This is a genomic window from Actinomadura sp. RB99 (genome assembly GCF_014706005.1).
Taxonomy (GTDB): Bacteria; Actinomycetota; Actinomycetes; order Streptosporangiales; family Streptosporangiaceae; genus Spirillospora.
Window position 1 is genome coordinate 1 of sequence record NZ_JABMCA010000053.1, and the last position, 57,671, is coordinate 57,671.

General features: G+C 74.2%; 49 protein-coding genes and 1 pseudogene (1 of these 50 running past the window's edge). 33 read left to right on the forward strand and 17 right to left on the reverse strand.

What is annotated here, in order from left to right; translation table 11 throughout:
- The coding region (locus tag amrb99_RS34710; RefSeq protein WP_190864259.1) for a glycerate kinase at positions 1-688 on the reverse strand (688 nt) is incomplete at its 3' end.
- Between the two features lie 135 nt (positions 689-823).
- Complete coding sequence (locus tag amrb99_RS34715; RefSeq protein WP_190864261.1) at positions 824-2,269, reverse strand: NCS2 family permease; 1,446 nt, start codon at positions 2,267-2,269, stop codon at positions 824-826.
- 259 nt (positions 2,270-2,528) lie between these two features.
- Between amrb99_RS34715 and amrb99_RS34720 the strand changes: the two are divergent.
- From amrb99_RS34720 to amrb99_RS34765, 10 genes and pseudogenes are all read left to right on the forward strand, one after another.
- Positions 2,529-2,837 (forward strand): annotated as a pseudogene (locus tag amrb99_RS34720) (helix-turn-helix domain-containing protein); the annotation flags it as partial.
- A 26-nt stretch (positions 2,838-2,863) separates the two neighbouring features.
- On the forward strand, positions 2,864-4,159 hold the full coding sequence (locus amrb99_RS34725) for a tetratricopeptide repeat protein (protein ID WP_190864265.1): 1,296 nt from the start codon (positions 2,864-2,866) through the stop codon (positions 4,157-4,159).
- Positions 4,160-4,254: 95 nt separating this feature from the next.
- Complete coding sequence (locus tag amrb99_RS34730; RefSeq protein WP_190864267.1) at positions 4,255-5,556, forward strand: DUF5685 family protein; 1,302 nt, start codon at positions 4,255-4,257, stop codon at positions 5,554-5,556.
- A gap of 47 nt (positions 5,557-5,603) precedes the next feature.
- Complete coding sequence (locus tag amrb99_RS34735; RefSeq protein WP_190864269.1) at positions 5,604-7,304, forward strand: AMP-binding protein; 1,701 nt, start codon at positions 5,604-5,606, stop codon at positions 7,302-7,304.
- 86 nt (positions 7,305-7,390) lie between these two features.
- A complete protein-coding gene (locus amrb99_RS34740; RefSeq protein WP_190864271.1) occupies positions 7,391-8,041 on the forward strand; it encodes a copper resistance CopC family protein in 651 nt (216 codons plus the stop codon).
- 39 nt (positions 8,042-8,080) lie between these two features.
- Positions 8,081-10,147, forward strand: coding sequence for a cytochrome c oxidase assembly protein (locus amrb99_RS34745; protein ID WP_190864273.1), 2,067 nt, complete (start codon positions 8,081-8,083; stop codon positions 10,145-10,147).
- Positions 10,148-10,244: 97 nt separating this feature from the next.
- Positions 10,245-11,471 (forward strand): histidine kinase, encoded by a 1,227-nt coding sequence (locus amrb99_RS34750; protein ID WP_347256974.1) that lies wholly within the window; start codon positions 10,245-10,247, stop codon positions 11,469-11,471.
- A gap of 114 nt (positions 11,472-11,585) precedes the next feature.
- Complete coding sequence (locus amrb99_RS34755) at positions 11,586-12,242, forward strand: response regulator transcription factor (RefSeq protein WP_190864275.1); 657 nt, start codon at positions 11,586-11,588, stop codon at positions 12,240-12,242.
- A gap of 17 nt (positions 12,243-12,259) precedes the next feature.
- Positions 12,260-13,198: a TIGR03621 family F420-dependent LLM class oxidoreductase gene (locus amrb99_RS34760; protein ID WP_190864277.1), complete on the forward strand. Its 939-nt coding sequence runs from the start codon at positions 12,260-12,262 to the stop codon at positions 13,196-13,198.
- Positions 13,199-13,266: 68 nt separating this feature from the next.
- On the forward strand, positions 13,267-15,012 hold the full coding sequence (locus amrb99_RS34765; RefSeq protein WP_241756201.1) for an AMP-binding protein: 1,746 nt from the start codon (positions 13,267-13,269) through the stop codon (positions 15,010-15,012).
- On the opposite strand, the gene amrb99_RS34770 is transcribed toward amrb99_RS34765, so the two are convergent.
- Positions 14,984-15,910: a TIGR03564 family F420-dependent LLM class oxidoreductase gene (locus amrb99_RS34770; protein WP_190864279.1), complete on the reverse strand. Its 927-nt coding sequence runs from the start codon at positions 15,908-15,910 to the stop codon at positions 14,984-14,986. The genes amrb99_RS34765 and amrb99_RS34770 overlap by 29 nt on opposite strands.
- 94 nt (positions 15,911-16,004) lie before the next feature.
- On the opposite strand from amrb99_RS34770, the gene amrb99_RS34775 reads away from it, so the two are divergent.
- Both amrb99_RS34775 and amrb99_RS34780 read left to right on the forward strand, forming a co-directional pair.
- Complete coding sequence (locus tag amrb99_RS34775) at positions 16,005-16,532, forward strand: TetR family transcriptional regulator (protein WP_190864281.1); 528 nt, start codon at positions 16,005-16,007, stop codon at positions 16,530-16,532.
- 98 nt (positions 16,533-16,630) lie between these two features.
- Positions 16,631-17,728 carry a hypothetical protein gene (locus amrb99_RS34780; RefSeq protein ID WP_190864283.1) on the forward strand — a complete coding sequence of 366 codons (1,098 nt, stop codon included), beginning with the start codon at positions 16,631-16,633 and terminating at the stop codon, positions 17,726-17,728.
- Here the strand turns inward: amrb99_RS34780 and amrb99_RS34785 are convergent.
- Positions 17,722-19,668: a hypothetical protein gene (locus amrb99_RS34785; protein ID WP_190864285.1), complete on the reverse strand. Its 1,947-nt coding sequence runs from the start codon at positions 19,666-19,668 to the stop codon at positions 17,722-17,724. The two genes, amrb99_RS34780 and amrb99_RS34785, sit on opposite strands and share 7 nt — an antisense overlap.
- 102 nt (positions 19,669-19,770) lie before the next feature.
- On the opposite strand from amrb99_RS34785, the gene amrb99_RS34790 reads away from it, so the two are divergent.
- Genes amrb99_RS34790 through amrb99_RS34800 form a run of 3 tightly spaced genes read left to right on the forward strand, consistent with a single transcriptional unit; the run spans position 19,771 to position 22,452 of the window.
- The gene (locus amrb99_RS34790) at positions 19,771-20,442 is read left to right on the forward strand and encodes a response regulator transcription factor (protein ID WP_190864287.1); all 672 of its coding nucleotides are present in this window, start codon (positions 19,771-19,773) and stop codon (positions 20,440-20,442) included.
- Positions 20,439-21,926: an ATP-binding protein gene (locus amrb99_RS34795; RefSeq protein ID WP_190864288.1), complete on the forward strand. Its 1,488-nt coding sequence runs from the start codon at positions 20,439-20,441 to the stop codon at positions 21,924-21,926. The genes amrb99_RS34790 and amrb99_RS34795 overlap by 4 nt, the downstream gene beginning before the upstream one ends.
- 7 nt (positions 21,927-21,933) lie before the next feature.
- Positions 21,934-22,452, forward strand: a complete 519-nt coding sequence (locus amrb99_RS34800) for a hypothetical protein (RefSeq protein WP_190864290.1) — start codon at positions 21,934-21,936, stop codon at positions 22,450-22,452.
- On the opposite strand, the gene amrb99_RS34805 is transcribed toward amrb99_RS34800, so the two are convergent.
- Together amrb99_RS34805 and amrb99_RS34810 are read right to left on the reverse strand one after the other, a co-directional pair.
- Positions 22,453-23,169 carry a metal-dependent hydrolase gene (locus tag amrb99_RS34805; protein ID WP_190864292.1) on the reverse strand — a complete coding sequence of 239 codons (717 nt, stop codon included), beginning with the start codon at positions 23,167-23,169 and terminating at the stop codon, positions 22,453-22,455. It lies immediately after the preceding gene.
- Between the two features lie 166 nt (positions 23,170-23,335).
- A complete protein-coding gene (locus amrb99_RS34810; RefSeq protein ID WP_190864294.1) occupies positions 23,336-23,686 on the reverse strand; it encodes a helix-turn-helix domain-containing protein in 351 nt (116 codons plus the stop codon).
- A gap of 45 nt (positions 23,687-23,731) precedes the next feature.
- On the opposite strand from amrb99_RS34810, the gene amrb99_RS34815 reads away from it, so the two are divergent.
- Positions 23,732-24,400, forward strand: a complete 669-nt coding sequence (locus amrb99_RS34815; RefSeq protein ID WP_241756202.1) for an NAD(P)H-binding protein — start codon at positions 23,732-23,734, stop codon at positions 24,398-24,400.
- A gap of 72 nt (positions 24,401-24,472) precedes the next feature.
- Here amrb99_RS34815 and amrb99_RS34820 read toward each other — a convergent pair whose 3' ends face one another.
- The 3 genes from amrb99_RS34820 to map all read right to left on the reverse strand — a co-directional run bounded on the left by amrb99_RS34820 (position 24,473) and on the right by map (position 27,194).
- Positions 24,473-25,522, reverse strand: coding sequence for a DNA polymerase ligase N-terminal domain-containing protein (locus amrb99_RS34820; protein ID WP_190864296.1), 1,050 nt, complete (start codon positions 25,520-25,522; stop codon positions 24,473-24,475).
- A gap of 72 nt (positions 25,523-25,594) precedes the next feature.
- Positions 25,595-26,284: a helix-hairpin-helix domain-containing protein gene (locus amrb99_RS34825; protein WP_190864298.1), complete on the reverse strand. Its 690-nt coding sequence runs from the start codon at positions 26,282-26,284 to the stop codon at positions 25,595-25,597.
- A gap of 58 nt (positions 26,285-26,342) precedes the next feature.
- A complete protein-coding gene (gene map / locus amrb99_RS34830) occupies positions 26,343-27,194 on the reverse strand; it encodes a type I methionyl aminopeptidase (protein WP_190864300.1) in 852 nt (283 codons plus the stop codon).
- A 69-nt stretch (positions 27,195-27,263) separates the two neighbouring features.
- On the opposite strand from map, the gene amrb99_RS34835 reads away from it, so the two are divergent.
- Positions 27,264-27,443: a hypothetical protein gene (locus tag amrb99_RS34835; protein ID WP_190864302.1), complete on the forward strand. Its 180-nt coding sequence runs from the start codon at positions 27,264-27,266 to the stop codon at positions 27,441-27,443.
- A gap of 7 nt (positions 27,444-27,450) precedes the next feature.
- On the opposite strand, the gene amrb99_RS34840 is transcribed toward amrb99_RS34835, so the two are convergent.
- Positions 27,451-28,038: a hypothetical protein gene (locus amrb99_RS34840; protein WP_190864304.1), complete on the reverse strand. Its 588-nt coding sequence runs from the start codon at positions 28,036-28,038 to the stop codon at positions 27,451-27,453.
- A 100-nt stretch (positions 28,039-28,138) separates the two neighbouring features.
- Here amrb99_RS34840 and npdG point away from each other — a divergent pair, with 100 nt between their 5' ends.
- The 4 genes from npdG (at position 28,139) to amrb99_RS34860 (ending at position 31,451) form a co-directional block, all read left to right on the forward strand.
- On the forward strand, positions 28,139-28,834 hold the full coding sequence (npdG, locus tag amrb99_RS34845) for an NADPH-dependent F420 reductase (RefSeq protein ID WP_190864306.1): 696 nt from the start codon (positions 28,139-28,141) through the stop codon (positions 28,832-28,834).
- Between the two features lie 277 nt (positions 28,835-29,111).
- Entirely contained in the window at positions 29,112-30,125 is a 1,014-nt protein-coding gene (locus amrb99_RS34850; protein WP_190864308.1) for an ABC transporter permease subunit, read from the forward strand.
- A 122-nt stretch (positions 30,126-30,247) separates the two neighbouring features.
- Positions 30,248-30,709, forward strand: coding sequence for a hypothetical protein (locus amrb99_RS34855; protein WP_190864310.1), 462 nt, complete (start codon positions 30,248-30,250; stop codon positions 30,707-30,709).
- Between the two features lie 10 nt (positions 30,710-30,719).
- Positions 30,720-31,451, forward strand: a complete 732-nt coding sequence (locus tag amrb99_RS34860) for a hypothetical protein (RefSeq protein ID WP_190864312.1) — start codon at positions 30,720-30,722, stop codon at positions 31,449-31,451.
- A gap of 68 nt (positions 31,452-31,519) precedes the next feature.
- Here amrb99_RS34860 and panB read toward each other — a convergent pair whose 3' ends face one another.
- Positions 31,520-32,371: a 3-methyl-2-oxobutanoate hydroxymethyltransferase gene (panB, locus tag amrb99_RS34865; RefSeq protein WP_190864315.1), complete on the reverse strand. Its 852-nt coding sequence runs from the start codon at positions 32,369-32,371 to the stop codon at positions 31,520-31,522.
- A gap of 226 nt (positions 32,372-32,597) precedes the next feature.
- Here panB and amrb99_RS34870 point away from each other — a divergent pair, with 226 nt between their 5' ends.
- The 3 genes from amrb99_RS34870 to amrb99_RS34880 all read left to right on the forward strand — a co-directional run bounded on the left by amrb99_RS34870 (position 32,598) and on the right by amrb99_RS34880 (position 37,068).
- On the forward strand, positions 32,598-34,163 hold the full coding sequence (locus tag amrb99_RS34870; RefSeq protein ID WP_347256975.1) for an MFS transporter: 1,566 nt from the start codon (positions 32,598-32,600) through the stop codon (positions 34,161-34,163).
- A gap of 15 nt (positions 34,164-34,178) precedes the next feature.
- Positions 34,179-34,769: a TetR/AcrR family transcriptional regulator gene (locus amrb99_RS34875; protein WP_190864317.1), complete on the forward strand. Its 591-nt coding sequence runs from the start codon at positions 34,179-34,181 to the stop codon at positions 34,767-34,769.
- A 193-nt stretch (positions 34,770-34,962) separates the two neighbouring features.
- The gene (locus tag amrb99_RS34880) at positions 34,963-37,068 is read left to right on the forward strand and encodes a SpoIIE family protein phosphatase (protein WP_190864319.1); all 2,106 of its coding nucleotides are present in this window, start codon (positions 34,963-34,965) and stop codon (positions 37,066-37,068) included.
- Positions 37,069-37,383: 315 nt separating this feature from the next.
- On the opposite strand, the gene amrb99_RS34885 is transcribed toward amrb99_RS34880, so the two are convergent.
- Both amrb99_RS34885 and amrb99_RS34890 read right to left on the reverse strand, forming a co-directional pair.
- Positions 37,384-39,168: an NAD+ synthase gene (locus amrb99_RS34885; RefSeq protein WP_190864321.1), complete on the reverse strand. Its 1,785-nt coding sequence runs from the start codon at positions 39,166-39,168 to the stop codon at positions 37,384-37,386.
- 35 nt (positions 39,169-39,203) lie between these two features.
- Positions 39,204-40,463, reverse strand: a complete 1,260-nt coding sequence (locus amrb99_RS34890) for an MFS transporter (RefSeq protein ID WP_347256976.1) — start codon at positions 40,461-40,463, stop codon at positions 39,204-39,206.
- A gap of 89 nt (positions 40,464-40,552) precedes the next feature.
- Here amrb99_RS34890 and amrb99_RS34895 point away from each other — a divergent pair, with 89 nt between their 5' ends.
- The gene (locus tag amrb99_RS34895; protein ID WP_190864323.1) at positions 40,553-41,530 is read left to right on the forward strand and encodes a DUF5937 family protein; all 978 of its coding nucleotides are present in this window, start codon (positions 40,553-40,555) and stop codon (positions 41,528-41,530) included.
- A gap of 11 nt (positions 41,531-41,541) precedes the next feature.
- Here the strand turns inward: amrb99_RS34895 and amrb99_RS34900 are convergent, their stop codons facing one another.
- A complete protein-coding gene (locus amrb99_RS34900) occupies positions 41,542-42,534 on the reverse strand; it encodes a terpene synthase family protein (protein WP_194737445.1) in 993 nt (330 codons plus the stop codon).
- A gap of 183 nt (positions 42,535-42,717) precedes the next feature.
- On the opposite strand from amrb99_RS34900, the gene amrb99_RS34905 reads away from it, so the two are divergent.
- The 5 genes from amrb99_RS34905 to amrb99_RS34925 all read left to right on the forward strand — a co-directional run bounded on the left by amrb99_RS34905 (position 42,718) and on the right by amrb99_RS34925 (position 49,710).
- Positions 42,718-43,536: a transporter substrate-binding domain-containing protein gene (locus amrb99_RS34905; protein ID WP_190864328.1), complete on the forward strand. Its 819-nt coding sequence runs from the start codon at positions 42,718-42,720 to the stop codon at positions 43,534-43,536.
- A complete protein-coding gene (locus amrb99_RS34910; RefSeq protein ID WP_190864330.1) occupies positions 43,533-44,366 on the forward strand; it encodes an ABC transporter permease subunit in 834 nt (277 codons plus the stop codon). Before amrb99_RS34905 ends, amrb99_RS34910 begins: the two co-directional genes overlap by 4 nt.
- Entirely contained in the window at positions 44,363-45,202 is an 840-nt protein-coding gene (locus amrb99_RS34915; RefSeq protein ID WP_190864332.1) for an amino acid ABC transporter ATP-binding protein, read from the forward strand. Before amrb99_RS34910 ends, amrb99_RS34915 begins: the two co-directional genes overlap by 4 nt.
- Before the next feature lie 80 nt (positions 45,203-45,282).
- Positions 45,283-46,644, forward strand: a complete 1,362-nt coding sequence (locus amrb99_RS34920) for a glutamine synthetase family protein (RefSeq protein WP_190864334.1) — start codon at positions 45,283-45,285, stop codon at positions 46,642-46,644.
- An 18-nt stretch (positions 46,645-46,662) separates the two neighbouring features.
- Positions 46,663-49,710, forward strand: a complete 3,048-nt coding sequence (locus tag amrb99_RS34925; RefSeq protein WP_190864336.1) for a bifunctional [glutamine synthetase] adenylyltransferase/[glutamine synthetase]-adenylyl-L-tyrosine phosphorylase — start codon at positions 46,663-46,665, stop codon at positions 49,708-49,710.
- Positions 49,711-49,731: 21 nt separating this feature from the next.
- On the opposite strand, the gene amrb99_RS34930 is transcribed toward amrb99_RS34925, so the two are convergent.
- A complete protein-coding gene (locus amrb99_RS34930; protein ID WP_347256977.1) occupies positions 49,732-50,526 on the reverse strand; it encodes a phosphatase PAP2 family protein in 795 nt (264 codons plus the stop codon).
- 449 nt (positions 50,527-50,975) lie between these two features.
- Between amrb99_RS34930 and amrb99_RS34935 the strand changes: the two genes are divergently transcribed.
- Positions 50,976-52,406, forward strand: coding sequence for an alpha/beta hydrolase (locus amrb99_RS34935; protein ID WP_190864339.1), 1,431 nt, complete (start codon positions 50,976-50,978; stop codon positions 52,404-52,406).
- 40 nt (positions 52,407-52,446) lie between these two features.
- Here amrb99_RS34935 and amrb99_RS34940 read toward each other — a convergent pair whose 3' ends face one another.
- Positions 52,447-52,839 carry an OsmC family protein gene (locus amrb99_RS34940; RefSeq protein ID WP_190864341.1) on the reverse strand — a complete coding sequence of 131 codons (393 nt, stop codon included), beginning with the start codon at positions 52,837-52,839 and terminating at the stop codon, positions 52,447-52,449.
- Positions 52,840-52,938: 99 nt separating this feature from the next.
- Positions 52,939-55,113 (reverse strand): DEAD/DEAH box helicase, encoded by a 2,175-nt coding sequence (locus amrb99_RS34945; RefSeq protein WP_190864343.1) that lies wholly within the window; start codon positions 55,111-55,113, stop codon positions 52,939-52,941.
- A gap of 65 nt (positions 55,114-55,178) precedes the next feature.
- Here amrb99_RS34945 and amrb99_RS53415 point away from each other — a divergent pair, with 65 nt between their 5' ends.
- Both amrb99_RS53415 and amrb99_RS34955 read left to right on the forward strand, forming a co-directional pair.
- The gene (locus amrb99_RS53415) at positions 55,179-56,537 is read left to right on the forward strand and encodes a carboxypeptidase regulatory-like domain-containing protein (protein ID WP_206700222.1); all 1,359 of its coding nucleotides are present in this window, start codon (positions 55,179-55,181) and stop codon (positions 56,535-56,537) included.
- Between the two features lie 35 nt (positions 56,538-56,572).
- Positions 56,573-57,671 carry the 5' portion of a helix-turn-helix transcriptional regulator gene (locus amrb99_RS34955; RefSeq protein WP_190864345.1) on the forward strand. 137 nt of this gene lie beyond the right edge of the window, so 1,099 of the gene's 1,236 nt are visible here — the first part of the coding sequence; its start codon is at positions 56,573-56,575; its stop codon lies off the right edge, out of view.

The following is a 57,671-nucleotide window of genomic DNA, read 5'->3' on the forward strand; positions in this document are numbered from 1 at the left end:
CCCGGACCTCGTCGCGGGTCGCGCCGCGCGGCGGGCCGTCCAGCGCGGCGGCGCCGCCGCGGCCGAGCAGCGGGCCCGCGGAGTCGCCCGCGACGACCACCTCGACGCCCGTCAGGTCGGGCAGGGCGCGCAGGTCCAGCGCGTGCAGCGAGCGCAGCGCCGCCCCGCCGGGCGGCAGGTCCTTGCCGAGCGCGTCCAGCAGCCGCCCGCCGAGCCCCTGGACGAGCCCCGCGCCGCCGTCGGTGCAGGCGCCGCCGCCGAGCCCGAGCACGATCCGCCGCGCGCCGAGCCGCAGCGCGTGCGCCATCAGCTGCCCGGTGCCGAGGCTGGACGCCGTGAGCGGGCTCGGCTTGCCGCCCGGCAGCCGGCGCAGCCCGGACGCCTCCGCCAGCTCCACCACCGCGGTGCGGTCGCGCAGCGCCAGCCGCGCGGTCACCGGCCGGCCGGTCGGCCCGCAGACCTCGACCTCGACGCGGCGCCAGCCCGCCGCGACCGCCGCCTCGACGGTGCCGTCCCCGCCGTCGGCGACGGGCAGCTCGACGAGCGGGACGTCCGGGCGGGCGCGGCGCAGCCCGGCGGCGAGGTGGCGGGCCACCTGCGCGGCGGTCAGCGCGCCGGGGAACCGCCCGGGCGCGAGCAGGACGTGGCCGTGCGCGGGAGGGTCGGGGGGACGGTCCGCGGACACCACAGCCACGCCTTTCACGCCTGGGGGTAAGGCCCTACCTTCTGCTTACGCCATGACGGCACTATTTGACACCCGCAAGCGTGTCCGAGACTTCCAAATGCGCCGACATTCGCGTGAGAATCTCGCGGGCCCACGCCCCTACTTCACCCCGAGCCACGTCTCGATCGGGTGAATCGCGAAGAACAGCAGGAACAGGATTACCACCGGCCACAGCCACACCGACACCTCGCGCAGCCTGCCGCGGGCCAGCTTGATGATCGCGTAGGTGACCACCCCGCCGCCGATGCCGATGGTGATCGAGTAGGTGAACGGCATCAGCACGATGGTGAGGAACGCCGGGATCGCGATCTCCAGGTCGTCCCACGTCACCTTGGCGACCTGCGTCATCATCAGCGCGCCGACCACCACCAGCGCCGGCGCGGCGGCCTGCGCGGGCACGACCGCGGCGAGCGGGGTGAGGAACAGGGTGAGCGCGAACAGCGCGCCGGTCGCGATGTTGGCCAGGCCGGTCCGGGCGCCCTCGCCGACGCCCGCCGCCGACTCGACGAACACGGTGTTGGCGGACGAGCTGGTCACGCCGCCGAGCGCGGCGGACAGGCCGTCCACCGACAGGATCCGGCCGAGCCGCGGCACCTCGCCCCGCTCGTTGGTCAGGCCGGCCTCGTCGCTGATGCCGAGGATGGTGCCCATCGCGTCGAAGAACCCGGACAGCACCAGGGTGAACAGCACCACCAGCGCCGTGATCACGCCCGCCCGGCCGAACCCGCCGAACAGGTCGACCTTCCCGAACAGCCCGAAGTCGGGCGTGGCGAACACCTTGTGCGGCAGGTCCGGGGTGACCACGCCCCAGCCGCCGTCCGGCACCGACGCGTACGACTGGATGACCACCGCGAGCACGGTGCCGGCGATGATGCTGATCAGGATGGCGCCGGGCACCCTCCGCACGTACAGCACGATCATCAGCAGCAGGGTGAGGCCGAAGACCAGCGTCGGCAGGGTCTCCAGCCGCCCGCCGGTGCCGAGCGACAGCGGCGGGCTGGTCTTGCTCGAGGTGACGAACCCGGAGTCGTACAGCCCGACCAGCGCGATGAACGCGCCGATGCCGACCGCGATGGCGTGCTTGAGCGCCAGCGGGATCGAGTTCATGATCCGCTCGCGGACGCCGGTGAGCGCCAGCAGCACGATGATCACGCCCTCGATCACCACGAGGCCCATCGCCTGCGGCCAGGTCATCACCGGCGCCGCCTGGAAGGCCACCACCGCGTTGATGCCGAGGCCGGCGGCGAGGGCCAGCGGCGCGTTCCCGACCAGGCCCATGATCACCGTGGTGATCGCGGCGGACAGCGCGGTCATCGTGGTCAGCTGCGGGATCGACAGCGTCGCGCCGGTGACGTCCTTGGCCCCGCCGAGGATGATCGGGTTCAGCAGGATGATGTAGGCCATGGCGAAGAACGTGGTGACGCCGCCGCGCAGCTCGCGCGCCACCGTGGTCCGCCGGGCGGTCAGGTCGAACAGCCGGTCCAGCGGCCCGCGCCCGCCGGCCGGCGGTGATGCGTCGGCCCCTGCCGTGTTGATCTTGGACATTCGCGCGTGCTCCGCCTTCACCAGCGTCGTTCCCGGAAAGTGCGAGCACAGGTTAGCCGCCGGGCGGCCCGGCGTCGTCCACCGGTGCGGCCCGTCCCCGCGGACGGGCCCGGCACCGGGCGCCGCGCGGCGCCCGGTGCCGGGATGTGGTTCAGGACCAGCGCTGCGTGACGGGAACGGTCCGCTATAGCCTGCCATGGTGCGAATGCGAGACTCGGCGGACGCGCCGGCCCCCGAAGCGCAACGGGACGCCTACGCGGACTCCTACGCGCTGCTGCTGGCCGCCGTCCCGGAGCGGACGCGCTGGTCGTTCCGCGAGCGGATGCTCGGCCCGCTGGAGGAGTACGACAGCAGCAGGCAGGCCGAGCTCGTGCACACCCTGGAGGTGTTCCTGGCCTGCTCGGGGTCGTGGAGCCGGAGCGCGACCCGGCTGCACGTCCATGTGAACACGCTTCGGTACCGAATCCGCCGAATCGAGGACCTCACCGGCCGGGACCTCGGCACACTTGAGGACCGAGTCGACTTCTTCCTCGCCCTGCGCGCGACGCGTCCGGCGAGCACCCTGTAGGCGACCACAAGGAAGAGCGGGGTCACATGGACCGGGAGACACTGGGGCAGCGCATCCGCGCCCTGCGGATCAGGCAGGGCGTGAGCCAGGCGCAGCTGGCCTTCCCCGAGCTGTCCGACAGCTACATCTCGCTGATCGAGAGCGACAAGCGGGTCCCCGCCCCGAGCGTGGTCGACCTGCTCGCCGTGAAGCTGAACTGCTCGGCGACCTACCTCGTCAGCGGCGTCAGCGAGGACGTCGTGGACGAGCTGCGCGTCACCCTGGACTACGCCGAGATCGCGCTGCGCAACGGCGCCGCGGCCGAGGCGCGGGCCCGGTTCGCCGAGGTGCTGGCCAACGCCGACGCCGTCGCGCTGCCGGAGATGCTGCACCAGGCCCGCTGGGGGCACGCCCTCGCGCTGGAGGCGGCGGGCGAGCTGGAGGAGGCGATCGCCGGGCTGCGCGCGCTGACCGAGGAGGCGTCCGCCGAGGCCGACCTCGACCACTGGGCGCGGGTGCACGTCGCGCTGAGCCGCTGCCTGCGCGAGCGCGGCGACATCAGCGCGGGCGTGCAGGCCGCCGAGGAGGCGCTGCGGCACCTCATCGCGACCGGCGCCGACTCCACCGACGCCGCCGTGCACCTCGGCGCGGCGCTGCTGGCCGCCTTCATCGAGCGCGGCGACCTCGTCCGCGCCCGGCAGCTGGCCGGTCAGCTGGTCGAGCGGGCCGAGCGGATCGGCAGCGCCCGGGCCCGCACGGTCGCCTACTGGGAGGCCGCCAACGTCGCGCAGATCCGCGGCGAGTACGAGGAGGGCGTCGGGCTCGCCGAGCGGGCGCTGATGCTGGCCGGCGACGGCGAGGACCCGCGCGACCTCAACCGGCTCCGGGTCGTCTACGCGGGGCTGCTGCTGCGCGCCCGGCCCGACCAGGCGGTGCAGGCCCGCGAGCTGCTCGCCCGGGTGAGCGGGGAGATCAACGCCGGTTCCGCCGGGGAGATCGACGTGGCCCGGTGCCTGACCGAGCTGGCCCGCGCGGAGACCGCGCTCGGCCGCCCGGCGGAGGCGGTGCGGCTCGCCGAGGACGCCCTGGAGCTGCTCGGGGACGCGCCGCGCCGGGTCACGGCGGGCGCGCTGACCGTGCTCGGCGAGGCGTGCGTGCGGCTCGGCGACCGCGACCGCGCGGTGGAGGTCCTCACGAGGGCCGCGACGTGCCTGGAGGACATGGAGTCCTCGCGGGAGGCGGCGCAGGCGTGGTTCGACCTCGCCGAGGTGCTCGCCGAGACGGGCACGCGGGAGCCGCGGATGGCCGCCTACCGCCGCGCCCTGACCTGCGTCGGAGTCTGACCGCGACGAATCCCGGATCTTCTGGGGCGAACCGTCCCGGGCGCCGCTGCGTCCGTGAGTCAATGCTGCGAGACGCCTGAAACGGGGAGATATCGGTGTTCGGTGTGGTCCGTCCCTGCAAGCACGCGCTGTGCGGGACGCTCTTCAAGGACTGGATGGCGCACCTGTGCGGGCTGTGCCTGACGCTGCGGGCCGAGCACGGCCAGGCGGCGCGGCTCGTCACCAACTACGACGGGCTGCTCGTCTCCGTGCTGGTGGAGGCGCAGGCGCCGGAGCTGTCGCCGCGCCGCAAGGCCGGGCCCTGCGCGCTGCGCGGGATGAAGACCGCCGAGGTCGTGACCGCGAAGGCGGAGGGCGCGCGGCTGGCGGCGGCCGCGTCGCTGCTGCTCGCCGCCGGGAAGACCCGCGACCACGTCGCGGACGGCGACGGCGCGTACGCGCGCCGGCTGGTCGCCGCCGCCGCGGGCCGGGCCGCCTCCCGCTGGGACGCGGCGGGCGCGCGGACGGGCGCCGCCGTCGGGTTCGACCCGTCGGTGCTGCGCGAGGCCGTCGCCCGGCAGGCCGTGCTGGAGGCCGAGCCGGGCCTGCGGCTGCTCGACCTCACCGAGCCCACCGAGACCGCCGTCGCGGCCGTGTTCGCGCACACCGCGGTCCTCGCCGGCAAGGAGGGCAACGCCGAGACGCTGGCGGAGGCGGGCCGCCACTTCGGCCGCCTCGCGCACCTGATCGACGCCGTCGAGGACGTCGCCGACGACGCGGCGGCGGGCGCGTTCAACCCGCTCCTGGCCACCGGCACGACGCCCGCCGAGGCCCGCCGGTACGCCGACGACGCGCTGCACGGGCTGCGGCTCGCCCTGGCCGACCTGGAGATGGAGCGGCCGCGCCTCGTCCGGGCGCTGCTGGACCGGGAGGTCCGCCGGTCGGTCGACCGGGTCTTCGCCGCCTACCCGCCGGGTCCGGAGCAGCCGCCGTACCGGCCCGGCCAGTACCCGCCGCCCGGCCAGTACCCGCCGCCCGGCGACCCGTCCCAGCACGGCTATCCGCCCCAGCACGGGTACCCGCCCCAGCACGGCGGCGGCCACGGCGACGGCGGCGGCTGGTTCCCGCCGCACGGCGGCGGGGGAGGCGGCGGCGCGAACTTCGGGCACCGGCCGCCGGGGCGCCGCCCGGGATGGCCGATCCCGTGCTTCACCGGGACGGCGGTGTGCCTGACCTGCGGGGTGTTCCAGCCCGACTGGAGCGAGCACCACGGCAAGGACTGCGGGGACCGCTGCTGGTGCACCCGGCATTGCGACGACTGCTGCGACGGCTGCGACTGCTGCAGCGGCTGCGACTGCTGCGACTGCGACTGCTGTGACGGCTGCGACTGCTGTGACTGCGACTGCGGGTGCAATTGATCGTCCGCCCTTGACCAAGCAAAAGCTTGGGTGGCAGTGTCGCGGACGTGGCGAGCCCGACCTTCGCGGACCTTCTGCTGGAACGGGCCGGTGACGGGCACCCCGCGCTCCGGTTCGAGGACGAGACCTACAGCTGGGCGCAGGCCGTGGCGGCCGCCCGGACGCGCGCCGCGCTGCTGCCGGACGCGTGCCCCGAGCCGCCCGGCCGCCCCCGGCACGTCGGGGTGCTGCTGGAGAACGTCCCCGAGTACGTGTTCTGGATCTTCGCCGCGGCGCTCGGCCGCGCCACCGTCGTCGGCGTCAACCCGACCCGGCGCGGCGCCGAGCTGGCCGCCGACGTCCGGCACACCGACTGCGACCTGATCGTCACCGACACCGCCCACCTCCCGCTGCTGGACGCGCTCGGCGAGGAGTTCCCGGCGGACCGGATCCTCGTCGTCGACTCCGCCGCGTACGAGGCGTCGCTGCGCGCGGCGGCGGGCAGGGCGGCGGGCAGGGCGGCGGACGGGGCGGACCGCGGCGACCCCGGCGCGCGGCCGGACGACCGGCTGCTGCTCCTGTTCACGTCCGGGTCGACCGGGGCGCCGAAGGCGGTCGCCTGCGGGCAGGGACGGCTCGCCGCGATCGCGGAGCGGTCCGCGATGATGGGGATCGAGCGCGACTCCGTCACCTACGTCGCGATGCCGCTGTTCCACGGCAACGCGGTGATGGCCAACCTCGCGATGGCCGTGCACGCGGGCGCCACCGTCGCGCTGCGCCGCCGCTTCTCCGCGTCCGGCTTCCTGCCCGACGTGCGCCGGTTCGGCGTGACCTACTTCAACTACGTCGGACGCGCCCTCGCCTACATCCTCGCCACCCCCGAGCGGCCCGACGACCACGACAACACGCTGCGGTGCGCGTTCGGCACGGAGGCGTCCGCCCAGGACATGGCCGGGTTCGCGCGCCGGTTCGGATGCCGGATCATCGAGGGCTACGGCTCCAGCGAGGGCGCGATCTCGCTGCGCAAGACGCCGGACTCGCCGCCCGACGCGCTCGGCGTCGCGCCGCCCGACGTCGAGGTCGCCGTGCTCGACCCCGGCACCGGCCGCGAGTGCCCGCGGGCCCGCTTCGACGCCTCCGGCGCCCTGCTCAACCCCGGCGAGGCCATCGGCGAGCTCGCCGGGCTCAACGCCGGCGCCGCCTTCGAGGGCTACTACAAGGACCCGGAGGCCGACGCCGAACGGGTCCGCGGCGGCACGTACTGGAGCGGCGACCTCGGCTACCGCGACGAGGCCGGCTACTTCTACTTCGCCGGGCGCGGCGCCGACCGGCTCCGCGTCGACAGCGAGAACTTCGCCGCCGCACCGGTCGAGCGGATCCTGTCGCGCTGGCCCGCCGTGGTGATGTGCGCCGTCTACCCCGTCCCGGACCCGCGCACCGGCGACCAGGTGATGGCCGCGCTGGAACTGCACGACGGCACCGCGTTCGACGCCGACGGGTTCGCCGCCTTCCTGGCCGCGCAGCCCGACCTCGGGACGAAGTGGGCGCCGCGGTTCGTCCGGGTCGTCCGGCAGATGCCGCTGACCGCGACGGGGAAGGTGCACAAGCGGCCGCTCCGCCGCCTCCTGTGGGAACCGGCGGACGGGCAGCGGGTGTGGGTGCGCCCGGGCCGCGCCCTGGCCTACGAGCCGCTGACCGCCGGACACGTCGAGGCCCTGCGCGCCGAGTTCGCCGAGCACGGCCGCGATCACGCTTTGGGCACGCTCTGACGCCCTTCCCCGACCCCGGACGTGCCATCGGCGCCGCGTCAGTACGCTAGAAGGGCCCTGATTCCACCTAGAGAACCCGGCCACCCATGAGAACCCTCACGACCCGCGGGCCCCTGCGCCGCCTCGGTCTCGTCGCCGTCCTCGCCGCCGCGCTCGGCGCCCTGACCGCGACCCCCGCGCTGGCCCACACCCAGCTGGTGAGCAGCACGCCCGGCAAGGGGGCGTCCGCCGCCTCGGTCACCGAGGTGAAGCTGGTCTTCAGCGACGAGATCAGCAACGCCAAGGTGATCGTCAAGGACGCGCACGGCAAGGCCTTCCAGGCGGGCGCCGCCGAGCACCAGGGCACCACGGTCACGCAGAAGCTGACCGGCGCGCTGCCCGCCGGGTCGTACACGGTCGCCTACCGGGTCGTCGGCGCGGACGGGCACCCCGTCCAGGCCGACGGCCTCACCTTCACCGCGACCGCCGCCGGCGGGGACGGGAGCACCGGGGAGCAGCCGCAGGCGGCTCCCAAGGGCGGCGTGGGCGCGGTCGACCAGACCGGCGCCGCCGCGACCAGCAACGAGCAGCCCCTCAAGATCGACCAGCAGCAGGCCGCCGAGTCCGACTCCGACTCCGGGTCCGGGATGGTGACCTGGGGCCTGATCGGCGTCGGCGTCCTGCTCGGCATCGGCATCGGCGTGGCCATCGTCTACCGGGCCAAGCGCAAGCACGGGGCGGCCGCCGCGAGTGAGTGACGAACACCAGTGATCGGGGTCTGGCAGTGAGGAACGTCGGTGAGTGAGGGCGGCCTGCGCGTGCTGCGCGCCGCCGCCGCGGCGGTCGCGGCGGGGGCCGCGGTCCTGGTGGCCGCGCTCGTCCTCGGCGGGGCGGTGACCGAGCAGGTCATCCCCGGCATCGGGGACGCCGGCGCCGCCACCCGGTGGGGGCTGCCCGCGTCGCGGACGGCGATGGACCTGCTGTCCGCGCTGACCGTCGGCGCGCTCCTCGCGGGCGCCGCGCTGCTGCCCGTCGAGGGCGGGCGCGACGCGCCGAAGCTGTCCCGGGACTCGGTCGGCTACCTGCGCGCGGCGTCGTGGCTGGCGGCCGGATGGGCCGCCGCCGCGGCGGCCACGCTGGTGTTCACCGTCGCCGACGTGCTCGGCCAGCCGGTCACCGAGGTGATCGGCGGCAACGAGCTGAGCAGCTACGTCGGCTCGCTGGAGCAGGGCACCGCGCTGATGATCGTGGTGCTGCTGGCCGTCGTGGTGGCGCTGCTGGCGCGCACCACGACCACCCCGGCCGCCGCGTTCGGGCTGCTGGCCATGGCCGGGATCGCGCTGCTGCCGCCGCCGCTCACCGGGCACTCCGCGTCGGCCGCCAACCACGAGGTCGCCGTCACCGGCGTCGCGCTGCACGTCGCCGCGATCGCGCCGTGGGTCGGCGGCCTCGCGGTCGTCGGCGCGCACGCGCTGCTCGGCCGCGACAAGCTGCCGATCATGGCCGAGCGGTTCAGCCGGATGGCGCTGTGGTGCTACATCACCGTCGGCGCCAGCGGCATGGTCAACGTGATCTCCCGGCTGCCGGACCCGTCGGAACTGGTCACCACCGACTACGGTCGGCTCGCCCTCGGCAAGATCATCGCGTTCGCGGCGCTCGGCTGGTTCGGCTGGTGGCACCGCGAGCGGACGATCCCGGCGCTGCACGACCGCAGGCCGCGCGCGTTCGCGCGGCTCGCCGCCGTCGAGGCCGCCGTCATGGCCGCCACCATGGGCCTCGCTGTCGCGCTCGCCCGCACCGCGCCGCCGCCGGAGACCGGCACCGAGTCGGCGATCAAGACGCAGCTCGGCTTCGACATGCCGCCGCACATCAACCTCGAGCGGCTCGCGACGCTGTGGCACTTCGACCTGTTCTTCGGCGTCCTGGTCGTCGTGCTCGGCGGCCTGTACCTGGCGGGGGTGCTGCGGCTGCGGCGGCGCGGCGACTCCTGGCCGGTCGGACGCACCGTCTCCTGGTTCTTCGGGCTGCTGACGATCGTCATCGTCACCCAGACGGGCGTCTCCCGGTACGCGCCGATCCTGTTCAGCGTGCACATGGCGCAGCACATGGTGCTGAACATGCTGACGCCGATCTTCCTAGTGGCCGGCGCGCCGACGACGCTGGCGCTGCGCGCGCTCAAGCCCGCCCGGATCCGCGGCGACCGCGGCCCGCGCGAGTGGCTCACCGCGATGCTGCACAGCAGGTTCGTCCGGTTCGTCGCCCATCCGGCGTTCGCCACGATCCTGTTCATGGGCAGCACGTTCGCGCTGTACTTCACGCCGCTGTTCGAGAAGCTCATGGGCGACCACCTCGGGCACATCGCGATGATGGTGCACTTCCTGGCGTCGGGCTGCCTGTTCTTCTGGGTGCTGCTCGGCATCGACCCGGCGCCGCGCCGGCTGCCGCACCCGATGCGGCTGCTCCTGCTGTTCGTCACCATGCCGTTCCACGCGTTCTTCGGCATCGCGCTGATGAGCCTGAACCAGGCGCTCGCGACCGGCTGGTACAACGCCGTCAACCCGCCGTGGGGCACCACGATCCTGCACGACCAGCACACCGCCGGGTCGATCGCGTGGGCGTTCGGCGAGGTGCCGACCTTCGTCGTCCTGCTGGTGATGGCGTTCCAGTGGTACGCCGACGACCAGCGGCAGGCCCGCCGGATGGACCGCAAGGCCGACCGCGCCGCCGAGCGCACCGCTCGCGGTGAGGCGGGCGCGGAGGAGGACGAGCTCGCCGCCTACAACGCGCGCCTGGCCAAGCTCGCCGAGCGCGACCGGCTCGCGGGCGGGCAGGACCGCAAGGCCGCCCGGCAGCCCGAGGCGTGACGCCGCCGCTGGCGCGGCGGGCGGCTCCCCCGTGCGGGGGAGCCGTGCCGGTCGCGCGGGGGAGGGGGCGGCGGCGCCGTTCTGCCAGGATCGGGGAGTGGCCGGTGCACTGCATCCGCTGATCGAGCGGACGACCTGGCGGCGCTGGGCCCACCTGGTGGTGGGCGGTGCGCTGCTCATGCCGTACTGGTTCCTCGGCATGACCCTCGCCGCGCTCCTGCCCTTCAACGGGCCGGGCGCGGGGGTGCTGGCGCTGCTGGTGTTCCCGGCGGCCGCCGCGTTCGTCACCGGTCTCGTCCCGTCGGTGCGGCTGCTGGAGAGCTCGCTGGCCAAGGAGCTGCTGCGGGGCCCGGCGGCGGCGCTGGCGCCCGGCCCGGCGGCGACCTGGGAGAGCCGGACGCGGTCCGGCGCGTGGTTCACCCTGCACCTGTTCGCCGGGGTGGTCGTCAGCGGGCTCAGCCTGGCCGTGCCGCCGTTCGCGTTCGTGCTGGTCATGGCGCCGCTGGTGGACTGGGACGAGCGGCTGCTCGGCCGGTGGGCCCGGCCCGGGACGTGGGCGGAGTGGGCGGCGCCGCCGGCCGGGATCGCCGGGGTGGCGGTGCTGCTCGTCCTGATCGTGGCGGGCGGCGCGCTGCTGGCGCGGCTGGCGCCGCGGTTCCTCGGGCCGACCGCCGCGGAGCGGCTCGCGGAGCTGGAGGCGCGGGCGGTCCGGCTCGCCGAGCGCAACCGGCTGGCGCGCGAGCTGCACGACTCGGTGGGGCACGCGCTCAGCGTCGTGACGCTGCAGGCGGGCGCGGCCGGGCGCGTCCTGGACACCGATCCGGAGTTCGCCCGGGAGGCGCTCGGCGCGATCGAGGAGTCGGCGCGCGCCGCGCTGGAGGACCTCGACCACGTGCTCGGGCTGCTGCGCGAAGACCGGTCCCGGCCGGCGCCGCAGCCCACGCTGAAGGATCTCGGCCGCGTGCTGGAGCAGACGCGGCTCGCCGGGGTGCGGCTCGACTCGGAGGTGGACCCGCAGGTCGAGCACGTGCCCGCGGCGGTCTCCCGGGAGGCGTACCGGATCGTCCAGGAGGGGCTGACGAACGCGCTGCGGCACGCGGGCAAGGTGCCGGTGCGGCTGCGCCTCGGCGTGTCCGGAGAGCGGCTGGAGATGGAGATGAGCAATCCGCTGGGCGCGCGCGGCGTGGGGGCGGGCCACGGTGGCGGGCGCGGGCTCGGCGGCATCCGCGAGCGCGTCACCGTGCTGCGGGGCGAGATGACGGCCGGGCCGGACGGCGACCGCTGGCGGATGCACGTGTCGCTGCCGCTCGGCCGCGTCTCCTGAGCGGGCGGCGGTGGCCCGTCCCCGGAGCGGCGGCGCGCTCCACCGGACGCGGCCGTTCCATGAGAGAGAGCAGTACCGCCTGTGCGGGCGGTGCTTCGTGAGAGGGTCCGGGACATGACGATCAAGGTGCTGCTGGTCGACGACGAACGGCTGATCCGGGCGGGGCTGGCGGCGATCATCAACGCCGAGGACGACCTGGCCGTGGTCGGCGAGGCGTCCGACGGCGCGGAGGTGCCGGACGCGGTGGCGCGGCTCCGCCCGGACGTGATCCTGATGGACGTGCGGATGCCGCGGCTCGACGGGATCCAGGCGACCCGCCACATCCTGGACACCGTCCGCGAGCCCCCGAAGATCATCGTCGTGACGACGTTCGAGAACGACGAGTACGTCTACGACGCGCTGAAGGCCGGCGCGAACGGGTTCCTGCTGAAGCGGACGCGGCCGGAGGAGATCCTGCAGGCGGTCCGGATGGTCGCGCACGGCGACAGCCTGCTGTTCCCGGCCGCGATCCGGGAGCTGGCCGCCGCGCACGGGCCGTCGCCGGCCGGCGGGCGGGCGGCGCGCTGGCACGGCGAGCTGACCGAGCGGGAGGCGGACGTGCTGCGGCTGGTGGCGAAGGGCCGCTCCAACGCCGAGATCGCCGGCGAGCTGTTCGTGAGCCCGCAGACGGTGAAGACGCACGTCGGGAACATCCTCGCCAAGCTCCAGGCGCGGGACCGGACGCAGGCGGTCATCCTCGCCTACGAGACGGGCTTCATCACCCCGGGCTGACGCGGCATGATCGCCTCATGAGGGACTTCCGGTTCGGGTTCAACTTCTTCGACATCGCCTCCCCCGGGGACTTCGTCGAGCGGTGCCGGCGGGGCGAGCGGTACAGCTACGACGTGGCGCAGGTCCCCGATCACCTCGGCTCGCCGGCGCCGTTCCCGACGATGGTCGCGGCGGCGGACGCGACCGAGCGGCTGCGGGTCGGCACGCTGGTGCTGAACGCCGCCTTCTGGAACGCGCACCTGCTGGCCCGCGAGATCGCGACCGCCGACCGGCTCACCGGCGGGCGGGTCGAGGTCGGCCTCGGCGCGGGGCACATGAAGTGGGAGTTCGACGCGGCGGGGATCGCGTGGGAGCCGTTCGCCGCCCGCGTCGAGCGGATGACGGCGCTGATCGAGGAGCTCGGGCGGCTGTTCGGCGGGCCGGACTACGCCGAGCGCAGGCCGGTGGCCGAGCACTTCGGGCTCGCCGACCTCGCGCCGGTGCAGCGCTCGGGGTTCGGCGGCTCCGGCCCGCCGCTGCTGGTCGGCGGCACCGGCGACACGGTGCTGCGGGCCGCCGCCGAGCACGCCGACATCGTCGGGATCGCGGGGATGTACCAGGTCGAGGGCGCGCCGCCGGGGACGTTCCGGATGGGGACGGCCGAGCAGGCGGCCGAGCGGGTCGCGTTCGCCCGCGCGCACGCGGGGGAGCGGGCCGGCGCGATCGAGTGGAACGTGCTCGTCCAGCACGTCGAGGTCACCCCGGACCGGCGGGCCGCGGCCGAGCGGATCCGGGACGCCCGCGTCCCGTACATGAGCGTCGAGGAGGTGCTGGACACGCCGTTCGCGCTCATCGGCACGCACGAGCAGATCGCCGAGCAGCTGCGGGAGCGGCGCGAGCGGTTCGGCTTCTCCCACGTGACGGTGCACGGACCGTTCCTGGACGAGTTCGGGCCGGTGATCGAGCTGCTGCGCTGACCCGCCGCCCCGACCCGCCGCACAGGGGCGCCCGGTCCCTCTCCTAGAGTTGTGAACGCGATTCTAGAATGAGCCTCTGGAAAGGGACGACGATGGGCGCGACGTCTTCCGAGACCACCCCGCACTGGTTCGCCGGTGTGCCGCATTCGCTCGACTACCCGGACGTCCCGGTCGGCGCGATCCTCGCGGGCGCCGCGCGGCGCTGGGGCGAGAGGACGGCCCTGCACCACGCCGGGCGCGACCTGTCCTTCACCGGGCTGGCGCGCGCGTCCGCCCGGTTCGCGCACGGCCTGATCGAGCGGGGCGTCGGCCGCGGCGACGTCGTCGCGCTGCACCTGCCGAACATCCCGCAGTTCGCGATCGCCTACTACGGGACGCTGCTGGCGGGCGCCACGTTCTCCCCGTGCAACCCGCTGCTGCCGCCGGACGAGCTGGCCTTCCAGCTCGCCGACTGCGGCGCGGCGGTGGTCGTCACCCTCGACCTGCTCGCCGGGCCGGTCGCGCAGGTCCTCGACCGGACGAGGGTCGGCACGGTGGTGGTCGCGGGCTCGGGCGGCGGCCCGGCGGACGTGGCCGGCCTGTGCGACGGCGCGTTCGCCGGCCGCGGCGTGGCGTTCGAGGAGGTCGGCGAGGGCCGCCCGGAGGAGTTCCCCGAGGTCGCGATCGACCCCCGCCGCGATCTGGCGCACATCGCGTACACCGGCGGGACGACCGGCCGCTCCAAGGGCGTCATGCTCCCGCACCGCAACGTCGTGGTGAACACGCTGCAGTTCGCCTGCTCCGGGACGGGGTCGGTGCCCGAGCCCGACGGCCACGGCGGGCTGACGCTCCGCTCGACCGCTCCGGAGGGGGAGTACCCGACGCCGCTCGGCGAGGGCGTCATCGTCAGCGTCGCGCCCTGGTTCCACGCGATGGGCACGGTCGGCTACCTGAACTCCCAGTTCATGACCGGGACGACGATCGTGAGCCACCCGCGCCTGGACGTCCCGGCGTTCCTGGCCGACATGGAGCGGTTCCGCGCCACCGCGCTCGGCGGCGCGCCCGCGATGTTCGCCGCGCTGCTGGCCCACCCGTCGTTCGCGGAGCGCGACCTGTCGTCGGTGCGCGGCGTCCGGTCGGGCGCCGCGCCGCTGTCGCACGAGATGATCGCGCGGCTGCGCGCCGCCTTCCCGGACGCGGTGGTCGTCGAGGCGTACGGGCTCAGCGAGGTGACGATGGGCGCGACCGCGAACCCGACGCACCGGTCGGGGGTGCGCAAGACCGGTACCGTCGGCGTCCCGGTCCCGGACGTCCGGGTGAAGATCGTCGCGGCGGACGCCCCGTCCGTGGACGAGGCGACCCCCGCGCTGCCGCCCGGCGCGGAGGGCGAGGTGTGCGTGCACGGCCCGCAGGTCATGACCGGCTACCTGAACCGGCCGGAGGAGACCGCGGCGGTGCTCAGCCCCGACGGCTGGCTGCGCACGGGCGACGTCGGCGTGCTCGACGAGGACGGCTACCTGTCCATCGTCGACCGCAAGAAGGACATGCTGCTCTACAACGGCTACAACGTGTACCCCCGCGAGCTGGAGGAGAAGCTGCTCGCCCACCCCGCCGTCGCGGGCGCCGCCGTGGTCGGCCGCCCCGACCCGAAGGCGGGGGAGCTGCCGACCGCGTTCGTCGTCCGCTCCGGCGAGGTGACCGCGGACGAGCTGCTGGAGCACGTCAACGCCGCCGTCGTGCACTACAAGAGGCTCCGCGAGGTCCGGTTCGTGGACGAGATCCCGGTGTCCGCGGCCGGCAAGGTCCTCAAGCGGGAGTTGCGCGCGTCGCTGTGACGGGCGGCCGGCGCAGCGTCGCGGCGAGCTCCAGCACGGGCGCCGCGTCGCCGCGCGGGCTGATCAGCAGGTCGGTCGCGCCGGCGTCGGCGAAGCGGCGCAGCTCCCGCTCCACGGTCGCCTCGTCGCCGGCGACGACCGTCTCGTGCACGCCGGACAGCCCCTGCCGGTCGAGGATCGCCCGGTAGCCGGGGAACTGCGACGCGGCCGCGAACTGCTCGGCGAGCCGGTTCCGGACGCCGTCGGGGTCGGTGGTGAGCGCGACGACGACGCCGGCCAGCACGCGCGGCGCGGGGCGCCCGGCGGCCTCGGCGGCCCGGGTGATCGAGGGCACGATGTGGTCGGCGATCGCGGCGGCGCCGGTCCAGGTCGTCACGGTCCCGTCGGCGAGCTCGCCGGCGACCCGGAGCATCGCCGGGCCGAGCGCGGAGACGATCACCGGCGGCGGGGTCGCGCCGGGCGCGTCCACCGTGCCCACCGCGGTCAGCGTCTCGCCGCGGTACTCGACGTCCTCGCCGCGCAGCAGCGGGCGCAGCGCCGACAGGTACTCGCGGACGTGCCGCGCGGGCCGCTCGTAGGCGATGCCGTGCCCGCCCTCGATGACCGGCGGGTGGCTCGGCCCGATCCCGAGCGTGAAGCGCCCGCCCGCCATCGCCTGCGCGGTGAGGGCCTGGCTCGCCAGGGCGAGGGGGTGCCGCGGCCAGGTCGGGACGACCGCGGTGCCGACCTCCAGGCCGGGCGTCTCCCGCCCGGCGAGGGCGGCGGCCATGAGGCCGTCCCACGAGGGGACATGGCCGAAGAAGACGCTGTCGAGCCCCGCGTCGCGCGCCAGGCGGGCCTGGGCGACGACGTCGTCCAGCGGCGCCCCCGCGGCGAGGGCGAACATTCCGATGCGCATGGACCGCTCCTAACCTGAACCTGATGTTCCGCTTCTGCTTACGGGGACAGAGTAACCTGAACCCGATGTTCCGCTTGACCGGAGGAGGAGACGGGTGCGAGCCGACGCCCGGCGCAACCGCGAGCGCATCGTCGCGTCCGCGCTGGACCTGTTCGCCGCGCGGGGATGCGCGGTGAGCATGGACGACATCGCGCGCGCGGCCGGCCTCGGCGTGGGCACGCTGTACCGGCACTTCCCGGACCGGCGCGCCCTCGTCGAGGAGATCGCCGTGTCCGCGCTGGTCCGGTTCCGCGACCGGATCGCCGAGGTCCGGGAGCGGGACGTGTCGCGCTGGGACGTCCTGGCGCTGGCCGTGGAGCACTGCGCCGGCGAGCCGTTCGCGCTGATCAAGTCGCTCGCCGGGGACGGCCCCGCGCCGCCCGAGCGGCTGGAGATCCAGGCGGAGGTGGATTCCCTGCTGGAGAAGCTGGCCGCCGAGGCGCAGGAGGAGGGCGCGGTCCGCAGCGACATCGGCCCGGCGGAGGTGGTCGAGATCATCAGCATGGCCGTCTGCCGCCCCGGCGCCCGCGCCGGCGACCCCGTCACCCGCGTCGTGCTGGACGGCCTGCGCGCCCGCCCGTGACCGGCGCGCGCCGGATCCTCAATCGCCGCTTACGTCTCATTTACCTGCGAGTAGCTACAAAAGAGACAACAGATGCAAGAGGCGACGATCGGGGGATCATGGACGCTTCGACCCTGTCCGAACTGCGCAAACCCCGCCCCTACCCGGCCGTCTCGGTGCTGATGCCGACGCACCGGTCCGCGCCCGGCAACCGGCAGGACCCGATCCGGCTCCGCAACCTGCTCGCCGAGGCCCGCCGCCGGCTGCACGACGACGTCCGGGTGACCGGCGGCACCGCCGACCACGTGGTGCACGCGCTGGAGCGGGCCGCCGCCGAGATCGACCTGCGGCACGCCTCCGACGGCCTAGTGCTGTTCGCGGCGCCCGACGGCGAGCACCACGCGTTCACGATCTCCCAGCCGGTGGACGAGCGCGTCGTCGTCGACACCGGGTTCGCCACCCGCGACCTCGTCGCCGCCTACACCCGCTCGCCCCGCTACTGGCTGCTGTCGCTGTCGGACCAGTGCACCCGGCTCTGGAGCGGGCAGGGCGAGGACCTCGCCGAGCACACCCGCGACGGGTTCCCCATTGTCCCCGAGCCCGCCGAGGAGATCGACGCGGGCAAGATGGCCCGGCGCAGCGCCCGCGACAGCGAGGAGGAACCGCACCGGCGGGCCGCCCGCGACGTCGTCGCCGCCCTTGACCGCGTCCTCGCCCGCGACCGCCGCCCCGTCATCGTCGCCGGCGTCACCCGCCACCAGGCCTTCTTCGACGAGGCCGCAGGTTCGCACATCCGGCCCGCCGGGCGCGTCGACGGCAGCTACGAGGGCGCCGCGCCGAGCACCCTCATCGAGGCGGCCCGTCCCGCCCTGCACGCCTACGAGGACCTCCGGGAGGTCGGGGTGCTCGCCGAGCTGGAGGCGGCGCGCAGCATCCAGCGCTACGCCGGCGGGCTCCCCGAGGTCGCCCGGCTGGTCGAGGAGGGCCGCGGCGAGCACCTCGTCGTCGAGCGCGGCTACTACGCGCCCGCCGTGCGGACCGGCGGCGAGCTCGTCCCGGTCGACGGCATGCCGGGCGTCCTCAAGGGCGCGGACGTCGTCGACGACGTCGTGGACGACGTGATCGAGACGGCCCTGGAGTACGGCGGCGAGGTGACGTTCGTCTCCGACGGCTTCCTGGTCGACCACGGCCGCATCGCGCTGGTGACCCGCTACTGATCGCAGGACGGGTCGTGCCACGCGACCCAGCGGATCGACCACGACCGGTTCGCGTGCGGCACCCAGCCCGCCGGATGCGCGGGCCACGACGCGTCCGGGGACGTCCCGTCCGGCGCCTGCACCAGGACCGTGCACACGCCGGACGCGGGGGCGTCGCGGCGGACGTCGATGCGGCCGATCCTCGTCCACCACACCGGATGAACGAGCATGGTCCGGACCTCCCATCCGACCGACGCGTCCGCGACGACGCCGCCCTTCGGCGCGCCGGGCAGCGGCGGCGCGGGCCGGACGCGGTCCGGGTGCGTCCCGAACAGGAAGGCGAGCGCGGCCAGGTTCGTCACCGCCAGGGCGCACGCGGCCACGGCCGCGCCCGCCCGGGGGACGCGGCCCAGCGCGAGGAATCCGCACAGCAGGCCGAGTGCGGCGAGCGAGGCGGCCATCAGGTGCAGCGCGCCGCGGTCGCCGGTCAGGAACGACGTCTCGGGGAAGTCGAACCCGATGAACTTGTAGGTGTGCAGCCGGTCGCCCGCGTAGAGGCGCACCCATAGCCCCGCCGCGCCGACGATGACGGCGGCGGCCGCCACCAGGCCCATCGCCCTGCGCAGGCCCGCGCGCAGCAGCGCCGCCGCGCCCGCCAGCGCGTACACCAGCGCCACGCATGACAGGTACCGTCCGTACGCGTAGTTGCCCACGCGATGCTCGTCGGGGAGCGCGGCGGACGACGCGTAGGCGATCGCGAACGTCACGGTGAGCAGCACGCCCGCCATGACGCGGTCCGCCGGAAGCGACCGGCGGCGCAGCAGCACGGCGGCGACGGCCGCCAGGCCGACCCCGCCGAGCCCCCACGTGGAGACGGCCAGGTACCAGACCTGCCCGGCCGCCCCGGACAGCGCCCACCCCTGCCCGGCGCCCGTGGTGAACCGCTCCCCGAGGTTCCCCGCGAGGTCGCGCACCCCGCCCGGGTACAGCTCGGCGCGCACGTGCCCGTTGACGGCCGCCGCCACGGCGTACCCGGCCGCGGCCACCGCGAGCCCTCCGGCTCCAGCGGCGACGGCGGTCCCGCGCCTGCGGACGGCGCCGGTGACCGTGAGCGCCGCCAGCGTCACGACATGGACGGCGAGCACGACCTCGCCGCGGCTGTGCACCGCCGCCGCGAACGCCGCGACCACCCCGGCCGCCCCCGCGTCCCGAGCCGCCGGGAACCACCCCCGCGAAGGCCCGCTTTCGGGCTCGGCCTGATCACCATGAGCCAGCCCGTGGCCCCGACCACGCGACGACCCGAACCGTCGCGATCGCGAGCGAAGCCAGGTTCGAGCCTGCGAGAACCTGATCGCGGAGCGAGCCCCCAGGCGAGTCGGAGCGATGCGGCGATCGCACGCATCGCCCGTTGAAGGAAGGCCCTCCAGGGCCTGACGCCAAGGGCGCTGCAATAGACACAGCCATGCGAGGACGATCGTGGGCAGGACGGCGTCGGCGAGGACGAACTCGCCGAAGAACGTGGTGGCGGGCAGCAGCGCGGCGCCCCAGGCGAGGGGGAGCGCGGTGCGGCGGGACAGGCGGAACCGGCGGGCGGCGACGTACCCGAGGGGGAACAGGGCCGCGCCGACGACCGCGTTGATCGCGAGGGCGATCGTGTAGACGGTGACCGGGTCGTGCGAGAACCAGTAGGCGGGGACGAGGAGTGCCGGGTATCCGCCCTGGTAGAAGGTGTTCCCGGACATGTCGCCGCCGTGCCCGCCGGACAGCAGGCGCGCGGCGAGCAGGTAGCCGGTCTCGTCGGGGTTGGCGACCGGACCCGTGCGCGCGCGGGCGAACCACAGCCGGACGCAGACCTGCGCGGCGAAACCGGCGGCGAGCAGCCACGGCACGGCAGGGTGGCGCCGTGCGCGCGGGGGAGCGTCCGGCGCGGGCCGCAGGACCGGAACGATCTGGAGCGTCATGGGCCCCACCGTCCGGGCGGGACGTCACCGTCCCGTCGGCGGAATGTCCGGATCCTGTGACATGAGTGGGGCGGAGTGACCGGCGAGCCCAATAATGTCGGGGTGGCGAGCATTCTCTTCGTGGAGGACGATCCGTCGGCGCGGACCGCGCTGGAGCTGGCGCTGACCCGCCAGGGGCACCGCGTGACCTCCCGCGCCACCGGCGAGGACGGCCTGGAGGCGCTGCGGGCCCGCCGCCCGGAGATCGCGATCCTGGACGTGATGCTGCCCGGCATCGACGGGATCGAGGTGTGCCGGCGGATCCGCCGCGGCGACCCGCTACCGGTGATCCTGCTCACCGCGCGCGGCGACGACCTGGACGTCGTCCTCGGCCTGGAGGCCGGCGCCGACGACTACGTGGTGAAGCCGGTCGAGCCGCGGGTGCTGGACGCGCGGATCCGGGCGGTGCTGCGCCGCGCCGAGACCCGCGCCGACATCTCCGCCTACGGCGACCTCGTCATCGACCGCGCGTCGCTGAAGGTCACCAAGGCGGGGACCGACGTCCGGCTCACCCCGACGGAGCTGCGGCTGCTGCTGGAGCTGTCCCGGCGGCCCGGCCAGGCGCTGACCCGCCAGCACCTGCTGGCCGAGGTGTGGGAGCACACCTACCCGGGCGACTCGCGGCTGGTCGACGCCTGCGTGCAGCGGGTCCGCGCCAAGATCGAGGACGAGCCGGGGGAGCCGCGGCTGATCGAGACGGTGCGCGGCTTCGGCTACCGGTTCACCGCGCCGTGACGCCGCTGCGCCGGTTCACCGGGCTGCGGGTCCGGCTCGTCGCGGCGTTCACGGTGGTGGCGCTGCTGGCGTCGGTGCTCGCGTCCGGCATCTCGTACGTCCTGCTGCGGCGGGTGATGCTGCAGCGGACGCAGGACGCGGTGCTCACCCAGATCCGCGACACGCTGGCCCAGCAGATCCCGGAGCAGATGCCGCCCGACACCGAGCCGCTGATCGCCGACCAGGTGGAGCAGACGCTGGCCGCTCCCGGGCGCGCGGTGGTCGCGGTGCCGGTGCCGCTCGACGGGAGCGCCCCCCAGCCGCCGCCCGGCGCGCTGGACGTGCCGGTCAGCCCGGAGTTCGCGCGCCGGGCGATGCGCGGCATGGTCTTCCAGCGGATCGTGGTCAAGTCCCGTCCCGGCCTGGAGGGCCATCCCTACCTGCTGGTCGGCGCCCGCGCGACCGGCTACGCCACGACGGTCGACGAGCCGCAGCGGACGACGCCGCCGATGGTGTTCACGTCGGTGAGCCTGTCCCGGGAGGCGGCGGACCTGCGCTCGCTCACCCGGGCGCTCATCGTCGCCGACGCCGCCGCGCTGCTCGCGGCGCTGCTGCTCGCCCTCCTCGCGACCCGCGGGGTGCTGCGGCCGGTGCGCCGGCTCGGCGCGGCCGCCCGCGCGCTCGGCGACGGGCGGCTCGCGACGCGGGTCCGGGTGCGCGGGCACGACGAGCTCGCCGATCTCGCCCGCACCTACAACCACGCCGCCGCCGCGCTGGAGCGGACCGTGACGGAGCTGCGCGCGATGGAGGCGGCGTCCCGCCGGTTCGTCGCCGACGTCTCGCACGAGCTGCGCACGCCGCTGACCTCGATGATCGCGATGACCGACGTGCTGGCGGAGGAGGCGGGGGACGACGGCGGCGCGGCGCGGCTGGTCGCGGAGGAGACCCGCCGGCTCGGCGGGCTGGTCGAGCACCTGATCGAGATCAGCCGGTTCGACGCGGGCGCCGCCGCGCTCGTCCTGGACGACGTGAACGTGGCGGAGGCGGTCGCCGGCACGCTGTCGGCGCGCGGCTGGCCGGGCCGGGTGGTGGTGGAGGGGCCGGCGGACCTGTTCGTCCGGGCGGACCCGCGGCGGCTCGACGTCATCGTGGCGAACCTCGTCGGCAACGCGCTGAAGCACGGCGGCCCGCCGGTCGCGCTGCGCTTCGGGCCGGACGGGAGCGGCGGCGAGCCGGGCGTGGCGATCACCGTCGCCGACGGCGGCCCCGGGATCCCGGACGACCTGCTCCCCGTGGTCTTCGACCGGTTCGTGAAGGCGGAGGCGGCCCGCTCCCGCAGCGAGGGCAGCGGCCTCGGGCTGTCGATCGCGAAGGAGAACGCCGTCCTGCACGGAGGGACGCTGGAGGCCGCCAACGGGCCGGACGGGGGAGCGGTGTTCACGCTGTGGCTGCCGGCCCGGCACGCCGGCGAGGAGGACCCGGACGAGTGCGGGGAGGACGGATGAGGAAGCGATGAGGAAGCGATGGCGCCGGGCGGTCCGGGCGCTCGCCGCGGCCGCCGCCGTGGCGGGGGCCGTCGTGTCGGCGGGCTGCGGCGTCCGGCCGACGGGCGTGCTCAGCGCGGGCAGCATGCCGGTCGCCGACGGGCGGGCCTCCACCATCACCGTCTACCTGGTGAAGGGCGGCGGCATCCGCCCGATGGTCCGTCCCGGGCTGCCGGGCCACCCGTACCTGGCGATCGCGCAGCTCGGCGTCCCGGTCACCTCGGTGGAGGGGAGGGTCGGCCTGTACAGCGAGGTGCGCGTCCCGCTGGAGGGCCGGATCGTCGACGATCCCTCCGTCCTGATCGTCGACATCCAGGAGGGCCTGCCGCACCGGCGGGTGAAGTGGTCGCGCGTCGCGCTGGGCCAGATCGCCTGCACCGCCGCGGCCATTCCCGGGATCGAGCAGGTGAAGCTCTGGAGCGGGCCGGACCCCGACGAGTACGGATGGGGGTTCGTCGACTGCGCCGACTTCGCCGACCTGCGCTGATCAGCCCTTGGTGAGCCAGCGGGTGGCGACGTCGCCGAGCACCGACCGGATCGCCAGGATCGCGATGCCGAGCATCAGCACCGGCCCGACGACCCAGTGCTCGACCTTGCCGTTCGTGCGGGGGACCAGCGGCATCTCGATCCGCCAGGGCAGCGGCCAGAACACCGGGCAGCCGCGCGGTGTCAGGCAGTCCCCGGCCACGTGCGCCAGGCAGCCGAGGGTGACCGCGAACCCGACGAAGCTCATGTCGATCTTGTGCATCAGCCAGACGGCGATCAGCGCCAGCGCGCAGTCGGCCAGCGCGGACTGCGGCTCGCGGCCCTCGAAGTCGAGGCCGACGCCGCGCAGCCCCAGCCCGACGATCATGAACAGGCAGGCCCACCACGCGTACACGTAGTGGGTGGCGAGGGTGTCCATCGCCCAGCCGATGCCGACCGCGAACAGGATCGAGTGGGTGGCGTGCCGGTGCCCGCCCGACAGCTTCCCGATCCACTTGCACATGTGGTGGGTGATGGGCCCGTAGGTGTTGGCGATGCGCCCGTTGTGGTGGTCGATGTCGGGCAGGATCGCCGCGCCCGCGCACACCACCGCGCCCGCCGCGACCTGCTCGGGCGACAGCGACACCGCGTGCTCGCCGAGCAGGCTCTCCTGGCCGAGCACCGGCACCGCGGCCAGCCATGCCAGCGCGCCGCTCAGCGCGTGCGTCTTCCCCATCATGGGCAGTTCCCCCGCTTTCCGCGCACCGTCCGCCGCCCGGTTCAGGGCGGGACTCTAGCCCGCTACTGATCGTTTTCAGCGGCGGCGCGCCGAAGCGGATGCCACGTCCCTTTGATGCGGATAGCGGCGCCGCGGTTCCACGGCGGCGCCGGCGCGGGGGAGACGTTCAGTCGTCGTGGGCGGCGCGGGCGGCGACGACGGCCTCGACGTTCTCCTCGGCCCACTCGGTGATCGCCTGGATCGGCTTGTGCAGCGACAGGCCCAGCGGGGTGAGCGCGTACTCGACGCGGGGCGGGACCTCGGCGAACACGTGCCGGGTGACCAGGCCGTCGCGTTCCATCGTGCGCAGCGTCTGGGTAAGGACCTTGGGGGTGACGCCGCCGATCAGGCGGCGCAGCTCGGTGAAGCGGCGCGGTCCGTCGGTGAGGCTCAGCACGACCAGCACCGACCACTTGTCGCCGATCCGGTCGAGGATGAGCCGGGTCGGGCACTCGGGGTCGAACGCGTCGCCTCTCATGGTTTCCAGAGGGTACCAATAGCACGTTGAAGTAACCAGTATCCGATGGATACCTTCACGTGCGGCACGGACACGGAGGAGGACGACGACATGAAGATCCTGCTGATCGGCGCGACCGGGATGATCGGCCGGCGGGTGGCGGACGAGGCGCGCCGCCGCGGCCACGAGGTCACCGGCGTGACCCGCAGCGGCGCCGAGGGCACCGCGAAGGCGGACGCGCACGACGCCGACGCGATCGCCGCGCTGGCGGAGGGCCACGACGCGGTCGTGCTGGCCGTCTCGCCGCCCCGCGACGGCTCCGAGCCGGAGGGGCCGCTGCTCTCCGCCGGGCGCGGCGCCCTGGAGGGGACGCGCAAGGCCGGCGTCCGGCGCATCGTCGTCGTCGGCGGCGCCGGCAGCCTGGAGGCCGCGCCCGGCCTCCGGCACGTCGACGAGCCGGGCTTCCCCGAGATGTACAAGGCGGAGTCCCTCGCGCAGGCGGCGCTGCTCGACCTCGTCCGCGCCGAGGCCGGCGGCCTGGACTGGACCTACATCTCGCCCGCGCAGGTGATCGAGCCCGGCGAGCGCACCGGCGTGTTCCGCCTCGGCGGCGACCAGCTGCTCCGCGACGCCTCCGGCGACAGCCGCATCAGCGCGGAGGACTACGCCGTCGCGCTCGTCGACGAGCTGGAGAACGGCGACGCGATCGGCCGCCGCATCACCGTCGCCTACTGAGCCGCGGCCGTCGCCTGGTGAGCCGCGGCGTCGCCTACTGGGCCGCGGCCGTCGCGCACCGGGCGCGGGCGGTCAGCGCTTCCGCGAGGGCGCCTCGATCAGGCGCCAGGCGCCGGACTCCTCGCCCGGCTCGTACGGGGAGTCCAGCCGCTTCGCGAGGACGCCGGGCAGGCCCTGGTCGGCCGCGGTCTCCCGCACCGCGGCGCCGTCGCCCGGGTACCACGGCGCCGTCTGCCAGGCCGGGCCCGACAGGTCCAGCCCGTCCAGCCTGGCGCGGCGCTCGCGGTACGGGACGTCCAGCAGCGGCCGGCCGTCCAGGTGCGGCACGTCGAAGATCATGTAGGTCTCGCGGCCGTCCAGCACGGCCAGCTCGCCGTCCAGCACCGCCGGGCGGGCGCCGAGCCGCCCGCCGAGCCGCGAGCCGAGCCCGGCGGGGCCGTCCACGGGGCGGCCCCGGCCGTCGGTGAACCGCGTCCGGCCGCCCTCCACGTACGCCAGCAGCCGCCGGCCGCCCCACGCGAACTCGAACCCCCACGCCTCCTGGTCGCGCGGCAGCCGGGCCCTGCGGACCGGCCGCATCGGGCGCAGCGCCTCCGGCAGCGGCTCGGCGTCCGGGTCCGCCGGCGGGTCCATCCGGTGGATCATCCAGTTCTTGCCGCGCGTCTTGAACAGCACGTACCGGCCCGACACCCGCGAGCCGTGGATGACGACCTTCACCTCGCGCTCGGACCACTTCTCCGTCTCGTACGTCCCGCGGTCCCAGATCGTCACCTTGCCGCCGCCGTACTCGTCCCGCGGGATGTCGCCCTCGAACGTCGCGTACTCCAGCGGATGGTCCTCGGTGTGGACGGCCAGGTGGTTCGTCTTCGGGCTCCACGGCAGGCCCTTCGGCACGGCCCAGGAGACCAGCACGCCGTCCCGCTCGAACCGCAGGTCCCAGTGCAGGCTGGAGGCGTGGTGCTCCTGGACGACGAACGTGTCGTCGTCGCCGTGCGGGAGCGCCTTCTCCTCGGGGACGGGCTCGGGCGTCTTGCGGGGGTCGCGTCTGCCGCGGTATTCGGCGAGCCGGTCGCCGCCGTTCCGCGCGTCCTTCTTGCCCTTCTTGCCCTTCTTCTCCGTCACGCCCGCCACATACCCGCGATCAGCGGATCGAGACGGCCCCGCCGGCGGACGGGGACGGGGACGGGGACGGTGCTAGCGGATGAAGACGGCGTAGTCGGCGAGGTCGCCGGTCAGCTGCGGCGGCAGGGCCGCCACCGCCGACATCTCCTCGGCGGACACGAACCCGCCGGTCTCCGCCCGCACCCGCTCGATCTTGGCCGCCAGCTCCGGGGTGATGCCGGGCAGCAGCGTCAGCGCCTCCGCAGGGGCGTGGTTGACGTCGATCAGGCCGCCGTCCTGGTACTGGCGCGGCAGGTCGGGGCGGCCGATCCGCAGCTCCTTGGCGAGCCCCGGGTCGCTCGCGGCCAGGTCCCGCGCCTTCTCGCGCAGCAGCCGCTGGCGCCGCACCCGCTCCACGACGGCCTCGTTGTCGATGCCCGCCAGCCCGTGCGGGTCGAACACCCGGCGCCGGATGAGGAACGCGTGCCCGCACCCCACCACCGCGAGGACGAACAGCAGCACCCCCACCGCCTGCTGCGTGCCGTCCTCCTTGCCGATGTCCGGCAGCAGGTACAGCATCAGCGCGAAGATGCCGATGTAGACCGCCGACGACACCAGCAGGTGCGCGCTGCGCCGCCACAGCGCCGCCGCCGCGAACGTGAAGGGCGTCGCGTACCCGAGCGTCAGGAACGGCAGCGCCGCCCACGTCACGCTCAGCGCGGCCCGCCCGGGAGGCATGCTGTCGGACGGAACCCTCGGCTCGTACGGCGCTGGCGCGTTCATCAGGCGCATTCTCCCGGCCGGGTCGCTGGATGAAGGGGACGCTAGGTCGACGAAGGGGTCACGGGAGGGTGAGGATCTCGTGGCCGTCCTCGGTCACCAGCAGGGTGTGCTCGAACTGCGCGGTGCGCTTGCGGTCCTTGGTGACGACGGTCCAGCCGTCGTCCCAGATGTCGTAGTCGTGGCTGCCGAGGGTCAGCATCGGCTCGACGGTGAACGTCATGCCCGGCTCGATGACCGTCGTGGCGTTCGGGTCGTCGTAGTGCGGGACGACCAGCCCCGAGTGGAACGTGGTGCCGATGCCGTGCCCGGTGAAGTCGCGGACGACCCCGTACCCGAACCGCTTGGCGTAGGACTCGATGACCCGCCCGATCACGTTCAGCGCGCGCCCCGGCTTGACCGCCCTGATGCCCCGCATCGTCGCCTCGCGGGTGCGCTCCACCAGCAGCCGCGACTCCTCGTCCACGTCGCCGCACAGGAACGTCGCGTCGGTGTCGCCGTGCACGCCGTCGATGAACGCGGTGATGTCGACGTTGACGATGTCGCCGTCCCGCAGCACGGTGTCGTCGGGGATGCCGTGGCAGATCACCTCGTTGATCGAGGTGCACAGCGACTTCGGGAACCCCCGGTAGCCGAGGGTGGACGGGTAGGCCCCGTGGTCGAGCATGAACTCGTGCCCGATGCGGTCCAGCTCGTCGGTGGTGACGCCCGGCCGGACGTGCTTGCCGACCTCCTCCAGCGCCTGCGCCGCGATCTTGCCCGCGACCCGCATCCGCGCGATGATCTCGGGTGTCTTGACGTCCGGCTCGCCGGTCTTCGGGCGCTTCTTCCCCACGTACTCCGGCCGCGGGATCTGTGCCGGGACCTTCCGCATGGGAGAGACGTTGCCGGGACGGAGAAGCTGGGTCGTCATAGTGATGGAGTGTAGTCAGCGGGATCGCGGCAACGAATCCCGCGCGAGCCGTGATCGGAGGGAGCACCGATGGCCGGTGACGACGGTGACTGGTGGTTCTGCTTGAAGCACATGAAGGTCGAGCACGGGCCCGGCTGCCCGGACAAGGACCGGATGGGCCCGTACCCGGACGAGGGCGCCGCCGCCGGGGCGCTGGCGCTGGCCCGCGAGCGCAACGAGGCGTGGCGCAAGGACGACGGAGAGGACTAGCGGCGGGCTAGTCGACCGTCGGGCCTGTCACCGCCTCGAGCAGCCTGGCGAGGCGGTGCCGCAGGCCGCGGGCGCCGCGCGCCGGCTCCTGGCCCGCGGCGGCGCTCACCAGGTGCTGCGCGCCGTCGAACGACAGCAGCGCCTCGTCCGCCGGGACGGTCAGCGCCTCGTGCGCCAGGCCCTCCAGCTCGCGGTCGCCGCCGTCCAGCGCGAGGATCGTGGCGCCGACGCGGCGCGCGTCGTCGACCCGTTCCAGCAGGGGGACGGGCGCCTCGTCCTCGGCGACGACGAACAGCGTCTCGCCGCGGCGCGCCTCCTCCAGCCGCGACAGCCCGATGCTCAGGTGCGGCGGCGCGTCCGGGGGCGGCGACCAGCGCACCAGGGTGGGCGCGAGGCCAGGGGCGTCGCCGAGCCGCGACTCGTCGTCCAGGTGCGCGGCGAGGTGCCACGGGTCGCCGCCGGGCGTGCCGACCAGCAGCAGCCCGCCGGGGGTGCGGGAGGTGACCCGCAGGGCGCGTCCGAAGTCCTGGGTGCGCTCCAGCCAGCCGGTGGCGGACAGCACCTCGCGCAACATCACGATCTGCTCGGCGTCCACCGGTCCATGGTGCCGCACGGGACGCCGGCGGCACGCCGGTTTCCCCGAGCCGGGAGGGCGACGCGAAGCGGCCGGAAGGCCGCCTGGCAGACTCGGCGGCATGACTGAGCAGCAGCAGAGGACTCCCTACGACCTCCCCGACGTCAGCGGCCTGACCATCGGCATCCTCGGCGGCACCGGGGACCAGGGCAAGGGCCTGGCGCGCCGGTTCGCGCTGGCCGGCCACCGCGTGGTCATCGGGTCGCGGAAGGCGGAGCGCGCGCAGCAGGCCGCCGACGACCTGGGCGCGGACCTGCCCGTGTCGGGCGCGGAGAACGAGGCCGCCGCGAGCGGCGCGGACGTGGTGGTCGTCGCGGTGCCGTGGGAGGGGCACAAGGCGCTGCTGGAGTCGCTGCGCGAGGCGCTCGCCGGCAAGATCGTCGTGGACTGCGTGAACCCGCTGGGCTTCGAGAAGGGCAAGGGCGCGTTCGCGCTGCCGGTCGAGGAGGGCAGCGCCGCCGAGCAGGCCGCCGCCGTGCTGACCGGCAGCCGGGTCGTCGCGGCCTTCCACCACGTGTCCGCCAGGCTGCTGCTCGACCCCGAGGTGGACGAGATGGAGTTGGACGTCCTCGTCCTCGGCAACGACCGCGAGGCGACGGACCTGGTGCAGGCGCTCGCCGGGCGCATCCCCGGCATGCGCGGCGTCTACGGCGGACGGCTGCACAACGCCGGGCAGGTCGAGGCGTTCACCGCGAACCTCATCTCGATGAACCGCCGCTACAAGGCGCACGCGGGGCTCCGCATCACCGACGTCTGACGGGCGCCCGGAGCGGAGCGCCGGCGGAGCGCCGGGCGTCGTTCCGTTCGCGCCGGGCTCGCTTCCGGGCGCCGGGGAGCGAGCCCCCGCGTGAGCACGCGCGATGACATTTCCGGCCAACGCCCCGGCGTTTTCTTGGGGACTTCGGACCAAGCCCCCGGCGGGACCGCGCGGTTAGTGTGCCGGTGACGGGCCGCCGAGGGACCGGCCCTCGTGACCACGCGCGCCGGTCGGGCGACGGCCGGGACCGTCCGGCGGGCCGACGGGGTGGAAGACCGTGCTCGCTTACATCGTCCGGCGCCTCATGAGCGCCGCCGTCATGCTGCTGCTGGTCACCCTGGTGACGTTCGGCACGTTCTTCTGGCTGCCGAAGCTGGCGGGGCAGACCACCGACCAGATCGCCGCGTCCTACGCCGGGCGGGCCTCGACCGTCCAGGCGATCGAGGCGACCAAGCAGCGGCTCGGCCTCGACCAGCCGGTCCTCGTCCAGTACTGGCACTACCTGAAGGCGATCGCGGTCGGCCGGGACTACGACGCGGGCCCGGTCACCGACCACTGCCCGGCGCCGTGCCTCGGTTACTCGTTCCGCAGCAGCCAGCCGGTACTCGGGACGCTCCTCGACCGCGCGCCCGCGACCGCGTCGCTGGCGGTGGGCGCCGCGTTCCTCTGGCTGGCCGGCGGCATCGTCACCGGCGTCGTGTCGGCGCTGCGCAAGGGCTCGTTATGGGACCGCGTGACGATGATCGTCGCGCTCGGCGGGGTGTCGCTGCCGATCTACTTCACCGGCCTGGTCTCGCTCGCCCTGTTCTCCTACACCTGGCGGATCCTCCCGGGAGGCGGCAGCTACCGGCCGCTGACCTCCGACCCGGGGATGTGGTTCCAGGCGCTGGTGCTGCCCTGGGTGACGCTCGCGTTCCTCTACGCGGCCATGTACGCGCGGCTCACCAGGGCGGGGATGCTCGAGACGATGAGCGAGGACTTCATCCGCACCGCCCGCGTCAAGGGGCTGCCGGAGGCGGTCGTCGTCACCAAGCACGCGCTGCGGGCCTGCATGACGCCGATCGTCACCGTGTTCGGCCTCGACCTCGGCCTCCTGCTGGGCGGGGCGGTGCTGACCGAGAACACCTTCAGCATCCCCGGCCTCGGCGAGCTCGCGATCACGTCCATCCAGAGCGGCGACCTGCCGATGGTCCTCGGCGTCACGCTGATCACCGCGGTCTCGGTCGTGGTCTTCAACCTGGTCGTCGACCTGCTCTACGCCGTCATCGACCCGCGGGTGAGGCTCGGCTGACGGCCCCGGGCGGCGGTGCGGGCGCGGCCGCCGGGGGATCGGCGTGGCGCGTTCCGGCCAGGAAGGCGACAATGGCGGGAGCGGTAGCCGACCGCGGCGCGTCCAAGTGCTGACGTTGGGGCATGGACGAGACGGGCGGGCGCGGCGCACGGCGGCGCCCGCCGTGGGCGATCTGGCGGCGGTCCCGCCGCGCCGGCTCCGGCGCCGCCTATGATCGGCATGCGACAGGGCAGGTGAAGATGAGGCAGATCCGGTCCGCGGACCCGTGGAGCACGTTCCTGGCCCCTCCGGGCCGGGCCGCCGGGTCCGGGGCGCCCGCGGGGCCGGCCGCGCCGGACGCCCCGGAGGCGCCGCACGCGCGCGGTGACGCGGGCGAGGCGGGCGAGGCCGGCGGCGGCGACGTCTACGGCCGGGTGCTCGACCACCTGCGGGCGGCGGGCGGGCCGCTGTCGCTCGCGGAGATCCGGCACGCGACCGGGCTCGGGCTGCTGGAGGTGGCGGGCGCCGTGGAGCGGCTGCGCGACCGGGGGCTGGTCTCGATCGAGCGGGAGATCGACGAGGTCGTCCGGCTGACCGGGCGGTGATCGGGACCGGATGGCCGGATATCTCGTCGCGGTCTCGCTGAGCTGCCTGGTCGGCGTCGCCGAGCTGGTCAGCCGCTACCGGGACCGCCCCACCACGCTGGTCCGGGTGCCGAGCACCTGGGCGTACGTGCTGATCAACGGGGGAGCGGGCGCCGGGTCGCTGCTGCTCCTGCACACCTTCGGCTGGCGGTTCGGGGTGGCGTCGCCGGACGTCGCCGCGGCGACGCAGGTGCTGGTCGCGAGCCTCGGCTCGATGATGGTGTTCCGCAGTGCCGTGTTCACCGTCCGGGTGGGGGACGAGGACGTCGCGGTCGGGCCGAGCACGCTGCTGACCTCGCTGCTCGCCGCCGCGGACCGGGGCGTCGACCGGATGCAGGCGAAGACGCGCGCGCAGGAGGCGGGGGAGATCATGCGCGGGGTCTCGTTCGCCAAGTCGAAGCTGGCGCTGCCGACGTACTGCCTCGGCCTGCTGCAGAACGTCTCCGCCGAGGACCAGGCGGACCTGCGCACCGCCGTGGACGCGCTCGCGGGCAGCGAGATGACCGACGGGCAGATGGCCCTCAACCTGGGGCTGCTGCTGATGAACGTGGCGGGCCCGGACGTGCTGCGCTCCGCCGTCGACACGCTGCGGGACGAGATCATGGCGGCCGGGCAGCCGCCCGTCCCGGCGCCGCGCAACGGCCAGGCCGGCGAGGCGCGGGCCGGCGGCGGCGAGCTGGTCCGCTCCAACCCGGACCAGTAGCCGCCGCCGGGGACGCGGCCTGACGACCTAACGGCCTAGCGGCTCGGCGCCGAGGGCGCCGCCGCCACTCAGTGGTACGTGTGCTCGGGGGCGGGGTAGACGCCGCTGACGACCTCTTCGGCGTAGCTGCGCGCGGCGTCGCCGAGCACGGTGCCGATGTCGGCGAACTTCTTGACGAACTTCGCGGTGTGCGGGGTGAGGCCGGCCATGTCCTGCCAGACCAGCACCTGCGCGTCGGTCTGGTTGCCGCCGCCGATGCCGATGGTGGGGATGGACAGCGACGAGGTGACGCGGGCGGCGAGCTCCTCGGGGACGCACTCGAGGACGACGGAGAACGCGCCGGACGCCTCGAGGGCCTTGGCGTCGGCCATCAGCTCCTCGCCGGCCTGGCCGCGGCCCTGCACCCGGTAGCCGCCGAAGACGTTGACGGACTGCGGGGTGAGGCCGAGGTGGCCCATCACGGGGATGCCGGCGGAGACCATCGCCTCGACCTGCGGGAGGATCCGGCGGCCGCCCTCCACCTTGATCGCGTGCGCGCCGGTCTCCTTGAGGAACCGGGTGGCGGCGGCGAGGGCCTCGGGGACGCCGGTCTGGTACGAGCCGAACGGCAGGTCGGCGACGACCATCGCGCGCTTGGAGCCGCGGACGACGGCGGCGGCGAGGGGGATCAGGTCGTCGACCGTGACCGGGATGGTCGAGTCGTAGCCGTAGACGACCATCGCGGCGGAGTCGCCGACGAGGAGCACGGGGATGCCGGCCTCGTCGAAGATCCGCGCGGTGAGGGCGTCGTAGGCGGTGAGCATCGGCCACTTCTCGTGCCGCTCCTTGGCGGCCGCGATGTCGCGGACGGTGATCCTTCGCCCGCCGGTACCGCCGTAGAGTGCGGTCGGCTGCGCGGGCGGCGCTACAGAAGAAGACATGGAGAACCTCCGGTCTTGAGGCGCCACGGTGGCGTACCCAGACGGATCCGATGGTGCCACTTCGAAAACGATTCGGGTAGTCCCCGAGATTCCCGGATCTTTCGGGCGCCGGGCCGGAACAAATTACGAAACGCTACGGTTGCGTATCGGTGGATGGCGGCGTACGCTCCTTACGAAACGAGACGTACCCGTATCGCATTCCCTCCGTCACGATCCAAGGAGCGCTGTGGACTCCCAGACCGTCCAGCGGCGCCGGTGGTACATCCTCGGCGTGCTGACCGTGAGCCTGCTGGTGGTGGTGCTCGACAACACCATCCTCAACGTCGCGCTCAAGACCATCGCCGACCCCGAGAAGGGCCTCGGCGCCACCCAGAGCCAGCTCGAGTGGTCGATCAACTCCTACACGCTGGTCTTCGCCGGCCTGCTGTTCACCTTCGGCGTCATCGGCGACCGGATCGGCCGCAAGCGCGTGCTGATGGGCGGCATGGCCGTGTTCGCCCTCGCCTCGCTGGCGTCGGCCTACGCCCAGTCGCCCGACCAGCTCATCTACGCCCGCGCCCTGATGGGCCTCGGCGGCGCCGCGATCATGCCGCAGACGCTGTCGATCATCTCCAACGTGTTCGAGCCGCACGAGCGCGCCCGCGCCATCGGAATCTGGGCCGGCGCCGTCGGCCTCGGCGTCGCCATCGGCCCGCTCACCGGCGGCCTGCTGCTCGCCCACTTCTGGTGGGGCTCGGTCTTCCTCATCAACGTGCCGGTCATCGTCGCCGGCGTCACGCTGATCGCCTTCCTGGTGCCCGAGTCGCGCAACCCCAACCCCGGACGGCTCGACCCGGTCGGCGTCCTGCTGTCGGTCGTCGGCCTGGTCGTGGTGTCGTACGGCATCATCCAGGGCGGTGACAAGGGCGAGTGGCTGACCTTCGGCACCCTCGGCCCGATCCTCGCCGGCCTCGCCGTCCTCGCCCTGTTCGTCTGGCACGAGGCCCGCACCGCCTCGCCGGCGTTCGACGTCCGGCTGTTCAAGGACGCCCGCATGTCGGCCGCCGTCGCGTCCATCGCGCTGTGCTTCTTCGCCGCCACCGGCGTGTTCTTCTTCACCAGCTTCTACATGCAGTCCGTGCGGGGTCTCAGCGCGCTGGAGTCCGGCGCGATGGTGCTGCCCTTCGCGGCCGCGCAGCTGATCTTCTCGCCGCGCAGCGCGGGCATGGTCCGCCGGTTCGGCGCCAAGGCCGTCTGCACGTCCGGGCTGCTGCTGGTCACCGTCGCGCTGGCGAGCTACCAGTTCGTCGGCACCGACACCCCCATGTGGATCCTCGGTGTGATCTTCTTCGTGCAGGGCGCCGGGATGGCCAACGTGATGCCGCCCGCGACCGAGTCGGTCATGTCCGCGCTGCCGCGCGAGAAGGCCGGCGCCGGATCGGCCGTCAACAACGTCGCCCGGCAGGTCGCGGTCGCGATGGGCGTCGCCGTCCTCGGCTCCGTCGTCGCCTCCGTCTACCGCGGCGACCTGCACGACCGGCTCGCCGCGCTGCCCGCCGGCGCCCGCCAGGCCGCCGGCGAGTCCATCGAGGGCGCGCACGCCGTCGCCGCCCGGATGGGCACCGCGGGCCACGGCCTGATCGGCCCCGCCGACACCGCGTTCGTGCACGCCATGCACACCGCGTCGATCGCCGCGGCCGTCGTGTCCTTCCTCGGCGCCCTGGTCGTGCTGAAGTGGATGCCCGGACGCGCCGCCGCCGCTCCCGCCGCGGAGAACCAGGCGGCTCCCGAGCCGGAGAAGGCCCGCGTGTGAGAGCGTGAGCATGCCATGAACGACACGACGACCAACCGCGCGCCGGGACGTCCGCGCAGCGAGCGGGCCGAGAAGGCCATTATCGAGGCCACCCTCGACCTGCTCGCCGCGGAGTCCGGGGTGGCCGGCGTCTCCATCGAGGCGGTGGCCGCCCGGGCCGGCGTCGGCAAGACGACGATCTACCGGCGCTGGCCCAGCAAGGAGGCGCTGATCGTGGGCGCGCTCGGCGCGGCGAAGGGCGAACTGCCCGCGCCCGCCGGCGCGTCCGCCCGCGAGGACCTCCTGGAGATCGCGCGGACCTTCGCCGCCGAGCGCAAGAAGCGGTACTCGCGCTGCTTCTGGAACGTGGTCGGCGGCGCGGAGAAGTACCCCGAGCTGTACGCCCGCTACAAGCAGGACGTCATCGAGCCGCGCCGCGCCGTCATCCGCGAGGTGCTGCGCCGCGGCGTCGAGACGGGGGAGCTGCGCGCCGACCTCGACATCGAGGCGGGCATCTCGATGCTGACCGGGTCGCTGTCCACCAAGACCCCGCAGGAGACCTTCCCGGAGGGCTACGCGGAGACCGTCGTGGACCTCCTGCTGACCGGGATCGGCGCGCCGTCCTGACCGGATCCGGCGGATCCAGAGGCAGCCGCGGAGGCCCGTTTCCTCGGGAGATAACGCCCGAGAATCCGCATACCGCACGGTTTTCGGCGCGGTAACCGTGATCTTCTCCCGCCGATCACGCGTCATGCCCCATACTGTCGCTGGGTAGTGCTAAGACGACCGGCTGTCTGGAGCGCGTCAGGTGAGATCCGTCATGGCGCCGCGAGGCGATGCGCCCGCCACCGATTCGGCGTCCCGGACCCTGGTCCTGGGCATCGACGGCGGACGGCGGATCGTCCAGTGCGGACCCAACAGCGCGGCCGTCATCGGCCGCGCGCCGCAGGAGCTGATCGGCCGCGCGGCCGCCGACCTCGTCGCCGACGAGGCCAAGGCCGAACTCGAGACGCTGCTGGAGGCCCTGGCCGCCGGCCAGGAGCGCACCGCGGTGCTCGCCGTCCCGCGCGGCGACGGCGGCCCGTCCCCGGACGCGGTCGTCACCGCCCAGCCGATGCTCGGCGGCGAGACCGGCACCGGCCCCGCCGGCCTGCTGTACGTGCGGGTGCCGCTGCCGCCCAGCGAGCGCTACCAGGACCCGGCGCTGATGCGCCGCGCCCTCATGGACGACCAGCTCACCCGATTCGGCGCGTCCCTCGACCTCGACCAGTCCGCCCGCGGCCTCGTCGACGTCGTCGTCCCGCACTACTGCAACGCCGCGTCCGTGCTGGTGCTGGAGAGCCTCGTCGCCGCCGACGAGGTGCACAGCGAGTCCGGCGCGGCGGTGCTGCGCCGCATCGCCGTCACCTCCGACGACGGCAACCCCGCCTGGGGCGCGACGTTCCCCGTCGGCGAGGTCCTGGTGTTCCCCGAGGGCACCCCCTACCGCCAGGTGATGGAGACCGCCCAGCCCGTCCACCTGCCGCACATCGACGCCGCCGCGGCCGGCGACATCGGCGCCAAGTGGCGCCGCCGCCCCGCCGGCGACCTGCTCAGCGGCGTGTCCATGGTGCTGCTGCCGATGATCGCCCGCGACACCCTGCTCGGCTTCATCGCCTGCACCCGCATCCCCGGCTTCCGCAAGTTCGACGCCTACGACGTCGAGATCGGCATGGAGTTCGCGGCCCGCGCCGCCATCGTCATCGACAACGCCCGGCAGTTCAGCCGCGAGCGCTCCACCGCCCTCGCGCTGCAGCGCAGCCTGCTGCCGCTGCGGCTGTCCGCGCCGTCCTCGGTCGAGGTCCGGCACCGCTACCTGCCCGGCAGCAAGCTCGTCGAGGTCGGCGGCGACTGGTACGAGTCGATCGCGCTGCCCGGCGCCCGCGTCGCGCTCATCGTCGGCGACGTCGCGGGGCACGGCGTGCGCGCCGCGGTCACCATGGGCCGGCTGCGCACCGCCCTGCACACCCTCGCGAACCTGGAACTGCCGCCCGCCGACGCCCTGCACGTCATGCACGAGCTGATGATCGAGCTCGGCGAGCAGGAACCGCACTTCGCCACCTGCGTGTACGCGGTCTACGACGCCACCACCGGCACCATCGAGATCGCCTCCGCCGGGCACCTGCCGCCGCTGCTGGCGAGCCCGTCCGGCGACAGCGACTACCTGACCGTCCCGCCCGCGCCGCCGCTCGGCGTCGCCGGCGGCGCCGCCATCGAGAGCCGCGAGTTCACCGTCGAGGACGGCAGCCTGTTCGTCATCTACACCGACGGCCTGGTCGAGAACCGCGGCCGCGACATCGACGACGGCCTCGCCCGCCTCAAGGGCATCTTCGGCCCCGGCGCCGTCGACCGCCCGATGGAGGACCTCGCCAAGGCGACCCTCGCCGGCGTCTACGCCGACCAGCACCGCGACGACATCGCCGTCCTCATCGCCCGGCTGCGCCGCATCCCCGAGGACCGGTTCGTCTCCTGGACGCTGCCCGCCGACCCCGCCGCCGTCCGCCGCGCCCGCGGGCTCGTCCGCACCCGGCTGGAGGAGTGGGGCCTGGACGAGCTCGACTACACCACCGAGCTCCTCGCGTCCGAGCTCATCACCAACGCGCTGCGCTACGCCCCGGGCCCGATCGAGCTGCGCCTGCTCTTCGAGCGCACTCTCGTTTGCGAAGTCCTGGACCGCTCCGCGGCGCTGCCCCGGCTGCGCCGCGCCGAGGACGACGACGAGAACGGCCGCGGCCTCCTCGTCGTCAGCCAGATCGCGCACCGCTGGGGCACCCGCCGCACCGCCGCCGGCAAGGTCGTCTGGTGCGAGCAGATCGTCCCCGGCATCGACCCCGACCCGGTCGACCTCGACTCCAGCTGGCCCGGCGAAAGCCACCACCGCGAGTGACCCGCCGCGCCCCCAGGAGCCTCGACCCCCGACCACCGGTCACGGACGCCCGCACGGACTGAGGGGAGCGCGGCGGCCCTGGTCGCCGCTCCGGGGCGAGCACGCGGACCGAGCGCAGCGCAGCGAGCACAGCGCCGGTCACGCGAAGCGCGCGATGATCCCGGCCACCGGCACGGGTGGGCGCGCGGAGCGAGTGCAGCGAGCGGAGCGGGCCTGCCCGCCGACCGGCAGGCCGTTTCGCGCGGAGCGCTAGCGGAGCGGGAAACGGCCTGTCGGTCGTGACGGGGGTTCCAGGGGGTCGCCCCCCTGGGAGTATCAGTTCTCTCGCCAGCGGGTGGTGATGGGGAGGCGGCGGTCGCGGCCGAAGTTCTTCGGGGTGATCTTGGGGCCGGGCGGGTACTGGCGGCGCTTGTACTCGGCGAGGTCGACGAGGCGGATGACGCGGTCGACGAGGGCGGGGTCGTGGCCGGCGGCGAGGAGGGCGTCGCGGCCCATGTCGTGCTCGACGTAGTCGGCGAGGAGCGGGTCGAGGACGGAGTAGTCGGGGAGGCTGTCGCTGTCGCGCTGGCCGGGGCGCAGCTCGGCGGACGGCTCCTTGTCGATGATCACCCGCGGGATCGGCTCCTGTGCGAACGGGTGCAGGAACGGCAGGTCGACGCCGGCCTGGGCGTTGCGCCAGCGGGCGAGGTCCCACACGGTGGTCTTGAAGACGTCCTTGATGGGGCCGAAGCCGCCCGCGGAGTCGCCGTAGAGGGTGGAGTAGCCGGTGGCGAGCTCGCTCTTGTTGCCGCCGGTCAGGACGAGGTGGCCGTGCTCGTTGGACAGCCCCATCCAGACGTTCGCGCGGATGCGGGCCTGGAGGTTCTCGGCGGCGAGGCCGTGCAGGTCCAGCTCGGCCTCGAACGCCTCGACCATCCCGGCGATCGGCACGATCCGGGAGCCGATCCCCTGCCGCTTGACGAGGTCCTCGGCGTCGGTGACGGAGCCCTCGGAGGAGTAGCGGCTCGGCAGCAGGACCGCGTGCACGTTCTCCGGGCCGATGGCGTCGGAGGCGATGGTGGCGACGAGGGCGGAGTCGATGCCGCCGGACAGCCCGAGGATGACGGAGCGGAAGCCGTTCTTGCGGACGTAGTCGCGGGTGCCGAGGACCAGTGCGGCGTAGATCTCGGCCAGGGCGTCGAGGGGCTCGGCGACGGTCTGCGGCTCGACGGGGTAGGCGGGCAGCGGGTCGGCGGACAGCGCGAGCCGGTCGATGGTGATGGTCGTGCCGTCGTGGGCGTCGACCGGGGAGCGGCCGGGCTCGGCGGCGGGGTCGGCGGCGGGCAGCGCGAGGTCGGCGACGAGCAGGTGCTCGACGAACTGGGGGGCGCGGGCGAGCAGCGAGCCGTCCGGGCCGACGATGACGGAGTCGCCGTCGAAGACGAGCTCGTCCTGGCCGCCGACCATGTTGACGTAGGCGAGCGTGCAGCCCGCCTCGCGGGCGCGGCTGGCGCACAAGTCGAGGCGGACGTCGTCCTTGTCGCGCTCGTAGGGGGAGGCGTTGAGGACGAGCAGGAGCCCGGCGCCGGCCTCGCCGGTGACGCTGACGGGCCCGCCGTCCTGCCAGAGGTCCTCGCAGATGGCGGTGGCGACGTCGACGCCGTGGACGCGGACGACGGGGAGCCGGTCGCCGCGGACGAAGACGCGGTACTCGTCGAACACCCCGTAGTTGGGGAGGTGGTGCTTGGCGGACCGGACGAGGACCTCGCCGCCGTGCAGCCAGGCGGCGGCGTTCAGCGGCAGGCCGGACGGCTGCCCGGCGCGGACGAGGCCGACGGGCGGGCGGTCGAGGTGGCCGGTGACGACGGGGAGGTCACCGAGGCCCTCGTCGGCGAGCCGGGCGGCGACGCGTTCCAGGGCGCGGCGGGACGCCTCGACGAAGGAGCCGCGGAGGGCGAGGTCCTCGACCGGGTATCCGGTGAGCATCATCTCCGGGAACGCGACCAGGTGGGCGCCCGCGGCGGCGGCGCGCGCGGTCCATTCCACGATCAGGTCGGCGTTGCCGCCGAGGTCGCCGACGGTCGGGTTCACCTGCGCGAGCGCGATCCTGAGCTGTGCCACGGGACCAGCCTAGTTCGGCGCCCCTGGTTTCGTCACTATGACGAAAAGGTGGGCTCGATCACCGCGGCGCGGCGCCGCCTGATCGCCGGCGCCAGCGCGAGCTGCCCGGCGGCGGCGGCGAGCGCCAGGCCCGTGCAGCTCAGCCAGAGCAGCGCGGGCCCGCCGGCGCCGAGCAGCTGGGTGCCGCCGAGCGGCGCCAGGAGGAACCCGCCCGACCACGCCATCCCGTACAGGCCGCTGTAGCGGCCGCGCAGGTGTGGCGGCGCGAGATCGGCGACGACGGCCTGCAGCACGGACGCGGCGGTGATCTCGCCGAGCGTCCAGACCAGGATCGTCGCGGTGAAGCCGGGCACCGAGGACGCCAGCGCGGTCAGCCCGTAGCCCGCGCCGACCAGCGTGAACCCGGCCACCATCACCAGGCTGTGGTCGCGCCGGCTCAGCCACGCGTTGACCAGCGGCTGGACGATGATGATCAGCACGCCGTTGGCGGCGATGGCGATGCCGTAGTCCTGCGGCCCGAGCCCCGCCTCCTTCATCGCGAGCGGCATCGTGGTCATGCCCTGCATGAGCACGAACGTGTAGCAGAGCAAGACCGTCGCGTAGCCGACCATGACCCGGTCGCGCAGCACCCGGACGAACCCGCCGGGCCCGTCGTCGCGGCCGGCGCCGCGCACCCGGGTCTCCGGGACGGCGCGCCACACCAGCAGCCCGAACGCGGTGCAGGTGGCGGCGTCGATCCAGAACAGCAGCTGGAAGCCCTCGCGGGCGAGGGTGCCGCCGAGCACCATCGAGAACGCCCAGCCGAGGTTGACCGCCCAGAACAGCAGCCCGAACGCGCGCGGCCGCTCCGCCGGGGAGATGATGTCGGCGACCATCGCCTGGGCCGCGGGCCGGTACATGTCGAGGAGCAGGCCGAGGACGAGCGCCGCCACGATGATCGCCGCGATCCCGTGCGCGTAGCCGAGCGCCAGCATCGCCGCGCCCGTGCCGACGGTCGCGCTGGTCAGCGTCGCGCGCCGGCCGAGCCGGTCGGCGAGGGCGCCGCCCGCGAGCTGCCCGGCGAACGAGCCGGCGCCGAGCACGGCCATCACGGCGCCCGCCTGCCCGAGCGACAGGCCCCGCGCCGTGGTCAGGTACAGGCCGAGGAACGGCTCGACCATCGTGCCGAGCCGGTTGAGCAGGGAGCCCGCCCACAGCACCCAGAACGTCCGGGGGAGGCCGCCGACGCGGGGCCGCAGGAACGCCGCGATGCGGCCCGGCGCGGGACCGACAGGAGTGTCGTCCAATGTGGTCACTTGCACGATGGTCCGCGAACGCCGCGGACCGCGGCATTGATTTAGTCTGGGCTAAATGACCGAGGTCGTGCCGTGATCGGGTTCGCGCCGTGATCGAGTTCGTGTTCGCGCCGGACGACGCCGCCCGCGTCCGGTTCGCGTTCTCGCCGCTGCTGGAGCTGGTGCGCAGCGTGCGGGTGCTCGCCGACCCGTCCGGGCACGCCCTGCACCTGCCGTGGGTGCACGGCGTCCGGCCCCGGCTGCGCGGCCTCGACATGGCGCCGCTGATGGCGGCCGTCCCGGCATGGGGCTACATCCCCGACTTCCTCACGCCGCCGCCGGGGACGCCGCTGCCCGACCTGGACGCCGAGCTGGAGATCGTCCGGAGCACGCCGCCGGAGGTCGTCGCCGCCGAGCTGCGGTGGACCGAGCGCGGCAACCGGGCCGGGCCCGAGCGCCTGGCGATGGCGGCCGAGCCCGAACGCACCCTGGAGACCCTCGTCGGCCTGCTGGAGCGGTACTGGGCCGCGGCCGTCGAGCCGTACTGGCCGCGGCTGCGCGACCTCCTCGAAGGGGACATCCTGCGCCGCGCCCGCGCCCTCGCGGCGCACGGCACCGCCGGGGTGTTCGGCGACCTGCACGACGACGTCTCGTGGCGTTCCGGGACCCTCAGGGTCGACCGGCGGTGGGAGTTCCGCGGCGAGCTGCTGGGCCGCGGCCTGCTGCTGGTCCCGAGCGCGTTCGTGTGGCCGAACGTGTCGGTGATGGTGCCGCCCTACCAGCCGATGCTCAGCTACCCGCCGAACGGCGTCGGGACGCTGTGGGAGACCGGCCGCGACCAGGGAGCGGGCTCGCACGCGCTCGCCGCGCTGATCGGGCGGCGCCGCGCCGAGCTGCTCACCGCGCTCGCCACGCCCGCGTCCACGACGGAGCTGGCCGCGCGGATGGGCGTCACGGCCGGCGCGGTCAGCCAGCACCTCGGCGTCCTCCGCGCGTGCGGCCTGGTCACCGGCCACCGCCTCGGCCGCCGCGTCCTCTACGCCCGCACGCCCTCCGGCGACGCCCTGGCCGCACCCGCCCAGCGTTGACCCGCGGAAGGTCAGCGGAGCGAGGCGAGGGCGTCGAGGCGGAGCTGGGCGGGTGCGGCGGACTCGTAGCGGCCGGACTCGGCGAGCCAGTCCATGTGCGCGCGCGGGGTGTCCAGGAGGACCTTGACGACCTGCGCGGCGGCGGCGCGCTGCGCGACCGTCAGCTGCAGCCGGTCGAGCATCTCGGGCAGCCGCCGGGCCGCCTTCCACGCCTGCTCCAGGCGCCCCGCGATCCGTTCGGTGACCACCGTGGCCGCCTGCTCCGGTGTCAGGCGGTGGGCCGCCGCGAGGACGGCGGGCAGGCCGTGCACGTCGCCCCGGGCCGTCTCCATCTCGTACGACGCGAGGTCGTTGGACCAGGCGACGACGTCGGCGACGCTCTCGGCGACCGTCAGCCAGCGGGGCGTGCGCAGCAGCCGCGCGGGCAGCTCGACGCCGAGCACCGGCTCGACGAGGTCGTACAGGAACGGCCCGCAGGCCCGGCGGCGCAGAGCCGGGAACTCCGCCGGCGTCGGGACGTGCCGGATGCGCCGGTTGACGGCCTCCTCCGCGCAGCCGTCGCGGTGCGCCTCCAGCTGCAGGATGAAGCGGCGCCGCCAGTCCCGGCTCATGTCCTTGGACGTGGCCTGCCAGAGCTCGACCAGCGCCGACTCCAGCGGACGGGCGCCGGGCCGGGCGTGGCCGCGCCGCATCGCGCGCAGCAGGTCGTCGTAGAGGGCGTGCACGGCGCTGCCGCTGTCGGCGAGCGGCGGATGGTCGAGGGTGTCGTCCAGCGCGAGCGCCCAGGTGAGCCAGCGCGCGAACAGGTCGACGGCGGCCAGCTCCGCGTCCGGGAAGACGCGGGCGGCCAGTCGCTCGCAGCGGGCGCGGCCGAGCGGCGAGGTGTCCGGATCTCCGAGCACCAGGCCGCGGCCGCGCGCCCAGGCCTCCACCTGCGCGCCCAGCTGCCAGGACTCCGGGTGCATGGCCGACGGGGCGGCCAGCGCGGCGGCCCGGTCGCTCATCGAGAGAAGAAGAGAGATGTCCACGACACGGCCCACGTTAATGATCAACGTCCGGCGGAACCATGATCGCAACGTCAATTCTCGGGAAACGCCGGACGCGGAGGGTCAGCGTGGGGTATGCCGGGCGCCCGGCCCGGCATGGCATAGTTCGGTGATCGCGAAGAGCTCGACTCAGGAGGAAACGTGTCCAGACGGACCACACGGTGGGCACTGGGCGCGGGCGTCGCCGCCCTTGCGCTGACCGCTTCGGCGTGCGGCGGCAGCGACGGCGCGACCGTGCAGGGCGTCAAGCTCATCAAGAAGGGCGCGCTGACGTCGTGCACCCACCTGCCCTATCCGCCGTTCCAGGTGGAGCAGGGCGGCAAGGTGGTCGGCTTCGACGTCGACATGATCGACCTCGTCGCCAAGAAGCTGGGCGTGACGCAGAAGGTCGTCGACACCCCGTTCGAGACGATGAAGACGGGCGCGGCGCTCAATGCCGGCAAGTGCGACATCGTCATGGGCGGCATGACGATCAAGCCGGACCGGGTCCAGTTCATGGACGTCTCCGAGCCGTACTTCGACGCCACCCAGTCGCTGATGGCGAAGAAGGGCAGCGGCATCACGAGCCTGGACGACGTCAAGGCCCGGAAGCTGAAGCTCGGCTCGCAGGCGAGCACCACCGGCGAGGACTTCGTGAAGGGCAAGGGCTTCGACCCGTCGTCCTTCGACAACTCCAACGCCGAGCTGGACGGGCTGCGCACCGGCCAGGTGGACGTGATCGTGCAGGACGACCCGGTCGTCAAGGGCTGGCTGAAGGACCCGGCGAACAGCAAGTACGAGATCGTCGCCAACCTCAACACCGGCGAGCAGTACGGGTTCTGGATCCGCAAGAACTACAACAAGAAGCTCGTCGAGCTGACGAACCAGGCGATCGAGCAGGCGAAGCAGGACGGCACCTACAAGAAGATCTACGAGAAGTGGATCGGTCCGATGCCGGCCGCGGCGGGTAAGCCGTCGTGACCGCGGAGCAGGTGACGTCCGTGGCGGCGCCCGGCGGGCTGTCCCGCCGGGCCCGCCGGCGGGCGTCGCTCGGCGGCCAGTACGGGCTGTTCATCGTCGTCGTGGTGCTGGTCGCGTCCCTGGCGAACTGGTCGCAGCTGCACACGAACTTCGCCAACTGGCGGGTCGCCAAGGCCCTGTTCCCCGACATCATCACCGTCGGGCTGCGCAACACCGCCACCTACACCGCGGTCGGGTTCGGCATCGGGCTGGTGCTGGGCCTGGTCATCGCGCTGATGCGGCTGTCGCCGGTGCTGCCCTACCGCTGGTTCGCGACGGCCTACATCGAGATCTTCCGCGGCCTGCCGCTGCTGCTGATCTTCATCTTCGTCGGCGTCGGCGTGCCGCTGGCCTTCCCCGGCACGAACATCCCGGGCGGCGCGGTCGGGCAGGCGGGCCTCGCGCTCGGGCTGGCCGCCGCCGCGTACATGGCCGAGACGATCCGGGCCGGCATCGAGGCCGTCCCGAGAGGGCAGCTGGAGGCGGCGCGCTCGCTCGGCATGTCGCAGGGCCGCGCGATGCGGTCGATCATCCTGCCGCAGGCGTTCCGGATCATCATCCCGCCGCTCACCAACGAGCTGGTGCTGCTGTGCAAGGACTCCTCGCTGGTGCTGTTCCTCGGCATCACGCTGGAGCAGCGCGAGCTCACCAAGTTCGGCCGGGACCTCGCCGGCCAGCAGGGCAACACCACCCCGATCATCGTGGCGGGCATCTGCTATCTGATCATCACCATCCCGCTGAGCCTGCTGGCCCGGCGGCTGGAGGCGCGGCAGCGCAGGGAGCAGCGATGACGGTCCTGGACCAGGGCGCGGACGCGCCGGGCGGCACCGGCCGGGCCGTCGAGATCAGCGGGCTGCGCAAGTCGTTCGGCGCGAACGAGGTGCTGCGCGGCATCGACTTCCACGTGGAGCGCGGCGAGGTGGTGTGCGTCATCGGCCCGTCCGGGTCGGGCAAGTCGACGCTGCTGCGCTGCGTGAACCTGCTGGAGGAGCCGACCGCGGGGACGGTCCGGGTCGGCGGCGTGGAGGTCACCGACCCGGACGTCGACATCGACGCCGTGCGCCGCCGGATCGGCATGGTGTTCCAGTCGTTCAACCTGTTCCCGCACCTGACCGCGCTCGGCAACGTCACGATCGCGCAACGCAAGGTGCTCAAGCGGGACAAGGCGGAGGCCGAGCGGATCGCCCGGCGGAACCTGGAGCGGGTCGGGCTCGCCGACAAGGTGGACGCCTACCCCGCCAAGCTGTCCGGCGGGCAGCAGCAGCGCGTGGCGATCGCCCGCGCGCTGGCGATGGGCCCCGAGGTGATGCTGTTCGACGAGCCGACGTCCGCGCTGGACCCCGAGCTCGTCGGCGACGTGCTCGGCGTCATGCGGGGTCTCGCCGAGACCGGGATGACCATGCTCGTCGTCACGCACGAGATGTCGTTCGCCCGCGAGGTCGCCGACCGGGTGGTGTTCATGGACGGCGGCGTGGTCGTCGAGGAGGGCCCGCCGTCCCGGGTGATCGCCGATCCGGAGCACGAGCGGACCCGGGCCTTCCTGTCCCGGGTGCTCGATCCGGCGGCCGCCCGGGTGGAAGGCTCCGTTCCGTCGGATAAGTTCGGGTCTGACGGGGCGAACGCGTAACGTCGCGGTAACAGCGTCCGGGCATACTGCAGGTCGGGCCGGACGAGTCGGCCGGCACCGCGTCACCGAGGGAGAGGGCTTTGGACCGTCAGCAGGAGTTCGTGCTCCGCACGCTGGAGGAGCGGGACATCCGCTTCATCCGGCTGTGGTTCACCGACGTGCTCGGGTTCCTCAAGTCGGTGGCCGTGGCGCCCGCCGAACTGGAGGGCGCCTTCGGCGAGGGGATCGGCTTCGACGGGTCGGCGATCGAGGGCTTCGCCCGCGTGTACGAGGCCGACATGATCGCCAAACCGGACCCGTCCACGTTCCAGGTGCTGCCGTGGCGCTCGGAGTCGCCCGGCGTCGGCCGGATGTTCTGCGACATCCTGATGCCGGACGGCACGCCGAGCTTCGCCGACCCGCGGTACGTGCTCAAGCGGGCGCTGGCCCGCGCCGCCGACCTCGGGTTCACCTTCTACACCCACCCCGAGATCGAGTTCTTCCTGCTCAACGACAAGCCGGAGGACGGCCGCGAACCCGACCCGGCGGACGCGGGCGGGTACTTCGACCACACCCCGCACAGCGCGGCGCACGACTTCCGGCGCAACGCGATCATGATGCTGGAGTCCATGGGCATCTCGGTGGAGTTCAGCCACCACGAGGGCGCCCCCGGCCAGCAGGAGATCGACCTGCGGTACGCCGACGCGCTCACCACCGCCGACAACATCATGACGTTCCGGCTGGTGATGAAGGAGGTCGCGCTCGACCAGGGCGTGCACGCCACGTTCATGCCGAAGCCGTTCACCGAGCACCCGGGCTCCGGCATGCACACCCACATGTCGCTGTTCGAGGGCGACCGCAACGCGTTCTACGAGCCCGGCGCGGAGTTCAAGCTCTCCAAGGTCGGCCGCGCGTTCATCGCGGGCCTGCTGCGGCACTCCGCCGAGATCACCGCGGTCTGCAACCAGTGGGTGAACTCCTACAAGCGGCTGTGGGGCAACGTCGGCTCCGCGGCGGGCGCCGGGGGAGAGGCCCCGTCCTACATCTGCTGGGGCCACAACAACCGGTCGGCGCTCGTCCGCGTGCCGATGTACAAGCCGCACAAGGGCCACTCGACCCGCATCGAGTTCCGGTCGCTGGACACCGCCGCCAACCCCTACCTGGCGTTCGCGGCGATCCTCGGCGCCGGCCTCAAGGGCATCGAGGAGGGCTACGAGCTGCCGCAGGGCGCCGAGGACGACGTCTGGGCGCTCACCCCGGCCGAGCGGCGCGCGCTCGGCATCGAGCCGCTGCCGCAGAACCTGGACGAGGCCGTCCGCGCCATGGAGCGCAGCGAGCTGATGGCGGACGTCCTCGGCGAGCACGTGTTCGACTTCTTCCTGCGCAACAAGCGCCAGGAATGGGAGGACTACCGGCGACAAGTCACCGAGTTCGAGCGCAAGAGGCTGCTGGCGGTGCTCTGACCGGAATACGGTTGGAACGTGAGCGAGCCGTGGACCACCGACCGTCGCCGTCCCTCTCTCGCCGGCCGGCTCGCGCGGCTCGGGTTCACCGACGCCGGGCGGGCCGAGCGGCTGCTGCTGGAGGCCGAGCGGGACGCCGGGGCGGGGATCGGTGACGATCTCCTCGACGCCCTCGGCGGCACCGCCGACCCCGATCTCGCGCTGAACGGGCTGCTGCGCGTGCTCGCGTCGGCGGACGAGCGCGGCGCCGGCGCGGACCTGCGCGCCGCGCTGCGCGCCGAGCCGGGCACCCGGGAGCGGGTCGCCGCCGTCCTCGGGGTCAGCGACGCCCTCGGCGACCACCTCGTCCGGCATCCCGAGCACTGGCGGGTCCTGCGCGACGACGGCGCGCCCGGCGAGCCGGAGCGCCCGTCCGCGGGCGCGCTGCGCACGGCGCTGCTGGAGGCGGTGGGCGCCGACCCGGCCGCCGAGGCCCCGGTGGCGTCCGGCGCGGGCCCCGAGACGCTCGTCGCGCTGCGCGCCGCGTACCGGGCGCGGCTGCTGTCGCTGGCGGGCCGCGACCTGATCGGCGTCGCGGACGTCGCCGAGGTCGCCGCCGAGCTGGCCGACCTCGCCGCCGCCGCGCTGGAGGCGGGCCTGGCGGTCGCCCGCGCCGAGGTCGGCGGGCACGCCGCCTGCCGGCTCGCGGTGATCGGCATGGGCAAGTGCGGCGGCCGCGAGCTCAACTACGTCAGCGACGTCGACGTGATCTTCGTGGCGGAGGCGTGCGAGGGCGAGGACGAGGACGCCGCGCTGCGCACCGCGACCCGGCTGGCCTCGGCGATGATGCGGGCCTGCTCGGCCTCGACGGAGGAGGGCGCCCTCTGGGACGTGGACGCGGCGCTGCGTCCCGAGGGCAAGGCCGGCCCGCTGGTGCGGACCCTCGCCAGCCACCGCGCCTACTACGAGCGGTGGGCCAAGACCTGGGAGTTCCAGGCGCTGCTGAAGGCCCGTCCCGTCGCCGGGGACGCGGGGCTCGGCGCCCGCTACATGGAGGCGATCACCCCGATCGTCTGGCAGGCCGCCGAGGGCGAGGGCTTCGTCCAGGACGTCCAGGACATGCGGCGCCGCGTCGAGAAGGACCTGGACCGCCGCAGCGGCGACTCCGAGCGGCAGCTCAAGCTCGGTCCCGGCGGGCTGCGCGACGTCGAGTTCGCGGTGCAGCTGCTGCAGCTCGTGCACGGCCGCGCCGACGACACGCTGCGCAGCCCGAACACCCTGGACGCGCTCGCCGAGCTGTCCCAGGGCGGCTACGTCGGGCGCGACGACGCGGCGGCGCTGACCTCCGCGTACCGGTTCCTGCGGCGCGTCGAGCACCTGATCCAGCTGCACCACCTGCGCCGCACCCACCTCGTCCCCGACGACGACGCGGACCTGCGGCGGCTGGGCCGCGCCCTCGGCCTGCGCACCGACCCGGTCGGCGAGTTCACCGCGCTGTGGCGGCGGCACGCCCGCGAGGTCCGCCGCATCCACGAGAAGCTGTTCTACCGGCCGCTGCTGCGCGCCGTCGCGCGGCTCCCCGGAGAGGAGGCCCGGCTCACCCCCGAGGCCGCCCGGACGCGGCTGGAGGCGCTCGGCTACGCCGACCCCGCGGGCGCGCTCCGGCACATCGAGGCGCTCACCTCGGGCGTGTCGCGCCGCGCCGCGATCCAGCGGACGCTGCTGCCGGTGATGCTCGGCTGGTTCGCCGACGCCCCCGACCCGGACGCCGGGCTGCTGGGGTTCCGGCAGGTCAGCGACGCGCTCGGCACCACCCCCTGGTACCTGCGGCTGCTGCGCGACGAGGTGACGGTCGCCGAGCGGATGGCGTGGGTGCTCGGGTCCAGCCGGTACGCCACCGACCTGCTGCTGCGCGCCCCGGAGGCGGTGGCGCTGCTCGGCACCACCGACGGGCTGGCGCCCCGCCCCCTCGAGGCGCTGCGGGCCGAGATGCTCGCCGCGGTCCGCCGGCACGCCGAGGGCGGCGGGCCCGCGGAGGAGGCGGTCGCGGTCGTGCGGGGGCTGCGCCGCCGCGAGCTGTTCCGCGTGTCGGTCGCCGACCTGCTCGGCCTCGCCGAGGTGGAGGCGGTCGGCGAGGCCCTCACCGACATCGCCGCCGTCACGGTCGAGGCCGCGCTGCGGGCCGCCGTCAGCAAGATCGAGATGGAGGCGCGCGAGCCGCTGCCGACCCGGATGGCGGTGGTCGCGATGGGCCGGTTCGGCGGCCACGAGCTCGGCTACGGCAGCGACGCCGACGTCATGTTCGTGCACGACCCGTGCCCCGGCGCCGACGAGCGGGCCGCCGGCCGCGCCGCGCACGCGGTCGCCGAGGAGCTGCGCCGGCTGCTCGCGCTGCCCGCGCCCGACCCGCCGCTGGAGATCGACCCGAACCTGCGCCCGGAGGGACGGCAGGGGCCGCTCGTCCGCACCCTCGCCTCGTACGAGGCGTACTACCGGCGCTGGTCGCAGCCGTGGGAGGCGCAGGCGCTGCTGCGCGCCGACCCCGTCATCGGCGACCCGGGGCTGTGCGAGCGGTTCCGCGCGCTGATCGACCCGATCCGCTGGCCGGAGGACGGCGTCGGCGACGACGCGCTGCGGCAGATCAGGAGGCTGAAGGCGCGGATGGAGTCCGAGCGGCTGCCGCGCGGCGTCGACCGGCGGCTGCACATCAAGCTCGGGCCGGGCGGCCTGTCGGACGTGGAGTGGGTGGCGCAGCTGCTGCAGATGCGCCACGCCCACGACGTCCCGGCGCTGCGCACCACCCGGACCCTCGCGGCGCTGGAGGCGGCGGCGGAGGCCGGGCTGCTCGACCCTGGCGACGCGGAGGTGCTGACGGACGCGTGGTGCCTGGCGACCCGGATCCGCGGCTCGCTCATGCTGGTGCGGGGGCGGGCGTCGGACCTGCTGCCCACCGACCACCACCGGGAGCGCACGGCCGTCACCCGCGTCCTCGGCTACCCGGGGACGGGCGACATGCTGGAGGACTACCGCCGGCACGCCCGCCGCGCCCGCGCCGTGGTGGACCGGGTCTTCTACGGCGCGGAGTGACCGGCGCCCGGCGGGGGCGGGTCAGCAGCGGGAGCCGGCGGCGGAGTCGGCGCGGCGGGCGCCGTGCGGGTGCCGGATCCGCTGGACGGCCCGGTCCCGCAGGTCGATGACCGGTTGCGGGCAGCGGGTGTAGGCCAGCCAGGCGATCCCGAGCGACCCGCCGATCAGCGCCATCCCGACCACGGCGTCCAGCACGTAGTGGTTGGCGGTCGACAGGATCACGAACACGGTGGTGGCCGGGTAGATCACCCCGAGGACCTTCGCCCAGCGCTGCGAGACGAACTTGACCAGCACGAACCCGCACCACAGCGCCCAGCCGGCGTGCATCGACGGCATCGCCGCGTACTGGTTGGTGAGGCTGCCGGACGCGTCGCTGGAGTACAGCCCGAAGGAGTGCAGCGCGGTCACCGGGTCGACGAACCCGACGCTGTCCAGGAACCGCGGCGGCGCGAGGGGGTAGAGCCAGAAGCCGATCAGCGCGAGCGCGGTCGCCGCCATGATCCCGGTGCGCAGCCAGCGGTACTCCCGCGGCCGGTACCGGTACAGCCAGACGACGACCAGCGCCGTCAGGATGAAGTGCATGGTGGCGTAGAACATGTTGGCGGTGCGGGCCAGCCACGGCACGTTGATCAGCGTCTTGTTCAGGCCCAGCTCCACGTCCAGGCCCAGCAGCTTCTCCGCGTGCAGGATCTGGTAGGCGTGCGCGAACGCCGCGCCGGTGCCGTCCTGAACCAGGACGATGCGCGTGAGCGTATAGCCCGTGTAGAAGAGCACGAGCAGGAGCAGCTCGCGCCACACCGGCGGCGCCGTGAGCACCCTGGGCCGCCTCGTCGCGGCGCTGCGTCGCGGCTCACCGCGGCCGGCGCCGGACCGGCCTTGGTGCGCTGCTGGGGGGGCGGAATGAGCCATGTTACCTATCTTCGCCTCGCGGCCCCCATTTGAGATCACCGCCGCGAATGGTCTTCGTCTCAGACCTGAGTAGTACGACCCTGACGCGGCATCCGGACTTTCGGGGGAGGGGCCCCGGGGGAGCCGGGGTCCTGCCTCCGTTCGGAGCCTGTGAACTTGATCAGGAATCAGCATAGGAGGCCATGGGTAGATCACGTTCGGCCCCCCACGAACGAGCAGGGGGACGAATGACCTTGATCGGGTCCATACCCGGCATTGCGACGGCAAGCACGGCGACGCTGGCCGCTTTCGGACTGATCTCATGCTCCGGGTGGACGGACCGCCCGGGCCGGGCGGCGGCCTTCCGGGCCGCCGCCGTGACGGACGGCACCGTCCCGAAGCCGGCGTGGAAGCGCTGCACCGGCCTGCCCGCCTCCGAGTCCGGCGCCTCGCAGTCCCGGTACCGGTGCGCGACCCTGAAAGTCCCCCTGGACCGCGCCGCCCCCTCCTCGGGGACGATCGACCTCGCGCTGCTGAAGATCCCGGCGACGGGCCCCGGCCGCCGGATCGGCTCGCTGCTGTTCAACTTCGGCGGCCCCGGCGGCGACGGCGTCGACACCCTCGCGCAGGCCGCGTCCGAGTACGCGACCCTCAACGCCCGCTACGACCTGATCGGCTTCGACCCGCGCGGCGTCGGCCGCAGCGCCCCGGTCACCTGCGTGGACGACCGGACCATGGACCAGATCACCGCCGAGGACGACACCCCCGACACCTCCGCCGAGGAGGCCGCCTACCTGGCGCGGCGCGCGTCCTACGCCAAGGCGTGCCAGGCCGCGTCGGGACGGCTGCTGCCCCACGTCGGGACGCTCGACGCCGCCCGCGACCTGGACGCGATCCGCGCCGCCGTCGGCGACCCGAAGCTGAACTACTTCGGGATCTCCTACGGCACGTGGCTCGGCGGCAACTACGCGCACCAGTTCGCCGGCAACGTCGGGCGCGCCGTGCTGGACGGGGCCGTCGACACGAGGCTGACCACCGCGGAGCTCGGCCTCCAGCAGGCCGCCGGGTTCCAGCACGCCCTGGTCGACTTCGGCGCGGCGTGCGCCCGGCTCGGCCCGAAGGCGTGCCCGCTCGGCGGCGACGGCGCGTCCGTCGCGGCGGCCACCGAGAAGATCCTCGCCGGGCTCGACCGCAAACCGCTCAAGACGTCCGGGGGCCGCGTGCTCACGCAGAGCCTCGGCGACACGGGCGCGGCGGCGGCCCTCTACAGCAAGCAGGCGTGGCCGTACCTCGCGCAGGGCCTCGTGGACGCCGTCAAGCGCCACGACGGGACGCTCCTGCTGATGCTCGCCGACCTGCAGAACGGCCGGAAGCCCAACGGCGCCTACGACAACCTCACGGCCGCCAACACCGCGATCACCTGCGCGGACGGCGCCGACCGCTACACCGTCGCGGACGTCCGCCGGCTGATGCCGCGGTTCCGCGAGGCGTCACCGGTGTTCGGGCCGTCGATGGCGTGGGGCCTGCTGCAGTGCACCGGGTGGCCCGTCAAGGGCGACGACGCCGCGCGCGAGGTGTCCGCGCCGACCGCCGCGCCGATCCTGGTCGTCGGCAACACCGGCGACCCCGCCACCCCGTACGCGTGGGCGTCCGCGCTGGTGACGTCGCTCGGCGGCGGCGCCGCGCTCCTCACCCTCAAGGGGGAGGGGCACGGCGCGTACGACTCCGGCGACGCCTGCGTCCGCCGCGTCGTGGACTCCTACCTGCTGGACGGGCTGCTCCCGGCGAAGGGCGCGACGTGTGAGTGACCCGGCGTCGGCCGGCCCGCCGTCCACGACGGGCCCGGGGTCAGACGATCTGGTCGACCTTCATCGGCTCCTTCAGCGCGTTCCCGACGGTGCAGTACCGCTCGTGGACGCGCTTGGCGACCGCCTTGAGGACGTCCTCGGCCTTGTCGTCGCCCTCGGGCAGCTCGACGTCGTAGGTGACCGTGATGGTGCCGAGCCTGCTGGTCTCGACCTTCTCCGCCTGGACGGTCGCGGCGAGCCGCGCCATCCGGTGCCCGCGCTGCGCCGTCAGCGGCTCCACGGTCACCAGCTCGCAGCCGCCGAGCGCCGCCAGCAGCAGCTCGACCGGCGTGAACGCGCCCTCGGTGTCCCCGTCCCCGATGGCGACGCGGGCGCCCCGCCCGTTGACGGCCTGGAAACCGTCCTCGGTGCGCTCCACCCTGACCTCGGCCATGTCTTCCCCTCCGATCGTCGGCGGCCCGAACCGGGCCCGCCAGCCCGAACGCGCCGGACACGGCGCTTCTTCCCGCCGGCGCGGCGCCGCGCCGCGCGCTCACGGCGCGGTGCCGAGCCGCTCCTGCTCCTCCTGGACGATCTGCCGCGCGAGGGCCTGTTCGGACAGGTCGACCGCGTCCGGCGTGCGCTCCGCGAGATCGCTGCGGCGCGCGTACTCGTCGAACAACCGGGCCTTGCCCCGCAGGATCCGCAGCATTCGCTCGTCCACCCCGTGCGGGGTGAGCAGCCGGTGGACCTGGACGGTCCGGGCCTGCCCCATGCGGTGCGCGCGGGCGATCGCCTGCTCCTCCATGGTCGGTTTCACCTGCGGCTCGCAGATGATCACCACCGAGGCGGCCTGCAGGTTCAGCCCCACGCCGCCCGCCTGGATCTGCGCCAGCAGCACCGCGTGCCCCGGCTCGGCCGTGAAGTCGTCCACCAGCTGCTGCCGCCGCGCCGCCGGCATCGACCCGGAGATCGGCCCGCGCGCCGCCGGGCCCACCACGAGCTCCACGGCCGCCAGCACGTCCCGGAAGTAGGAGAACACCACGACCTTCAACCCGTTGCGGTCCGCCTCGTCGACCAGCTCGGTGAGCCGCGCCAGCTTCGCCGACCGCTTCGGGTCGGCGTACGCGGCGCGCCGCATCGCCATGAAGTTGCCGTCCGCGACGGCCTGCCGGTAGGCGGCCTCGTCCGCCGGGCTGAACTCCTCCCACTCCTCGATCTCCTGCACCTCGGGCAGCTCGACCAGCACGTCCCGCTGGTTGCGGCGCAGGTACGCGGGCGCGACGGCCCGCCGGAACGCCCGCGGCCCCACCGCCGCGTCGCTCGGCCTGATCGACGGGACGAGGTCGGGCCGCAGGTGCCCGACCAGGCTGCGGAACTCCTCGACGCGGTTCTCCATCGGCGTGCCGGTGAGGAACAGCACCCGCTCGACCCGCGCGCACCACGCGGCCACCGCCTTTGCGCGCCGCGTCTCCGGGTTCTTGGCGTAGTGCGCCTCGTCCACCACGGCCATCGCGACGGGCACCTCGTCCGGGACGTCCAGCGCGTGCAGCGTGTCGAGGGTGGTCACCGCGATGCCGCCCGCGTCCGCCCACTCCGCCAGCGCCGCCGCCCGGCCGGGACCGTGCAGGGGGCGCGCCGCCAGCCGGCTGCGGTCCTCGATCTCCCGCACCCAGTTGATCATCACGCTGGCCGGGCACGCCACCAGGAAGTGCGTCGCGCCCTCCGCGCGCAGATGCGCGATCGCGGCGATCGCCTGGACCGTCTTACCGAGGCCCATCTCGTCGCCGAGGATCACCCGGCGCTGGACGAGCGCGAAGCGCGCTCCGAACGACTGGTAGCCGCGCAGCGACACCCGCCGGTACGTCTCGTCGAGCGGCTGCGCCTTGACCCGTGCGGCCAGGTCGTCCGGCAGGTACCCCTCCGCCGCGGCCCGCTCGGGCCCCACGGCGGCCAGCTCCGCCAGCAGCGTCTGGTAGTCCGACCCGCGCAGCTCGTAGTCGATCCACGCCTCGTCGGCGGACGCGCCCGGACGCAGCAGGTCCACCGACGCCTGCGAGATCAGCAGGCGCTCCTCGCGGGCGTGCTCCACCGCGTCCGCCAGCTCCGCGAGCGCGCGGCGGGCGCGTTCCCGGCGCGCCGGAAGCGCGACGACGCGCCGCCACCACGACGCCGCGGGCCGCGCGTCGTGCGCCAGCGGGCTCAGCCGCTCCGCCAGCTCGTCGGCCGCCTTGCGGGCGCGCCGCAGCTCGGGACCCGCGTTCACGAGCCGGTGCAGCGCCACGACCAGCGCGGTCGTCGCCGGTTCCCGCCGCCCGGCGTCGATCCGGATCCCCGCCGCGCGCTCCGCCGCCTCCGCCAGGCTGCGCGCCGCGGCCTGGATCTGCGCCGCCGTCTGCGGCCCGACGCCCGGCACCAGCTGGAGCCGGTACTGCGTCGCGTCCAGCACGTCCAGGACGGTCGCCAGCCCGGCCTGCTCCAGCGGCGCCAGCCGCAGCCGCCCGTCCGTCACGTCCTTCAGCCGCGCGACCGGGATCTCCGCCAGCTGACCGCGCGCCGCGTCCGCGCGCAGCGGCCCCAACGCCTCGTGCACCGCGCCGACCGCGCGCCGGTGATCGGCGACCAGGGCATGGGCGGCGTCCAGCAGAGCCAGCCCGCTCCGCAGGACCTCCTTGGGGTCGCCCGCCATCCCGCCCGCCGCTCCCTCCGCCGCGATCTCCCGGCACATGATGCCAGCGCCGCGCCCGTGCTCCACGCGCGTGCCGCCCGATCCGTCCAGAAAGGTCCCCGCGCGTGACCGACGAGTCCGAGGACGAGCCGACCCTGCTGACGTCGCTCGCCGGAAGCCTGTGGTTCCCGCTGCTGTTCTTCTTCGGCTTCCTGATCTGCTACATGCTGCCGTTCCACTCGCCGGAGCCGCACGACGTGCGGGTCGCGGTGTCCCCGCCGGCGGTCGCGGGACGGCTCGGACCCGCGCTCGACCGGAAGGCGCCCGGCGCGTTCGAGATCATCCCCGTCGGGGACGCGTCGGACGCCCGCAAGAAGATCCTCAGCCGCCAGGCCGTCGCCGCCTACAGCGTCGAAGGCCCCGCCCAGGCCACCCTCTTCATCGCCAAGGCCGACGGCACCTTCCTCGAACAGGCCGCCACCAGCACCTTCACCAGTGTCGCGAAACAGGGCGGGCAGACCATCCGGACCGTCGAACTCGTCCCCACCGCCAGGGGCGACGTCACCGGCACCGGCCTGTTCTACCTGTCCATGGCCTGGAACATCGCGCCCTACATCGCCGTCATGATGCTGATGCGCGCCGTCACCCTCAGCCGCCGCGTCAAGGTCCTCACCCTCGCCGTCCTGGGCGCGTTCATGGCCGTGGTCGGGTTCTACGTCGCGCTCGCCATGGACGTCGTCCCCAACGACCCGGTCGCCATCGCCTACGGCTTCCTGATCACGCAGGCGGTCGCCCAGTTCACCTACGGCCTCGTCCCGTTCGTCCGGCAGTTCATCCCGGGCGTCGCGATCACCCTGTTCGTGCTGCTGTCGATCCCGTCCAGCGGCGGCGCCATCCCGTACCAGCTCGTCCCCGGCTTCTTCCGCGCGCTGCATCCCGTCATGCCGCTCGGCAACCTCCTGGACGCCCTGCACGGCGTCTTCTACTTCGACTACGAGGGGCTGCTGCGGCCCACCCTCGTCCTGTGCGGCTGGGCCGCCGCCGGCTTCGCCCTGGTCGGCGTCGGCGCCTACGTCCAGCACCGCAAGGGCGCGGAGGCCGAGGCCGGCGCCGCCGCCGAAGAGGAGCTGGTCGAGGACCCCACCTTCGAGGCCCCCGCCCCGCACGCCGTCAGCCCTGCGCACCACGAGCACTTCGGCGAGGTGGTCCCCGGCCTCGTCGGAACCGTCCGCACCGCCTCCGGCGACCCCGTCGCCGACGCCCTGGTCACCGTCCTCGCCACCGGCGGCCGCCAGCTCATGCGCACCCGCACCGACGACGAGGGCCGCTACGCCGCCGCCGGCCTCCCGGAGGACTTCGTCACCGTCCTGCTCCTCGCCCGGGGGCACACGCCCGCCGTGGCCCGCGTCCTGCTCACCACCGGCCGCACCCACCGCCAGGACTTCGTCCTGGAGACCCCCGTCCACGGCGCCCACCCCGCCTAACCTGGACCCCAAGACCCCTCGAAAGGCGGCGGGACATGGACGAACGAGGCATCGATCCGGCCGACCCCGACCTGACCGTCGGGCAACGCATCCGCTACTTCCGGGAACGGCGCGGGATGTCCCGCGAGGTGCTCGGCGGCCTCATCGGCAGGAACGGCCGGTGGGTCAAAGCCGTGGAGCGCGGCGAGATCGGCGAGCCCAAGCTCCCCACGCTGCTGAGCCTCGCCGAGGCCCTGAAGCTGCGGGACGTCGCGCGCCTCACCGGCGGCGGCCCGATGCCCACGAGGATGTTCCGGGGACCCGGGCACCCGGCGCTCGGGGCCGTCCGCGACGCGATCAACGCCGTCGCCGTCTCGATGACCGACCCGCCCCCGCCGCTCTCCCACCTCCAGTCCCGGCTGGACGCGGCGTGGCGCGCCCGGCACGCCGCACCCGACCACCGCACCGTGCTCGGCGCCCTGCTGCCGGACCTGATCCGGGACGCCAAGCGCGCCGTCCGGACCTACGAGGGCGCGCAGCGGCGCCGCGCCCTGTCGCTGCTCGCGCAGATCTACAACCTCGCCCAGTTCTTCCTCGCCTACCAGCCGTCCGCCGACCTCCTCTGGCGCGTCGTCGAGCGCAGCATCATGGCGGCCGAGGAGTCCGAGGACCCGAAGGCGTTCGGTGGCGCCGTGTGGCTCGCCGCCCAGGCGCACCGGGACGCCTGCGACTTCGATGCGGCCGAGGCGGTCAACCGCGAGGGCCTCGATTGGCTGCGGCCCCGCATCACGGACGACGACGTCCCCCTGCGGGCCATGTGGGGCGCCCTCCACCACGAGGTCGCCTACACCGCCGCGCGCGCAGGGCAGGCCGGCACCGCGTGGCGCTGGTGGGACGAGGCCGACCGCATCGCCCGGTCGCTGCCACCCGCGCACTATGACCCGATGACGTCGTTCTCGCAGGTCATCATGGGTGCGCACGCCGTGACGATCGCCGTCGAACTCCGCCAGGCCGGCGAGGCGCGCAGGCACGCGGCCCGCGCGGCCCGCGCCACCATCCCGTCGCGGCCCCGCCGCGGCCGCCACCTGGTCGAGGTAGCGCGCGCGTGGCGGTCGACCGGCGACGCGGGGGCGACGCTCGCCGCCCTCGACGATG

What these genes read in the sequence shown, in the direction of transcription:
- amrb99_RS34715 (WP_190864261.1), bottom strand. Translation starts at nt 2,269, where the DNA reads ATGTCCAAGATCAACACGGCAGGGGCCGACGCATCACCGCCGGCCGGC.
- amrb99_RS34725 (WP_190864265.1), top strand. Translation starts at nt 2,864, where the DNA reads ATGGACCGGGAGACACTGGGGCAGCGCATCCGCGCCCTGCGGATCAGG.
- amrb99_RS34740 (WP_190864271.1), top strand. Translation starts at nt 7,391, where the DNA reads ATGAGAACCCTCACGACCCGCGGGCCCCTGCGCCGCCTCGGTCTCGTC.
- amrb99_RS34755 (WP_190864275.1), top strand. Translation starts at nt 11,586, where the DNA reads ATGACGATCAAGGTGCTGCTGGTCGACGACGAACGGCTGATCCGGGCG.
- amrb99_RS34760 (WP_190864277.1), top strand. Translation starts at nt 12,260, where the DNA reads ATGAGGGACTTCCGGTTCGGGTTCAACTTCTTCGACATCGCCTCCCCC.
- amrb99_RS34765 (WP_241756201.1), top strand. Translation starts at nt 13,267, where the DNA reads ATGAGCCTCTGGAAAGGGACGACGATGGGCGCGACGTCTTCCGAGACC.
- amrb99_RS34770 (WP_190864279.1), bottom strand. Translation starts at nt 15,910, where the DNA reads ATGCGCATCGGAATGTTCGCCCTCGCCGCGGGGGCGCCGCTGGACGAC.
- amrb99_RS34780 (WP_190864283.1), top strand. Translation starts at nt 16,631, where the DNA reads ATGGACGCTTCGACCCTGTCCGAACTGCGCAAACCCCGCCCCTACCCG.
- amrb99_RS34785 (WP_190864285.1), bottom strand. Translation starts at nt 19,668, where the DNA reads ATGACGCTCCAGATCGTTCCGGTCCTGCGGCCCGCGCCGGACGCTCCC.
- amrb99_RS34800 (WP_190864290.1), top strand. Translation starts at nt 21,934, where the DNA reads ATGAGGAAGCGATGGCGCCGGGCGGTCCGGGCGCTCGCCGCGGCCGCC.
- amrb99_RS34805 (WP_190864292.1), bottom strand. Translation starts at nt 23,169, where the DNA reads ATGATGGGGAAGACGCACGCGCTGAGCGGCGCGCTGGCATGGCTGGCC.
- amrb99_RS34810 (WP_190864294.1), bottom strand. Translation starts at nt 23,686, where the DNA reads ATGAGAGGCGACGCGTTCGACCCCGAGTGCCCGACCCGGCTCATCCTC.
- amrb99_RS34815 (WP_241756202.1), top strand. Translation starts at nt 23,732, where the DNA reads ATGGATACCTTCACGTGCGGCACGGACACGGAGGAGGACGACGACATG.
- amrb99_RS34825 (WP_190864298.1), bottom strand. Translation starts at nt 26,284, where the DNA reads ATGAACGCGCCAGCGCCGTACGAGCCGAGGGTTCCGTCCGACAGCATG.
- map (WP_190864300.1), bottom strand. Translation starts at nt 27,194, where the DNA reads ATGACGACCCAGCTTCTCCGTCCCGGCAACGTCTCTCCCATGCGGAAG.
- amrb99_RS34835 (WP_190864302.1), top strand. Translation starts at nt 27,264, where the DNA reads ATGGCCGGTGACGACGGTGACTGGTGGTTCTGCTTGAAGCACATGAAG.
- npdG (WP_190864306.1), top strand. Translation starts at nt 28,139, where the DNA reads ATGACTGAGCAGCAGCAGAGGACTCCCTACGACCTCCCCGACGTCAGC.
- amrb99_RS34855 (WP_190864310.1), top strand. Translation starts at nt 30,248, where the DNA reads ATGGACGAGACGGGCGGGCGCGGCGCACGGCGGCGCCCGCCGTGGGCG.
- amrb99_RS34860 (WP_190864312.1), top strand. Translation starts at nt 30,720, where the DNA reads ATGGCCGGATATCTCGTCGCGGTCTCGCTGAGCTGCCTGGTCGGCGTC.
- panB (WP_190864315.1), bottom strand. Translation starts at nt 32,371, where the DNA reads ATGTCTTCTTCTGTAGCGCCGCCCGCGCAGCCGACCGCACTCTACGGC.
- amrb99_RS34875 (WP_190864317.1), top strand. Translation starts at nt 34,179, where the DNA reads ATGAACGACACGACGACCAACCGCGCGCCGGGACGTCCGCGCAGCGAG.
- amrb99_RS34880 (WP_190864319.1), top strand. Translation starts at nt 34,963, where the DNA reads ATGGCGCCGCGAGGCGATGCGCCCGCCACCGATTCGGCGTCCCGGACC.
- amrb99_RS34900 (WP_194737445.1), bottom strand. Translation starts at nt 42,534, where the DNA reads ATGAGCGACCGGGCCGCCGCGCTGGCCGCCCCGTCGGCCATGCACCCG.
- amrb99_RS34915 (WP_190864332.1), top strand. Translation starts at nt 44,363, where the DNA reads ATGACGGTCCTGGACCAGGGCGCGGACGCGCCGGGCGGCACCGGCCGG.
- amrb99_RS34940 (WP_190864341.1), bottom strand. Translation starts at nt 52,839, where the DNA reads ATGGCCGAGGTCAGGGTGGAGCGCACCGAGGACGGTTTCCAGGCCGTC.
- amrb99_RS34945 (WP_190864343.1), bottom strand. Translation starts at nt 55,113, where the DNA reads ATGTGCCGGGAGATCGCGGCGGAGGGAGCGGCGGGCGGGATGGCGGGC.